45 protein-coding genes (1 of these 45 running past the window's edge) are annotated in these 57671 nt (G+C 71.7%); 21 read left to right on the plus strand and 24 right to left on the minus strand.

What is annotated here, in order from left to right:
* Positions 1-985, minus strand: a 985-nt coding sequence (locus G401_RS47750; RefSeq protein WP_034592840.1) for a non-reducing end alpha-L-arabinofuranosidase family hydrolase, incomplete at its 3' end; no start/stop codon positions are given.
* A gap of 765 nt (positions 986-1750) precedes the next feature.
* Entirely contained in the window at positions 1751-3256 is a 1506-nt protein-coding gene (locus tag G401_RS47755) for a DUF4153 domain-containing protein (protein ID WP_051367025.1), read from the minus strand.
* A 358-nt stretch (positions 3257-3614) separates the two neighbouring features.
* On the opposite strand from G401_RS47755, the gene G401_RS47760 reads away from it, so the two are divergent.
* Positions 3615-7400: a WD40 repeat domain-containing protein gene (locus tag G401_RS47760; protein WP_157546204.1), complete on the plus strand. Its 3786-nt coding sequence runs from the start codon at positions 3615-3617 to the stop codon at positions 7398-7400.
* A gap of 72 nt (positions 7401-7472) precedes the next feature.
* On the opposite strand, the gene G401_RS0123225 is transcribed toward G401_RS47760, so the two are convergent.
* Positions 7473-8078, minus strand: a complete 606-nt coding sequence (locus G401_RS0123225; RefSeq protein WP_034592797.1) for a CGNR zinc finger domain-containing protein — start codon at positions 8076-8078, stop codon at positions 7473-7475.
* Positions 8079-8137: 59 nt separating this feature from the next.
* Between G401_RS0123225 and G401_RS0123230 the strand changes: the two genes are divergently transcribed.
* The 3 genes from G401_RS0123230 (at position 8138) to G401_RS47765 (ending at position 10890) form a co-directional block, all read left to right on the plus strand.
* Positions 8138-9055 carry an arginase family protein gene (locus tag G401_RS0123230; RefSeq protein WP_027344389.1) on the plus strand — a complete coding sequence of 306 codons (918 nt, stop codon included), beginning with the start codon at positions 8138-8140 and terminating at the stop codon, positions 9053-9055.
* A gap of 158 nt (positions 9056-9213) precedes the next feature.
* Positions 9214-10311, plus strand: a complete 1098-nt coding sequence (gene mraY, locus G401_RS0123235) for a phospho-N-acetylmuramoyl-pentapeptide-transferase (protein WP_027344390.1) — start codon at positions 9214-9216, stop codon at positions 10309-10311.
* 102 nt (positions 10312-10413) lie between these two features.
* On the plus strand, positions 10414-10890 hold the full coding sequence (locus tag G401_RS47765; protein WP_064741838.1) for a hypothetical protein: 477 nt from the start codon (positions 10414-10416) through the stop codon (positions 10888-10890).
* On the opposite strand, the gene G401_RS0123245 is transcribed toward G401_RS47765, so the two are convergent.
* From G401_RS0123245 to G401_RS0123300, 11 genes are all read right to left on the minus strand, one after another.
* Positions 10850-11656, minus strand: a complete 807-nt coding sequence (locus tag G401_RS0123245; RefSeq protein WP_027344391.1) for a VOC family protein — start codon at positions 11654-11656, stop codon at positions 10850-10852. The genes G401_RS47765 and G401_RS0123245 overlap by 41 nt on opposite strands.
* 194 nt (positions 11657-11850) lie before the next feature.
* Positions 11851-13704 (minus strand): RiPP maturation radical SAM C-methyltransferase, encoded by a 1854-nt coding sequence (locus tag G401_RS47770; RefSeq protein ID WP_051367028.1) that lies wholly within the window; start codon positions 13702-13704, stop codon positions 11851-11853.
* Positions 13701-14414 carry an SDR family NAD(P)-dependent oxidoreductase gene (locus G401_RS0123255; protein WP_034592847.1) on the minus strand — a complete coding sequence of 238 codons (714 nt, stop codon included), beginning with the start codon at positions 14412-14414 and terminating at the stop codon, positions 13701-13703. The genes G401_RS47770 and G401_RS0123255 overlap by 4 nt, the downstream gene beginning before the upstream one ends.
* Positions 14411-15205: a 2OG-Fe(II) oxygenase gene (locus G401_RS0123260; RefSeq protein ID WP_027344393.1), complete on the minus strand. Its 795-nt coding sequence runs from the start codon at positions 15203-15205 to the stop codon at positions 14411-14413. Before G401_RS0123260 ends, G401_RS0123255 begins: the two co-directional genes overlap by 4 nt.
* On the minus strand, positions 15198-15920 hold the full coding sequence (locus tag G401_RS0123265; RefSeq protein ID WP_027344394.1) for a hypothetical protein: 723 nt from the start codon (positions 15918-15920) through the stop codon (positions 15198-15200). The genes G401_RS0123260 and G401_RS0123265 overlap by 8 nt, the downstream gene beginning before the upstream one ends.
* Positions 15917-16660: a Stf0 family sulfotransferase gene (locus G401_RS0123270; protein ID WP_027344395.1), complete on the minus strand. Its 744-nt coding sequence runs from the start codon at positions 16658-16660 to the stop codon at positions 15917-15919. Before G401_RS0123270 ends, G401_RS0123265 begins: the two co-directional genes overlap by 4 nt.
* A 12-nt stretch (positions 16661-16672) precedes the next feature.
* On the minus strand, positions 16673-17560 hold the full coding sequence (locus G401_RS0123275; protein ID WP_027344396.1) for an SAM-dependent methyltransferase: 888 nt from the start codon (positions 17558-17560) through the stop codon (positions 16673-16675).
* A complete protein-coding gene (locus G401_RS57175) occupies positions 17557-18150 on the minus strand; it encodes a hypothetical protein (protein WP_034592800.1) in 594 nt (197 codons plus the stop codon). The genes G401_RS0123275 and G401_RS57175 overlap by 4 nt, the downstream gene beginning before the upstream one ends.
* A gap of 195 nt (positions 18151-18345) precedes the next feature.
* Complete coding sequence (locus G401_RS0123290) at positions 18346-22425, minus strand: bifunctional nitrate reductase/sulfite reductase flavoprotein subunit alpha (RefSeq protein ID WP_027344399.1); 4080 nt, start codon at positions 22423-22425, stop codon at positions 18346-18348.
* 155 nt (positions 22426-22580) lie between these two features.
* A complete protein-coding gene (locus G401_RS0123295; RefSeq protein ID WP_027344400.1) occupies positions 22581-23231 on the minus strand; it encodes a hypothetical protein in 651 nt (216 codons plus the stop codon).
* Complete coding sequence (locus tag G401_RS0123300) at positions 23228-23731, minus strand: SigE family RNA polymerase sigma factor (RefSeq protein ID WP_027344401.1); 504 nt, start codon at positions 23729-23731, stop codon at positions 23228-23230. The genes G401_RS0123295 and G401_RS0123300 overlap by 4 nt, the downstream gene beginning before the upstream one ends.
* Positions 23732-23934: 203 nt before the next feature.
* Here G401_RS0123300 and G401_RS47780 point away from each other — a divergent pair, with 203 nt between their 5' ends.
* Positions 23935-32739, plus strand: a complete 8805-nt coding sequence (locus G401_RS47780) for a SpvB/TcaC N-terminal domain-containing protein (protein ID WP_051367030.1) — start codon at positions 23935-23937, stop codon at positions 32737-32739.
* 696 nt (positions 32740-33435) lie between these two features.
* On the opposite strand, the gene G401_RS0123310 is transcribed toward G401_RS47780, so the two are convergent.
* Positions 33436-34143: a hypothetical protein gene (locus tag G401_RS0123310; protein WP_157546206.1), complete on the minus strand. Its 708-nt coding sequence runs from the start codon at positions 34141-34143 to the stop codon at positions 33436-33438.
* 108 nt (positions 34144-34251) lie between these two features.
* A complete protein-coding gene (locus tag G401_RS0123315; protein ID WP_051367031.1) occupies positions 34252-37872 on the minus strand; it encodes a BTAD domain-containing putative transcriptional regulator in 3621 nt (1206 codons plus the stop codon).
* Between the two features lie 236 nt (positions 37873-38108).
* Here G401_RS0123315 and G401_RS0123320 point away from each other — a divergent pair, with 236 nt between their 5' ends.
* Genes G401_RS0123320 through G401_RS47785 form a run of 3 tightly spaced genes read left to right on the plus strand, consistent with a single transcriptional unit; the run spans position 38109 to position 39744 of the window.
* On the plus strand, positions 38109-38681 hold the full coding sequence (locus G401_RS0123320; protein ID WP_027344404.1) for a hypothetical protein: 573 nt from the start codon (positions 38109-38111) through the stop codon (positions 38679-38681).
* 41 nt (positions 38682-38722) lie between these two features.
* Positions 38723-39376: a DUF7003 family protein gene (locus G401_RS0123325; protein ID WP_027344405.1), complete on the plus strand. Its 654-nt coding sequence runs from the start codon at positions 38723-38725 to the stop codon at positions 39374-39376.
* Positions 39373-39744 carry a hypothetical protein gene (locus G401_RS47785; protein ID WP_051367032.1) on the plus strand — a complete coding sequence of 124 codons (372 nt, stop codon included), beginning with the start codon at positions 39373-39375 and terminating at the stop codon, positions 39742-39744. Before G401_RS0123325 ends, G401_RS47785 begins: the two co-directional genes overlap by 4 nt.
* A gap of 52 nt (positions 39745-39796) precedes the next feature.
* Here the strand turns inward: G401_RS47785 and G401_RS0123335 are convergent, their stop codons facing one another.
* Positions 39797-40327, minus strand: coding sequence for a TetR/AcrR family transcriptional regulator (locus G401_RS0123335; protein WP_027344406.1), 531 nt, complete (start codon positions 40325-40327; stop codon positions 39797-39799).
* A gap of 92 nt (positions 40328-40419) precedes the next feature.
* Between G401_RS0123335 and G401_RS47790 the strand changes: the two genes are divergently transcribed.
* The 3 genes from G401_RS47790 to G401_RS0123350 all read left to right on the plus strand — a co-directional run bounded on the left by G401_RS47790 (position 40420) and on the right by G401_RS0123350 (position 42019).
* A complete protein-coding gene (locus G401_RS47790) occupies positions 40420-40863 on the plus strand; it encodes a nuclear transport factor 2 family protein (RefSeq protein ID WP_051367033.1) in 444 nt (147 codons plus the stop codon).
* A gap of 89 nt (positions 40864-40952) precedes the next feature.
* Positions 40953-41147 (plus strand): DUF5999 family protein, encoded by a 195-nt coding sequence (locus tag G401_RS0123345; protein WP_027344407.1) that lies wholly within the window; start codon positions 40953-40955, stop codon positions 41145-41147.
* Positions 41148-41242: 95 nt separating this feature from the next.
* Positions 41243-42019, plus strand: a complete 777-nt coding sequence (locus G401_RS0123350) for an alpha/beta fold hydrolase (RefSeq protein WP_027344408.1) — start codon at positions 41243-41245, stop codon at positions 42017-42019.
* A gap of 258 nt (positions 42020-42277) precedes the next feature.
* Here the strand turns inward: G401_RS0123350 and G401_RS47795 are convergent, their stop codons facing one another.
* Positions 42278-43552, minus strand: a complete 1275-nt coding sequence (locus tag G401_RS47795) for an MFS transporter (RefSeq protein WP_051367034.1) — start codon at positions 43550-43552, stop codon at positions 42278-42280.
* Between the two features lie 93 nt (positions 43553-43645).
* Between G401_RS47795 and G401_RS0123365 the strand changes: the two genes are divergently transcribed.
* Positions 43646-44590, plus strand: a complete 945-nt coding sequence (locus tag G401_RS0123365; protein WP_027344409.1) for a LysR family transcriptional regulator — start codon at positions 43646-43648, stop codon at positions 44588-44590.
* 88 nt (positions 44591-44678) lie between these two features.
* Positions 44679-45320, plus strand: a complete 642-nt coding sequence (locus tag G401_RS0123370) for a dihydrofolate reductase family protein (protein WP_027344410.1) — start codon at positions 44679-44681, stop codon at positions 45318-45320.
* 91 nt (positions 45321-45411) lie between these two features.
* On the opposite strand, the gene G401_RS0123375 is transcribed toward G401_RS0123370, so the two are convergent.
* A complete protein-coding gene (locus G401_RS0123375; protein WP_027344411.1) occupies positions 45412-45792 on the minus strand; it encodes a hypothetical protein in 381 nt (126 codons plus the stop codon).
* Between the two features lie 166 nt (positions 45793-45958).
* On the opposite strand from G401_RS0123375, the gene G401_RS57180 reads away from it, so the two are divergent.
* On the plus strand, positions 45959-46630 hold the full coding sequence (locus G401_RS57180; protein WP_027344412.1) for a helix-turn-helix domain-containing protein: 672 nt from the start codon (positions 45959-45961) through the stop codon (positions 46628-46630).
* Positions 46631-46672: 42 nt separating this feature from the next.
* Positions 46673-47101 carry a YunG family protein gene (locus G401_RS47805; protein WP_034592803.1) on the plus strand — a complete coding sequence of 143 codons (429 nt, stop codon included), beginning with the start codon at positions 46673-46675 and terminating at the stop codon, positions 47099-47101.
* On the opposite strand, the gene G401_RS56095 is transcribed toward G401_RS47805, so the two are convergent.
* Together G401_RS56095 and G401_RS0123395 are read right to left on the minus strand one after the other, a co-directional pair.
* The gene (locus G401_RS56095) at positions 47086-47223 is read right to left on the minus strand and encodes a hypothetical protein (RefSeq protein WP_157546209.1); all 138 of its coding nucleotides are present in this window, start codon (positions 47221-47223) and stop codon (positions 47086-47088) included. The two genes, G401_RS47805 and G401_RS56095, sit on opposite strands and share 16 nt — an antisense overlap.
* Entirely contained in the window at positions 47220-48140 is a 921-nt protein-coding gene (locus tag G401_RS0123395; RefSeq protein WP_051367035.1) for a GNAT family N-acetyltransferase, read from the minus strand. The genes G401_RS56095 and G401_RS0123395 overlap by 4 nt, the downstream gene beginning before the upstream one ends.
* Before the next feature lie 178 nt (positions 48141-48318).
* Between G401_RS0123395 and G401_RS0123400 the strand changes: the two genes are divergently transcribed.
* Positions 48319-49263, plus strand: a complete 945-nt coding sequence (locus G401_RS0123400) for a MurR/RpiR family transcriptional regulator (RefSeq protein ID WP_084557515.1) — start codon at positions 48319-48321, stop codon at positions 49261-49263.
* A 1-nt stretch (position 49264) separates the two neighbouring features.
* Here G401_RS0123400 and G401_RS0123405 read toward each other — a convergent pair whose 3' ends face one another.
* The gene (locus tag G401_RS0123405) at positions 49265-50179 is read right to left on the minus strand and encodes an N-acetylmuramic acid 6-phosphate etherase (protein WP_034592807.1); all 915 of its coding nucleotides are present in this window, start codon (positions 50177-50179) and stop codon (positions 49265-49267) included.
* 297 nt (positions 50180-50476) lie between these two features.
* Here G401_RS0123405 and G401_RS0123410 point away from each other — a divergent pair, with 297 nt between their 5' ends.
* The 5 genes from G401_RS0123410 to G401_RS47815 all read left to right on the plus strand — a co-directional run bounded on the left by G401_RS0123410 (position 50477) and on the right by G401_RS47815 (position 56303).
* Positions 50477-52288, plus strand: coding sequence for an ABC transporter substrate-binding protein (locus G401_RS0123410; RefSeq protein WP_027344416.1), 1812 nt, complete (start codon positions 50477-50479; stop codon positions 52286-52288).
* A gap of 112 nt (positions 52289-52400) precedes the next feature.
* Complete coding sequence (locus G401_RS0123415) at positions 52401-53396, plus strand: ABC transporter permease (RefSeq protein WP_027344417.1); 996 nt, start codon at positions 52401-52403, stop codon at positions 53394-53396.
* Complete coding sequence (locus tag G401_RS0123420) at positions 53393-54280, plus strand: ABC transporter permease (protein WP_027344418.1); 888 nt, start codon at positions 53393-53395, stop codon at positions 54278-54280. Before G401_RS0123415 ends, G401_RS0123420 begins: the two co-directional genes overlap by 4 nt.
* Complete coding sequence (locus G401_RS47810) at positions 54277-55296, plus strand: ABC transporter ATP-binding protein (RefSeq protein WP_051367036.1); 1020 nt, start codon at positions 54277-54279, stop codon at positions 55294-55296. Before G401_RS0123420 ends, G401_RS47810 begins: the two co-directional genes overlap by 4 nt.
* Positions 55293-56303: an ABC transporter ATP-binding protein gene (locus G401_RS47815; protein ID WP_034592809.1), complete on the plus strand. Its 1011-nt coding sequence runs from the start codon at positions 55293-55295 to the stop codon at positions 56301-56303. The genes G401_RS47810 and G401_RS47815 overlap by 4 nt, the downstream gene beginning before the upstream one ends.
* On the opposite strand, the gene G401_RS0123435 is transcribed toward G401_RS47815, so the two are convergent.
* Both G401_RS0123435 and G401_RS47820 read right to left on the minus strand, forming a co-directional pair.
* Positions 56297-57160 carry a MurR/RpiR family transcriptional regulator gene (locus G401_RS0123435; protein WP_084557519.1) on the minus strand — a complete coding sequence of 288 codons (864 nt, stop codon included), beginning with the start codon at positions 57158-57160 and terminating at the stop codon, positions 56297-56299. The genes G401_RS47815 and G401_RS0123435 overlap by 7 nt on opposite strands.
* Before the next feature lies 1 nt (position 57161).
* Positions 57162-57671, minus strand: partial view of a serine hydrolase domain-containing protein gene (locus G401_RS47820; protein WP_051367037.1) — the 3' portion only. It continues 558 nt past the right edge of the window; the window shows 510 of its 1068 coding nt (coding positions 559-1068); its start codon lies off the right edge, out of view; the stop codon is at positions 57162-57164.

A 57671-nucleotide genomic window follows, 5' to 3' on the forward strand; every position in this document is an offset into this window, starting at 1 on the left:
CGCCGGCGAAGAAGAGGTACATGTTGGTGCCGTCGCCGATCAGGGTCTGGTCGATCGGGCCGGTGCCGGAGTTGGCGATGCTGCCGGTGAACAGTGCTTGGGGTGCGGACCAGCCGTTGGCGTTGGTGGGGTCGCTGGATGTGCGGTAGATGAAGGGCCATGCGCCCCATTGGTAGGCGAGGACCCAGGTGTTCTTGGGTGCGAAGTAGAACAGGGTCGGTGCGACGGTGCCTTGGCTCATCCCGTTCTGGCTGGCCGATGCCATGTCGGACCAGTTGGTGAAGGGTGTGAAGTTCATCGAGCCGTACGAGGAGCCTGACACGTTGGATGCGTAGACGAGGTGTTTGCCGTTGTAGACGACGTTGGTGAAGTCCTTGAGCGACACCCAGCCGTGCTGCGGCGAGGCCAGGGCACCCGACGACGTCCAGCGATACGTCGAGGGCAGGGAGCACGACGGCGAGCTGCTCGGGCTGCTCGACGGGCTGGCGGGGCTACTCGGTGAGCTGCTGGGACTGCCCGGCGGGCTGCTCGCGGGCCGGCTGGGCGTGCTCGACGGACTGCTGACCGGCCCGTTGCAGGCGGTGCCGTTGAGGGCGAAGTCGGTGGGCACCGGGTTCGAGCCCGCCCAGGAGCCGTTGAATCCGAGGGTGACGCTGCCGTTCGTGGGGATCGCGGGGTTGTAGCTGACGTTGGTCACCGCCACCTGCGCGCCGGACTGGGTGACCGTGCCGTTCCACAGCTGGGTGACCGTCTGGCCGGCGCCGAACGACCAGGTGAGCCGCCAACCGTTGACGGCGTCACCGAGATTGGTGATGACGAGGTTGGCGGTGAAGCCACCCTGCCAGGAACTGGCGACGGTGTAGTCGACGCGGCAGCCGGCGGCCGCCTGGGCGGCGGTGGCGGTCAGCACCGCGGTGGCTCCGGCCGCCGTGAGGCCGGCCGTACAGGCGACCACCGCCAGCGACCGAAAGCGGGCAAACTTCATCGGATCCTCCAGGGAGTACGGGGTGGTCCGGTCGGGCGGGCGGCCACCCGGTGCGATCTGTCGTCCCGCTACGTCCCCGCCCGGCGGGGAGTGACGGCCATCCGGCGGGCATACGGGACCTGACCGGAAGGTGAAGCGGAACGTCGGAATAGGGATAGCCGAATGTTATCGCTAACATCGCCGTCAGCAAGAGGCTCGGCTCTCGCTGAGGCCGTCAGGCCGTGGGCGTTCGCTGCCCGACGTCGACAGAATGAGCGGAAAGCCCAGGTGGAGATAGTCCTCCGGCCATTGCCGAGTCGCGGCACGACGAGCGCGGGCCGTCCACCAACCTGGAAACTTTCGTGCCGTCAGGCTTGCCTGTCCACGTGCGACCCCGCAGCGATGTTGCCGTGAAAGCGCGTATCGTCCCAGGTGAAGTCACTTGTGAACAACACTGGTGGCGAGGTCGTCGTCGACGCCGCGAGCATATTTCACCAGAATGCGATGAAGCATCCGATGTGAACGCTCACTATGTGCGGTGTGGACATGCCGGATCAGGCTCACCGGCCCGGCGAGGCGCGCACGCCGCGGACGGCAGCGGCGGCGCGCATGTAGTGGAATCTAGACCTCGTCCACGGAGCCGGCTCGCTATATCCGACCCACAAGATGCCGCAAATATGTGTTATGCGGCAGGGCTTTCGGTAGGCCACCGCGGTGGTCACGGGCATACGACGAAAAGCAGCTCGGTGCCGGGTGAACCAGGCGGTCTGCCCCGCGCCCCCCAGATCAAGCCGGGCACCAGGTCCAGGGGGCGAACACCGGCGGATCGGCTCGGAGCTGAGTTCGGGCGATGCTGCGTCCCAGGTTCCATTCGAACCAGCCGTCCGGCGTACCGTCGGCCAGCTTCCTGTTGACGGTGGTCAGTACGCAGGACCGGTACGGCGACGGCAGGGTCTGCAACGCGGGTACCGCGTCCGACGACAGGGTCCGCAGATATCCGAGGTCGATCCGGCCGGTGACGTGGAACTGGGCGATGTTCTGCCGGGCGATGAAGGCGTCGGGGTTGAGCGCGGCCAGGCCGAGGAGCGCGGCGACCGCGGCGGCCAGGGCGGCTTGGGGGATCCACCGTCCCCGCAGCCGGATGCCGGCGATCAGGATGAGGACGAACACCGCGCCGAGCCACAGTTCGCAGGTGGTCACCAGCAGCCGCTGCCGGGTGAACCCGTACGCGTGCTCGTACGCGGCCATCCGGGACAGGGCCGACGCCACGATGACGAGCGCCAGCGCCGACAGCAGACCCAGCAGCGTACGCAGCAGCACCCGGTCGGTCCTGGTCGTCCGCGGGGCGAACCGGGCGGCGGCGCCGGCGACGAGCAGTGTGAGACCGGTGACGGCGAGCAGTTGCCAGAAGCCGCTGCGCGCGTACTGGGAGTAGGTCAGCCCGGCCGTTTCGAGCACGTGGCGTTCGGCTCCGAACAGGATCGTCGCTTCGACGGCGACGAAGCCCGCGAACAGGGTGACGAGGCCGGCGACCGGCAGGGCCCATTCGACCCGGCGTACCAGCCTCGACGGTGGTGTCGCCGTGGGTACGGCCGCGTCGGTCAGCAGGTGGTGGGCCGCGGTCGCGGTGGCCGCGGCGGCGAGCGCGGCCGACAGCAGGCACCGCAGCAGCGTGGCCGCGTCCAGGTTCGACATCAGCGTGGACAGGACCTGGGCGAAGGCCGCGTCGGCGTGCGTCAGCAGGGAACCGAACACGAGCAGCAGAACCACGGTGACCAGGCCCGCGACGGTTGTCCGCAGCACCGTCGTCCGGTCGCTGCCGAGCGCCTCGGCCCCGTTGCCGGCCAGCCAGCGCGAGGCCCCAGGGAGCCGGGCGAGCACCCGCAGCGGCGCCAGCGCCACGCTGCCGGCCGACCGGCCGCCGGCCAGGGCGACGCAGCCGACGACGACGGCGGTCAGGACACAGAGGACGAACAGCCATCCCGCCGCGCGTACCGTCCCGACGGCGATCAGCAGGGCCGCGGCCACGGCCCAGCCGTAGCGGACCATCCTGCGGACCGGCCAGGCCTGATCGACGGGACCGCCACGGACCGCTGCCGCCCAGACTCCCGCGGCGATGACCAGCGCCGTCAGCAGCCAGCCCACGCCCGGACGATGCCACGACAGCGCGACGGCCGCGGTGATGGCGGCGGCGGCGGTCACGGCCAGCACCGTACGCGGCCGCGTCCTCGGCGGCTGATCGAGCGGCTGTGGCGGTGTGGTGGAGACGAGGCTGGCGACCGGCACCGACATGGGAGCTGCCTTTCAGACGAGGTCTGCGTGCGCGGCGGCCCTCCCTGCCAGGGGAGGGGGAGGGCCGCCGCGGGATGTTCGCCGTGCACCTTCGGGTGTAGTCCCTTCCCGGTTGTCGCGTGTCGACCGCGCCGGACTGACAATCAACGCCACACAACGCGGGCCCGGACCTCGCGCCACCAGGGTCGCGACGGTGCCGCGCGGGATGTTCGGCAGGCCGGCGACCGACTCCCCCGAGGATCGGGTTGTCTGTTTTCCGGGCGCGCTGGCAGACAACCGCCGGCTCGGCAAGACTCATCGATGCCGCCTGCCGACATCGGCGGCTGTCTTCGTGTTGCCGCGCCGCGAGGGAGGACTCATGCCGCGTCCGGAACGACCGGTGGACCCAGGAGCAGGACCGGCGCAGCAGCTGGCCGTCGCGCTGCGGGAACTGCGGCGATCGGCGGGCAATCCGACCTACCGGGTCCTGGCCAGACGGGCGCACTACTCGGCGGCGACGCTGGCCCAGGCCGCGGCCGGCGAACGGCTGCCCTCCCTGGCCGTCACCCTGGCGTACGCGCGCGCCTGCGACGGCGACGCGGCGGACTGGGCGGTCCGGTGGCGGGCCGCGGCGGCCCAGGTGGACGCCGCCGCGCCGGCTCACGAGGACGCCGATCCCGCCGCGGCGCGGCCCCCGTACCTGGGCCTCGCCTCCTACGGTCCCGAGGACGCGGACCGGTTCTGCGGCCGGGACCGCCTCGTGGCCGCCCTCGTCGACCGCCTGGCGCGCGACCGGTTCGTCGCCGTCGTCGGTGCCTCCGGATCGGGCAAGTCCTCGCTGCTGCGCGCCGGGCTGCTCCCCGCCGTACGCGCCGAGGGCGATCGCTGGTCGACGCTGCTGATCACACCGGGCGCCCACCCGCTGCGGGAGTGCGCGACGGCGCTGGCGGCCCGGTCGGGCGGCGACCCGGACACGCTGGCGGCGGACCTCGCGGCGGACCCCCGCCACCTCGGCCGGGTTCTTTCCGACCTCCCGACCGGCCAGCGTCCGGACGCCCGCCGGCTGCTCGTCGTCGACCAGTTCGAGGAGGTGTTCTCCCTCTGCGAGGACGTGTCCGAACGGGAGGCGTTCATCCGGGCGCTGCTGTCGGCGGCCCTCGCCCCCGACGGGCGTACCTGGGTGGTGATCGGGCTGCGGGCGGACTTCTACGCCCACTGCGTACGCCTGCCGGAGCTGGCCGGCGTCCTGCAGGACGCGCAGCTGCTCGTCGGCCCGATGACGCCGGACGAGCTGTCGGTCGCCATCACCGAACCGGCGGCCCGGGCCGGGCTCATGCTGGAGAAGACGCTGGTGGCCACGGTCGTCGCCGAGGCCGCGTCCCGGCCGGCCGCGCTGCCGTTCGTGTCCCACGCGCTGTGGGAGACGTGGCGCCGGCGGCGCGGCACCGGCCTGTTCCTCGCCGGCTACCAGGCGGCCGGCGGCCTCGACGGCGCGGTCGCCCAGTCGGCCGAGGACGTCTACCGAAGGCTGGACGGCGAGCACCGGCGGGCCGCCCGGCGGATCCTGCTGCGGATGACCGCCCTCGGCGACGGCACCGAGGACACCCGCCGCCGCGTGGCGCGTTCCGAACTCGCCGACGACGCCGTCACCGCCTCGGTGCTGGAACGCCTCGCGGCGGCCCGGCTGGTGACCGTGGGGGACAGCACCGTCGAGATCGCCCACGAGGCGCTCATCCGCGGCTGGCCGACGCTGCGGGACTGGCTCGGCGCGGACCGCCAGTCGCTGCGTATCCACCGCCACCTGACCAGCGCCGCGGACGAATGGACCGAGCACGGCCACGACGACGCGTTCCTCTACCGCGGCGGCCAGCTCGACGACTGGGCCGCCCGGGACACCGAAGCGCTCAACGAGCGGGAACGCGGCTTCCTGGCCGCCAGCACGGCGCGCCAGGCGCGGGAGGACGCCCGTCGCCGCCGGCGGCTGCGGGCCACCGTCGGCGGCCTGGTCGCCGGGCTGGTCACGGTCAGCCTGCTCGCCGTGGTGGCGGTGGCGCAGACGATCACCGCGAACGCCCAGCGCGACCTCGCGATCGCCGTCAGCCTCGCCGCCCAGGCGCGCGTCCTGCTGCCCACCCAGCCGGAGCTGGCGAACCTGCTGGCCCTGGCCGGCCTCGGGTACGCCACGACCGCCCCGACCGTGGCCAGCGCGCAGGCCGCGCTCGCCGCCCCGATGCACGTCGCGCGGCCACTCATCGGGCACTCCGGCGCGGTCACGGCAGTCGCGTACGCGCCCGGCGGCCGGACTGCCGCCACCGGCGGCGACGACGGGACGGTACGCCTGTGGGACACCGCCACCGCGAGCACGGTCACCGTCCTCACCCAGCACGCCGCGGTCACCGCGGTCGCCTTCAACGGCGACGGGAACGTGCTGGCCAGCGGTGGTGCCGACGGCGCGGTCCGGCTCTGGGACACCGGCACCGGCCGGCCCCTGGACGTGCTCGCCGGTAGCAGCTCCGTCCACGCGCTGGCCTTCAGCCCGGACGGGACGGTCATCGCGACGGGTGACGCGGACGGCACCGACCGGCTCTGGGACGTCGCCGGCCGGCGGCTGCTCACCACCCTCACCGGCGACCAGGGCCCCGTGTACGCGGTCGCCTTCGATCCGACCGGGCGATCCCTGGCTGTCGGCGGAGACGACAACACCACGAGGATCTGGGACGTCGCCGGCCGGCGTACCACGGCGATCCTCCGCGGCCACAACGGCGAGGTCTTCGCGGTCGCGTACAGCCCGGACGGGACGACTCTGGTCACCGGATCCGCCGACGGCTCCGCCCGCATCTGGGACACCGGCACGAACAAGACCGTGGCCACCCTCGTCGGCCACACCCGCGTCGTGAGCGCCGTGGCGTACGCGCGGGACGGCCGAACGATCGTCACCGGAAGCTGGGACGGGACGGTGCGGCTGTGGAACGCCGCCACGCACCAGCCCCAGGCGACCCTCACCGGGCACACCGACCAGGTGTTGGCGGCCGCCCTGGCACCGGACGGCCGGACCGTCCTCAGTGGAGGTCGGGACGGCACCGCCCGCCTGTGGGACATGGACACCAGCCGGTCGATCGTCACACTCGAAGGCCACACCGACTACGTCGACGCGACAGCGTTCAGCCCCGATCGGCGAACGGTCGCGACCGGCAGCAGAGACGGGACCGTCCGCCTGTGGGACATGGCCGGGCACGGTCCCGCCGCCGTCCTCGACGCCGATGCCGGCCCCGTGCTGGCGGTGGCGTTCAGCCCCGACGGCGACCTGCTCGCCGCCGGCCACAAGGACGGCAGGATCCGCCTGTGGAACACCCGGACCCATCAGCAGACCGGCATGCTGCCCGGCCACACCGACGGCGTCGCGAGCCTCGGCTTCAGCCCCGACGGCAGGCTGCTGGCCAGCGCGTCGACCGACGCCACCGCCCGGCTGTGGGACCTCGGCACCCAGCGCGCGATCCACGTCCTGACCGGTCACACGGACTGGGTCGACGCGGTCGCGTTCCCTCCCGACGGCCGCACCGTCGCGACCGCGTCCACCGACGGCACCGCCCGCATCTGGGACGTCCGCACCGGCGACACCGTCACGACTCTGACCCCCCGGGCGGGACATCTCACGGCGCTCGCCTTCAGCCCGGACGGCACCGTCCTCGCCACCGGCGCGGAGGACGGAACCGCGCAGCTGTGGGACGTCGCCGCCCAGCGCCGGACCACCGTCCTGTCCGGACACACGGCCGAGGTGACCTCGGTGGCCTTCAGCCCCGACGGGCGCTGGATTGCCACCGGCAGTCGGGACGGCACCACGCGCCTGTGGGATCAGGACGGCGGCCGCGCGATCCTCGAACTCGCCGGGCACACGGCGTGGGTCACCGCCGTGGCCTTCAGCCCCGACGGCACGACCCTGGCCACCACCTCATGGGACCGCACCGCCCGGCTCACGCCGGTTCCCAGCTCCTGGCCCGCCGAACTCTGCCGCCGGGCGGGCCGGAACCTGACCCGTGCCGAATGGGCGTTCTACGTCGGATCCGCGCCGTACCGGCGCCTGTGCGCGCGGCTTCCCTCCGGCCAGGGCGCCGACCCGACCGCGTCCGTCCTCGCCTATCCGGCCCTCGGCTCCGCCGTGCCCTGACTGGGAAGATCTCGGACGGCTACGGGTCCCGCTCGGACGTGGCGAGGCTCTGCAGCACCGGCTCGGGTGATGTCAGAGGTGTACGGCTGATCGGTGGCGGCGGGTCTTCTCGGCGTTTCCGCAGGTCGCCATGTCGCACCAGCGGCGGCGCCCGGCCTTGGAGGTGTCCAGGAACAGCCAGCCGCAGTGCCGGCCGCCGCAGACACGCAGCCGGGGCGACGGCAGTGACTCCAGAAAGCGGACGGCTCTCAACGCGAGGAAATGCTCCGGATAGGCCAAGCCGGAAGCCTCGGCGGTGACGGTCGCCGCCAGCCGGCCGCCGACGTCGGACACGGTGACCGCGGCGGCGGCCGAGCGCCAGCTCCTGGTCAGGCGCGCCGCCGCGTCCGCTGCGCCGCCCGCCGGCGGCGTCAGCAGCTCCCACAGCGTCTCCCGTAGCGCCTTCGCTTCGACGAGCGCCTGGGCGGCCCGCCGGGGATGGGCGACCGCCTCGGCGTCGAGATGGTCGAGCTCGGCGGGCGGCAGTCCGGCCAGGCGCCCCCAGGACACCAGGCGGGCGTACGCGTCGAGCCAGTCGACCGGATCGGTGTCGCGGGCGGTGACGGTGTTGACGAAGTCGAGGACGATGTCGCCGGCCACGAGGTCCCGGGGCTGGAACTGGTGCGCTACCACCTGCATGCCTCCCAGAGTACATCGCCTGCAACCGGTAAAATGGCTTTTAGTGGTAGGCTGCATCCATGATCGAAATCATCACGGCGCCGTCCAGCCTCGGCCTGAGGCCGCTGACTCCCGGTCATGAGCCGGGCGCTTGGCTGGCTCCGCAGGCACTCCTGGACGCCGGGCTCGCCGACCATGTCGGAGCGGGACGGCTCACCGCGCTCGAGCATCCCGCCTATGACTTCGAGGCTCAGCCGCACACCCGGCTACGGAACGGGCGAGGGCTGCGGGCGTACTCGATGATCATCGCGGAGGCGGTGGGCACGGCGCTGGCGGCGGGCCGGTTTCCCCTGGTGATCGGCGGCGATTGCGCGAACCTGTTCGGAAGCCTGGCCGGCGCGCGGCGCGACGGGCGCTGCGGGCTGTTGCACCTGGACGGGCACAACGACTTCTATCACCCGAACAACTATGACACCGCGGCCCGGCTGGGCTCGGCCGCGGGCATGGACCTGGCGCTGGCGACCGGGCGGGGCGAGCCGCTGCTGACCCACTGGCCGAGCATCGGTACGCCGCTCGTGGCGGACGCGGACGTCGTGCAGCTCGGCGACCGGGAGACGGATGTGCCCGGCGAGCAGGACCATTGGGCGACGGTCGAGGACTCCGCGATCGTCTGCTTCACCGCTCAGCAGATGGCCCACCACGGCATCGAGGCCACGGCCGCGCGTACGGTCGACCGGCTGGACGAGCGCGGCCTGGAGCGGGTCTGGCTGCACCTGGACCTCGACATCCTCGACGAGACCGCGATGCCGGCCGTCGATTCCCCGGGCTCGCCGGGCCTCGGCTTCGCCCAGCTGGCCGAGCTGCTCGCGCGCCTGGTCGCGGACGAGCGGGTGATCGGCGCGAACGTCGGCATCTACGACCCGGAGGCGGATCCCGAGCGCCGCTACAGCGGACCGATAGCCGGGGCGCTCGGCCGGGGATTCGCGGCGCGCCGCTGACACCCGCCGACCGTCCCGTTGCCGGGGGACCGCCGGCCCGTAGGCGATCGAAGCCGTGTCGTGCACGACCGGGATCCGGGGGTCATGGAAGACCGCGTGATGCCCGTACACTGGCCGCTCAGCGATCTTGTCTGCGTCCTCTGGGAGGTGCCAAGCCGATGGTCTCCTCGGTCGTCGCGGCCGCCGTCGCCTTCGTCTTCGCCCTGTTCGTGACGCCGCTGGCGGTCCGGGCACTGGTCCGGCTGCGGGCCGGCCAGCCGATCCGAGACATCAATCCGGCCGCCCACCAGGCCAAGCGGGGTACGCCGACCATGGGCGGCCTGGTCTTCACGGTGGGGACCGTGCTGGCGTACGTGGTCGGGCACGTGGTGATGAACTTCCTGCCGAAGTCGCAGATCGTCCCGCCGGGGCCGACGATGACCGGGTTCGTCCTGCTGGGGCTGATGGTGTTCTGCGGCGGCATCGGATTCGTCGACGACTTCCTGAAGGTCACGAAGAAGAACACGGCCGGGCTGAGCGGGCGCTGGAAGCTCGCGCTGCAGCTGCTGGTGGGTCTGGCGTTCGGCGTCGTGGCGCTGCGCTTTCCGAGTACGGCCGGCTGGACGGTGTCCGGTACGCGGCTGTCGTTCGTCCGCGAGATCAGCTGGCTGAACGTCGGGCGGATCGGGGCGGTCGTCGTGTTCATCGCGATCGTCCTGGCGGCGACGAACGCGGTGAACCTGACCGACGGGCTCGACGGCCTGGCCACGGGGACGTCGATCATCGTGCTGATCGCGTACTGGCTGATCTCGTTCTGGCAGTACCAGCACTGGTGCGCCGATCCGGCGGTGCGGTCGGCGTACTGCTACGTGACCCGGGACCCGCTGGAGACCGCGCTGCTCGCGAGCGGGGCCGCCGGGGCGCTGCTCGGCTTCCTGTGGTGGAACACGTCACCGGCGCGGATCATCATGGGCGACACCGGTTCCATGGCCCTGGGCGGGCTCATCGCCGGTCAGGCGATCGCGACCCGGACCGTTCTGCTGCTGCCGGTGATCGCCGCGCTCTTCGTCATCATCACGATGTCGAGGATCATCCAGTACACGTCCTACAAGACGACCGGACGCCGGGTGTTCCGGCTGTCGCCGCTGCACCACCATTTCGAGATGGTCGGCTGGAGCGAGGTCACGATCGTCACCCGGTTCTGGATCATCGCGGGCGCCGGCATCCTCGCCGGGCTGGGCCTGTTCTACGGCGACTTCCTCAGCCACCTGCCCTGACCCGACCGTCCCCGAAGGACCCGGCAGGAGTATCGGACGGCCCATGTCGGTTCGCTGTCCGTCCTGGTGGGGGCGTGGTGCGGGTGGACTACGGTGCCCGTCGTGAGCGACTACTTCGACCTGTTCCTCACGATGGAACTGCGCCCGGACGTACCCGAGGACGTGCTGCACGAGATCCGCTGGCACACGTACCTCGCCGACACGCCGCCGGCCGGGTTTCAGTCGTTCGAGCCCCAGGACTGGTACCTCGACAACCCCTACCCGCTGTTCTCCGGCATCGACGAGAACTACTACTTCGACGGAGCCGACGTCGCCGCCCTGGTACGCACGCGGCAGCGGCTGTACGAAGACCACAGTGTGCGGTGGCAGTTCACCGTGCGCAGCTGCGTACACGAGGACGAGCTCGCCAACGTGTGCGCCTTCGCCGCCTGGCTGGCCGGGTACGCGACCACCCGCGGCTGGATCGGCTACCTGCGCAGCTCGGCCGACGACGAGACCCGCATCCTCACCTACGACGGCGCGGCGATCCACGGGCTCGCTATCCCAGCGCGGCCATCAGTTCCGGAAGAGGCTCGATGACCAGGAGGGTCCCGCCGGTCGGGTCGGCGATGTACGCCGCGTGCCCGATGCCGGCGTCCACCGGCCCGGCGAGCACCCGGCCGCCCAGCTCGGCGGTCCGGGCGACGACCCGGGCGCAGTCGTCGACCTGAAGGATCGTGCGCCAGTGCGGCGGCGTACCCGGCGGGTAGTGCCCGCCGTCCATCATGCTGATCCCGCCGACGACCCGGTTGGTCGAGCGCCACTCGTAGTACTCGTGCTCCTCGGTGGCCGTTCCGGCCTGCTGGGTCCAGCCGAAGACCTTGCCGTAGAACGCGACCGTCCCCGGTGTGTCGCGGGTGACGACCTCGCTCCAGGTCACCGCGCCGGGTTCGTCGACGGCCTGGGCGCCGGCGAACGCGACGCCGGGGGTCGTTCCGCGCTGCCAGCCGCCGAACACCGCGCCGAGCGAGTCGGCGAACACCGCGGAGCGTCCCCGGCCGTCCGGCTCGGTCGCCGGGCGCAGCACGGTGCCGCCGGCTTCGACCACGAGCCGGGACGTGCTGTCGATGTCGTCGGTGGAGATGTGCGTCAGCCAGCCCGGCCGCTGCCCGGGCGCCGTCGTCCCGCCGGGAATCGCGGCGAGGCCGGCCACGGCCAGGTCGCGCAGCAGGAACACGGTGGCACCGTGGTGCGTCGCGGCCGTCCAGCCGAAGAGGCCGGCGTAGAAGTCCGCGGTGGCGGCGACGTCCGTGCTGTGGTGCACCGCCCAGCACGGCGTCGCCGTGGCATAGCCCCGTACGCGCACGTGGTTCTCCTCCCGGCCGGATCTTCCTGGGAGGCACCCTAGAGACCGGGGCGCGGTGTGTTGATCAACCTAAGGGGCACACACCGCCGCGATGCGGCCAAAGGATCTTCGGCCGGTCGAGGCCGGCCTCCGGCTCTTCGCCCGCTGGGCCGATCCGAGCGTCGAGCTCGCCGCCCGACCGGCGGCCCGCACCGTCAGAAGGCCAGGGCGAAGGTCTCCGCCTGCGCGGCCTCGTCGACGGTACGCGAGAGGACGGGCACCGCCAGGCTCAGGTACCGGCCGTCGAGTTCGAGCATCAGGCGGGCCTCGCAGAGCTCGTCGAGGATCCGTCGCAATTCCGGGCCGGGCAGGCCGATCCCGGTCGCGTACCGGGTGAGGGCGGCCAGCGACCGGTGCTCGTCGCAGTGCTCGTAGACGTCCCGTGCCCCGCCCTCCAGGACGGTCAGGCGCCGGACCGCCACCGCGCGGAAGTCCCACAGCGCCAGCTGGTCGCCGTGGTCGACGCTGATCAGCCCGCGGCCGCCGGTCTGAGCGAACCAGCGGCGCATCGCGGCCTCGGCCTCGACCACGTACTCGGCGGGTACGCGACCGTCGACGTAGTCGTGCTCGAAGTAGTAGGCGAGGTCCGCCAACGACTCCGGCGGCAGGTCGTAGATGGCCGCATAGCTGCGGTCCGGGCGTACGCCGCACAGTCCCAGCTCGGCGGCCTGCATGAAGTTCGGGCTGAAGCGGTCCAGCCGGATGGCGCCCATGCCCTGCGGCGGGTCGAGGTGCGTGATGCTGTCGATCACGCGGGCGGTCGTCTCGTAGTCGCGGGGATCCTCGCCGGGGAAGCCGTAGAGCAGGTTCCAGTAGACCTTGACGCCGATCTCCTTGCACCACTTGAGTAGCTGGATGTTCTGCAGCGCGGTGGCGCCCTTCCGCATGATGTGCAGCACGTCGCTGGAGAAGCTCTCGATGCCCGGCTGGATGGCGGTCACGCCCGCGGCCCGCAGCTGGCGTACCTGGGCCTTGGTGAGGTTCGCCTTGGTCTCGAAGAACAGCCCGAGGTCGAGGCGGCGGCGTTCGAGTTCGGGCAGCAGATCCTGGAAGTAGTGCATGTCCAGGATGTTGTCGACCATCTCGATGTGCGCCGACCGGTAGCGGCGGATCTGCTCGTCGATCTCGTCGAGCACGCGGGCGGCGCTCTTGCTGCGGAACGCCATCGAGGTGCCGTTGAGCCCGCAGAACGTGCAGTGGTGCTTCTCGCCCCACCAGCAGCCGCGGGAGCATTCCATGAGGATGCTGCGGTTCCCGCCGCCCGTGAGCGCCAGCTGCTCGAAGTAGTCCTCGTAGTCGGGCAGCGGCAGGGCGTCCATGTCCTTGACCCGTTGCGGCGCCAGCGCTGGGTAGGTCGAACCCGGTCGCGAGATGACCCCCGGGATCGTGGCCGGGTCGCCGCCGTCGCGGATCGTCCGGACCAGCTCCGGGAAGCTGATGTCGGCCTCGCCGCCGCACACGTAGTCCACGAACGGGAACGAGCGGTGCAGCGCCAGGCCCATCCGGTCCTCGCAGTTGGCGCCGCCGAAGACGACGACCTTCTCCGGATGGCGTTCCTTGACCCGCTTGGCCAGTGCCAGCGACGCCACATGCTGCGTGAAGGTCGACGTGAAGCCGATCAGGTCGTAGCCGGCCCAGTCGACCTGCTCCAGGCACTCGTCCAGGAACGGCTCGACGAGCGCGCGGGCCCGGTCCAGGCAGGCCAGCGGACCCTCGGGCGGCGCGAACCGGCCGAAGCGCTCCCGGAAGTCCGCCCGGTACCGGCGGTCGGCCTCCTCACGCCGGCCGAACAGCGCCGGCGCGAAGACCCAGTCCCCGGCCAGGCTCTGCGTCGGCGAGCGGTCGGCGATGTAGGTGAAGTCGGTGCCGCCCAGCAGCTGCGCGTACCGCAGATTGAGGTACGCGATGCGGGTCTCGCAGCCCGACCCGGCCAGGTGCGCCTTGAGCAGGCTGGGGCCGATCGCCGGGCGTACGGCGCCGAAGGGCATGTTGACCAGCAGGATCTTCATGACGGTCCGACCAGCACGGTGATCGTTCCGGTCTCCTCGGACTTGTCGAAGGCGAGCACGGCGTCGATGACGTCGTCGACGCCGACGATCCCCGGGAAGGTGTTGGGCGCCACCGCGTTGACGCGTACGCCGAGGTTCCAGAACTCGCTGGCCTGATGGTAGGTGAGCTGGGTGAGAGCGGCCTTGGACGCGGAGTAGACGCCCTGGCCGAGATCCGGGTAGACGTAGTGGCCCGCGGTGCTGGACAGGTTGACGACGTGGCGCAGCTCGCGGGCGTTGTCGGCCGGATCCCGGCGCCAGTACGCGTCGGCCGCCTCGGCGGCGAGGCGTACCGGCACGAACACGTTGAGGGCGAACAGATCCGGCAGGGCGTCGAGGCTCTCCGGCGCGGTCAGCGGCCCCCAGTCCCGCCGGGCGGCCGCGTTGACCAGCATGTCGATGCGGCCGAACGCCCGGATGGTCTCGGCGACGACGCGGGCGGGCCCGTCGGGTGCGAGCAGGTCGGCCGCGATGGAGTACACGGCGTCCTCGTTCTCGGCGACACCCGCCTCCGGTCGCAGCGGGTCCACGAAGGACTGGTCCTGGGTCGCGTACTCGATCGGGGTGGTGTGGTGCGCCGCGACGATCTGGTAGTCGGCGGCGCACCGGCGCACGAAGGCCTGCCCGAAGGTGCCGCTCGCGCCGGTGAGCAGGCAGACGCGTCTGGTCATCGCCACTTCTCGATTCGATCCGCGCCGTGGCGCTCGGCCGCCTCGGCGACGCCGCGGTGAACCCACATGATGATGGAGGTGCGGGCCCGGCCGCGGTTGGCCAGGTAGGCGTGGAAGGACTGGGGCGTGCACTCGAACGCGACGATGCTGTTGTCGATCGGCGGGCAGCGCACCGCGGCGGCCTCGTGCCGGTCGGTCACCTGGTGGAACAGGCCGGTCTCGCCGCCGTCGCCGGGCCGCCAGCCGTCGTTGAGCAGGTAGTAGAGGATCACCGCGCCGCGGACGGTCTCGACCTTGCCGGCGTCCGGCAGCGACCCGGCGCCGGTCTTGAAGTCGCACAGCGCCATGTCCGGGATCCGGATCTCCTCGGCGTCCGCGGCACGGGGAAACCAGACGGGGTTGAAGTCGTTGTGGATGAACCCGTTCGCGCCCCAGGGCGCGTGGTGGTGCGCCCCGGCGAAGACGTAGGGCGTCTTCTCCACGCCGAACAGGCCGCACATCAGGTCGCGCCACGGCGCGGAGATGAACAGGCTCAGCGGCGCCGGGAGGTCCTCGGTGATGCCGATGCCGTAGGCGTCGTAGCCCTTCATGCCGCGGGAGAACCGGCCCTGCGCGGGGACGTCGCTCAACCCGCGGCCGAGGATCTCGCCCAGCTGCGCGGCCAGGGACGCCGCGAAGTCCGGCGTGAAGACGTCCCGGGCGACGAAGTGGCGGAACGGGCGGTCGCGGCGCAGCCAGGACCGGTTGGCCAGCACGTCGTCGAGGCGCGGGAGCAGGGCGTGGTCAGCCATCGACGCCGTCCAGGGCGACCGGGTCGTGCCGAGCGGGCGTGGTGCGGAAGAAGAACGTCTGGTAGAGGCGTCCTTCCTCGATCCGGGACCCCCAGCCGCGCGCGCCGCTGTGCGGCACGTCGCCGCGTACCAGGATCAGCCGGTTGAAGACGTTGCCGAAGGAGTCGACGCGCTGCCAGTTCTCGGCGGGGGTCATCCAGTCGAAGTCGTGCCCCGGCCGGGTGTTACGCCACAGGTGCAGCCCGCCGTCGAGGGGCGCGTCGGGGCTCAGGTAGACGATCCCCGCCCAGCCGTCGGGCCCGACACCGTTCCACTGGTCGGTGACGTGATTGTGTACGCCGTTGCCCAGCTGCTGCCCGTTGTCCGGCTTGACGTGGAAGCACCCGTTCCACAGGCAGCTCTGCCCCCGGCCGTCGGCGGTGGGCAGCGGGTTGGCGGCGGCGTCGACGGCGAACGGCGCGTTCCAGTGGTCGCGGTCGACCGGCTCGCCGACCGCCTGCTCCAGCGCCGCGAGGAGCGCCCCGGACGACTTGACCGGGCACTGCGCGGCGGCCCGGAAACGGGTGGCCCACCAGGTGGCGGCCACGATCCCCGCGCGTACCTTGGCCTCGTCCTCGTACGGCGTGTAGAAGGACTGCCCGAGCGCGTAGCGGCGTACCGCCAGCGGATCGCGGTAGAAGTCGTCGATGACGATGATGGAACGCCGGTGTCTCATGCCGACCCCTTCACTTGTTCGTCCGATGGGGTGTCGCGCGCGTCCATCGCCTCGCGCCAGGCGGCCGTGAGCTCGTCGGACTGGCGCAGCAGCCGGGTGCCCGGGATCGCGTACGCGGCGCCGCCGTCGAGTCCGAGGAAGTTCAGCACCCGGGCGATCTGGCCGCGGTAGTCGGCGTCGAGGTCCTCGTACTCGACGGTCAGCGGCCGGATGCGGTGGGCGGCGAAGAATCCGTCCCACGCCGCGCGCTGCTCGACGATCGCCGCCTCGAAGCCGCGTACCACGTCCTCGTCGAGCACCGGGTCGTCGGCGGGCGACGGCGGTTGCCCCTCCCATCGGCACCACTGGTCGGTGACCGTCGCGCGGAACAGCGACAGCGCCTGCGCGCGCAGGTCGTTGCGGATCAGGCGGACGTAGGCGGCGCCCGGGAAGGCGGCCGTGAGCGCCTGGTCGGGCCGGCCCTCGACGGCGAGTTCGCGGGCGAGGGCCGGCAGGTGCTCCCAGTGGATCTTCGTGCCGTAGATGCCGTTGGGCGTGGTGCCGTAGTTGAGCGCGGCCTGGAAATATTCGCCGAAACCACTGTCCGCGGGCAGGCTCCACTGGTCGAGCCAGAACGAGCGGAAATGCGGGGCCAGGGTCTCGGTGGGCCGCCCGGCCACCCCGGTCGCGAAGAGGCCGTCGCACAGCAGCGTGCTTCCCGAACGCGGCGTCGACGCGATGATGTAGGTGGCGGACGGCATGCTTGCCCTCGGCTAGTTCGCGGGTTGCTGCGGACCGATGTTCGGACGCCCCGGGCGGGTCGGCACCGCGGACCCGGCCCCGGCGGCCGCCTGGACAGGTTCGGCCCCGGCGACGCGCATCCGCTGGGCCAGCTGGGCGTCCGCGATCGCGCGGCGCGCCACCGGCGGGATGAACAGCGTCGTCAGCTGGGCGCTCTGCACCAGGCCCGCCGCGAGCGAGCCCAGCCGGACCTGCTGGACGAGCGGTTCCAGCAGCGGATGCGGGCTGGACGTGGCCAGCACCACCTCATGGTCGGCCGGATAGAACTTCAGCAGGTACGCCTGCAGTAGGGCCAGGTTGTCGACATCGCGGGCGGCGGGCCGGTTGAGGGCGTCGGCGACCATCGGGGCCTGCGTGATGACGCAGGCGACGTCGTTCTGCAGGGGACGCCGGCGTACCAGCAGATCGGTGGCCTCGTACATCTGCAGGCCGTCGGAGCCCGGGTCGACACCGAGATCGCACAGCAGGGTGTCCAGCGAGGACACCCCGGGCACGAGCGCCACCTTCAGATCGAGCACCACCGCGGAGCGCTGGATGAGCGTCGTGGGATAGCAGAACATCGTCGGGTGCCCGTAGGTCGCGAAGCAGACCGGCGGCTCGGCGAGCGCCGCGGAGACCACGTGGCTGGCGAAGCGGCGGTAGATCGGGATCCGGTGCGCCCCGGTCTCCTTCTCCGAGGCCAGATCCACCACGTGCGGGCTCAGCGTGCGCAGATACTCGGCCACCCCGTTGCCGGTGTCCGCGACGAAGACGTGCCGGCAGCGCCGCATCGTCTCCTCGGCTTCATGGGTGATCTGGGGGACCCCGGCGATGCCGAGACCCACGATGGCGATGTCGTACGGCAGTTCCGTCCGGGTCATCCGAGTGTCTCCATTAGCTGATAGACGGCCGCTGTCCGCTCCGCGTCGGTCGGCGCGGCCCGGATCGCCTGCACGGACCGCACGACCGCCGGATCACGGATGAACTCCTCCGGTTCGAAGCCGGGCCGGCCCGGCGCCATGCCCAGGAAGGTGATCGGCATGCGCACGACGACGCCCGGCGCGGGCGGATCGGGGCTGACCGACGGGCTCACACCGATGTCGATCGGCGGGGTCGGCGTCACGAAGATGCCCGGCGGCGGGGGCGGCGGAGGTGGTGGCGGCGGCCCAGGCGGCGGTGGCGGAGGCGGAGGCGGTGGAGGCGGCGGTGGCGGAGGAGGGCCGGGCGGCGGCGGCGGAGGAGGGGGTGGCGGGGGAGGAGGCGGTGGCGGAGGGGGCAGAGCGACCGCCGGACCCGGGAACATCGCACCGGAGACCTTGCGCCACAACGCCATCGGGTCGCCCGTGAGGGCGCTCCGCTCGTCGTCGGTCAGGTCGTATCCGGCGAGGGCCGCCTGCGGGTCGGACCGCACGGCGAGCAGGAAGTCGTAGTCGGTCTGCGCGCGAAGCATCACTTCGTGGAAGTCGCTCATGCGGCGCCGACGCGCGCGTTGGATCCGGTCATCGAATGCTCCAGCGGAATGGGCGGGCAAGCAAAGGATCGAATCACAAGCTAACATCGGTTTTAGGTATGCAACGGACAGATCGCCCTGATTCACGCGGCCGGGGATACGCTGTGGGCGAAATCCGCGCGTGTCATTCGCTTGTGGACAGATGCGAGGCGGCGCTCAGTAGACGTCGCGGACGTAGCGCTTGTCGGCGGCCAGCCGCTTGACGTACGCGTCGGCGGCCTCGCGGCTCAGGCCGCCGTGCGCGGCGACCGCGTCGCGTACCGCGGTGTGCACGTCCTTGGCCATGCGGGCGGCGTCGCCGCACACGTACAGGTGGGCGCCCTCGTCGAGCCACCGCCAGAGCAGCTGGCCGTGCTCGCGTACGCGATCCTGGACGTAGACCTTGTTGCGTTGATCGCGGGAGAAGGCGGTGTCGAGGCGGGCGAGGGTCCCGTCGGTACGCAGCGCCGCCAGCTCGTCGCGGTAGTAGAAGTCGGTGGCCTGGTGCTGCTCGCCGAAGAGCAGCCAGTTGGCGGCCCGGTGGCCCTGGGCGCGGCGGTCGTGCAGGAAGCCGATGAACGGGGCGACGCCGGTGCCCGGACCGATCATGATCATCGGAGTGTCGGGGTCGGCCGGCGGCCGGAAGTGCGGCGAGGGCTGGACGTGCACGGTGATCGGCGTGCCGGCCGGCGCGTCGGCCAGGTACGCCGAGCAGACGCCCTTGCGGGCCCGGCCGAGCGGGCTGTCGTAGCGGACGACGGAGACGGTGAGGCTGACCGCGGCCGGATCCAGCCGCGGGCTGGAGGAGATCGAGTAGGAGCGGTTGCGCAGCCGTCGCAGCGTGCCGGCCCATTCCTGGGCGGTGGCCCGCACGGGGTGCTCGCCGAGGACGTCGGGCAGTTGCCGGCCGAACGTCCACTTGGCCAGCTCGCCGGTGTTGTCGGGGCGCAGCAGGCGGCGCAGGTTCGCCTCACCCGTACGCTCGGCGACGAAGCCGAGCAGCCCGCTGGTGATCGCGGTGAGGTCGAGGTGCTCGCGCAGCGCCTCGGCGAACGGGAGGGTGCCGGCGCCGTCGAGGTCGACCGGGGTGTCGGCGTCGAGGCCGGTGAGCGCGAGCCATTCGGCGACCAGGCCCGGGTCGTTGACCGGCCGGACGGACAGCGCGTCACCGGCCTGGTAGCGCAGGGCGGTGCCGGTGAGGTCGAAGGTGAACCGGCGGACCTCCTTGCTGGAACCGGGCAGGCTGAGCAGTTCGTTGCCGACCAGGGGGACCGTCGCGACCGGCGGGGCCGTCGCTGCGGGCGGTGCGGGCGGTGCGGGCGGTGCGGGCGCTGCGGTGACCCGGGCCGCCACCGGCTGCCGGGTCAGGGCGGCGACGACCTGGTCGAGCCAGGCGGTGGCGGTGGGCTCGAAGTCGGGCTCGCAGTCGGCGCGGGGCGTGATGCGGGTGGCGCCCAGGGTTTCCAGGCGCTGGTCGAGGCGGCGGCCGTGGCCGCAGAAGTCGCTGTAGGACGAGTCGCCGAACGCCAGGATCGAGTACCGCAGGTGGTCCAGGGGCGCGTCGGCGGCGGTGAGGGACTCCCAGAAGCCGCGGCCGTTGTCGGGGGCGTCGCCGTCGCCGAAGGTGCTGGTGACCAGCAGCAGATCACCGGCGGGCAGGGCGGTGACGTCGGCCTGGTCCATGTCGCGCACGGTCACGGCGTGCCCGGCGGCCGCCAGGCGCCGGGCGGTGGTGGCGGCGAACTGTTCGGCGTTGCCGGTCTGCGACGCCCACAGCACGGTGACGGCCCGGCCCGGCGGTGGGGCGTCCGGGCTCTCGGCGGCCAGGACGCTGTCACCGCCGACGGACCGGTCGCCGGTGAACCAGCCGGCCAGCAGCCCGTCGACCCAGGCGGTGTGCTCGGGCCGCAGCGGTGCGCCCGGCGGTAGTACCGGCACGGCGGCCGGACGTCGCGGCAGGCCGGTGAGGAACCCGGCCAGATACGAGCGTTCGCGGTCGTCGAACGCGGGCGGCCGGACGTCGGCGACGCCCAGCAGGCCGGCCAGCTCGGAGTGCGGTGCGGCGGCGACTGCTGGGTCCTCGGCAGGTTCGGCCCGCGGCGGGGAGATGACCACGGGCACGGCCGACCTGGCCAGCGACACCGCGCAGACCTTGAGCTCCGGCTGGAACGACAGCGGGTCGACGGCGTCGTTGGTGACGGCGTTGACGCTGAGGTACTCGCCGAACAGGTCGTTCCAGTGGAACGGGGCGAAGCAGCAGCCGGGCATGACGCGGTCGGTGAGGGCGGCGGGCAGGACCGCCTTGCCGCGGCGGGAGGCGATCTCGACCGGGTCGCCGTCGGCGATGCCGAGCGTACGGGCGTCGTCGGGATGGATCTCGACGAACGGGCCCGGGTTGAGCCTGTTGAGCTTGCCCACCTTGCCGGTCTTGGTCAGCGTGTGCCACTGGTGCTGGACCCGGCCGGTGTTGAGGACGAACGGGTAGTCGTCGTCGGGCATCTCCCGGGCGGGCAGGTGCGGCCGGGAGAAGAACACCGCCCGGCCGGACGCGGTCGGGAACCGCGGCCGCCCGTCGTCGCCGAGGTAGCGGATCGGATTGCGGTCCGGGCCGCCCGGCGCCGCGGGCCACTGCACCGGCGTGGAGCGCAGGCGTTCGTAGGTGACGCCCGTCAGGTCGTAACCGGTCTTCGGGTTGCGGGCGCCCTTGAGTTCCTCGAAGACCTCCTCCGCGCTCGCGTACGCGAAACCGTCGTAGCCCATGGCCTGCGCGACCCGGGCGATGATCAGCCAGTCGGCGGTCGCCTCGCCGGGCGGATCGGCGGCGGGCCGGGCCAGGGTGAGGTTGCGCTCGCTGTTGACCAGGACGCCCTCGGTCTCCGTCCACAGCGCGCCGGGCAGGATGACGTCGGCGTACCCGTTGGTCTCGGTGTCGGCGAAGACGTCCTGGGTGACGACGAACTCGGCGGTCTCCAGCCCCGCGATCACGGTCTTGCGGTTGGCCACCGACGCGACCGGGTTGGTGCAGATGATCCAGCACGCCTTGATCCGCCCGGCGGCCATCTGCTCGAACATGTCGACCGTGCCGGTCCCGACGCCGTCCGCGCGCAGCGTACCGGTGGGCAGGCGCCACAGGTCCTCGACGAACGCGCGGTCGCCGTCGACGAGGACCGAGCGCTGGCCGGGCAGCCCGGGTCCCATGTAGCCCATCTCGCGGCCGCCCATGGCGTTCGGCTGCCCGGTCAGCGAGAACGGGCCGCTGCCGGGACGGCAGATCGCGCCGGTCGCCAGGTGCAGGTTGATCAGGGCGTTGGTGTTCCAGGTGCCGTGCGTGGACTGGTTGAGGCCCATCGTCCAGCACGACATCCATTCCCCGGCCTCGCCGATCCAGCGCGCCGCCGTACGGATGTCCGCCTCGGCCAGGCCGGTCAGCTCGGCCACCGCCGCGGGCGGGTAGTCGGCCAGGAAGTCGGCCATCGCCGCCCAGCCCTCGGTGTGCTCGGCGATGAACCCCGGATCGGTGTGCCCGCCGTCGGCCAGCAGGCGCAGCAGGCCGTTGAGCAGGGCCAGATCCGTCCCCGGCTGGATCTGCAGGAACAGGTCGGCCTTGTCGGCGGTGGCGCTGCGGCGCGGGTCGACGACGATGAGCTTCGCCCCGGCCTTGACCCGCTCCATCATCCGCAGGAACAGGATCGGGTGGCAGTCGGCCATGTTCGCGCCGATGACGAGGAAGACGTCCGCCCGCTCGAAGTCCTCATAGGACCCCGGCGGGCCGTCCGCGCCCAGCGACAGCTTGTATCCGGTCCCGGCGCTGGCCATGCACAGCCGCGAGTTCGACTCGATCTGGTTGGTGCCGATGAAGCCCTTGGCGAGCTTGTTCGCCAGATACTGCGCCTCCAGGCTCAGCTGCCCGGACACGTACAGGGCGAAGGCGTCCGGGCCGTGCTCGTCGATGACGGCCCGAAACCGTCGCGCGGTCCGCTCGATCGCCTCGTCCAGCGGCAGCGGCACCGGCGCGGCGGCGCGTTCCGGCCGGGTCAGGGCCGTCGTCAGCCGCCCCGGCGCGGCCAGCATGTCGGCGGTCGTGGCGCCCTTGGTGCACAGCCTGCCGAAGTTCGCCGGATGCGCCTTGTCGCCGGACGCCTTGCGTACCGTGCGCCGCCCGTCCGGGCCGACCTCGACGTCGAGGACCATGCCGCAGCCGACCCCGCAGTAGGAGCACACGGTGCGGACCTGCGTCGAGCGGGTTGCTGCGGCCATGACGCTCCTTCATTCAGGACCGCCTCGACCGTAGGAAACACACGTGACACGAACGTGACGCACGTCGGCGTGCAGCTGTTTCGGCTTGCGCACGACGGCCGTCCGACGGTCGTGACCGCCGGACGCGCCGGAAATCCGGTGGTTGCGACGCCGGGTCAGGAAGTCGCTTCGGCCCACTGGGCGGCCGTCGCGGGATCGTAGTAACGGGTGAACCCGCAGCCCCAGGCGATCGCTGCCTGGGTGGGCGTACCGCCCCAGCGGGGTTGGCCGCTGACGAGCAGGCGGGTGCCGGGTCCGTAGGCGGGGACGCCCTCCAGCGCCGGAGGTGCCGGCATCAGGTCGACCGTGACCGTGTCTGCCGATCCGCCGCGGAACCACCGGTGGACCTCGAAGGTCACCCCTTCCAGGGGCAGCGCGACCCCGGTGCGGTTGCTGAGCGGCGGGCCGATGCGGACGACCGTCCCGTCGAACGAGAACGCCCGGTCGGCGAGGGTCTTCGCCGAGTACTGCACGGCGCAGGATTGCGCGGGGCTGTCCGGCAGGGGACCGTATCGGCCGCCGTCCGGCGTCGGTGTCGGTGTCGCCGCCGCCATCGCCGCCGGCGGCTGCGGCGTCGACCGGTGCGTCGCGGCGTAACCGGCGATCGAGCCGGCCACCAAAACCGCGGCGCCGCCGGTCGACAGGAGCCGTACGCGGCGGCGACGTACGCGCTGCCGGGCTCCCTCGGCCAGCCGGCCGGGCCCGGGTGCCCGGGCGGCGTCGGAGTGGAACAGGTCCCGCAGGTGCTGCTCGGTCTGCCCGGTCATCGAGACTCCTCCAATTCTGCCGTGGACGCCCGCAGGGTCGCGAGCGCGCGGGACGCCGTCGCGCGTACGGCACTGGCGGTGACGCCCATCGCCTCGGCGATCGCGGCGTCGTCGAGGTCGGCGTAGTAGCGCAGGACGAGGACCGTCCGCGCCCGCGGAGCCAGGCGGCCCAGCAGCCGGCGGAGTTGGTCCCGGGTGGCGACGGCCTCCTCGTGATCGCCGCGGTCGACCACGTCCACCGCCTCGGCCGGGCGCTCGTACGCCGACCGCCGCCGCCACCACGACAGGTGCGTGTTGAGCAGCATCCGCCGCACGTACGCGAGCGGGCTGCGGGCCGCGCGTACCTTGCGCCAGTGGCGGAACGCGTCGGCGAGGGCCGTCTGGGCGAGGTCCTCCGCCCGGTGCGCGTCGCCGGTCAGCACGAAGGCCAGCCGCAGCAGGCTCTCGCCGTGCGCCGCGACGAAGTCCTCGAAGGTGTCGAAGGTCCCGTGGTCCGCCACACCGCTTAAGACGCATCACGACCGCCGGTCCGCTGCATCCGATCCCGGCCGGATCCGCGTACGCCGGTGGGCCAGCTCACATCAGGGGTGCTGACCTGCGTACACGCGGCTGGAGAAGGGCGTGGGACGGCCCGGTGGAACGGGATGGAACGCCTCCATCAGGGCGGCAGAGCGCCGCACGCACGATGGGGGAGGGCGCAGGGATGCGCAGGACATGGACGGCGAACAGCTCGTTCCAACTGATCGCGGCCGGCCTGGGGGTGGCCCTGGTGGCGGCCGGGCTGGTGGCCTCGGGGCCGCCGCCGACGACGCATCGGGCCGCGCCGGCCATGGTGCCGGCCGCGGCGGACAGCTGCGGTGACGCGACCGGCACGGGCGCGACCACGGCGAGCGTGCCGGCGCCGACGGTGCCCGACCACGAGGAGATGGTCGGCCCGGCCGAGCCGCTCACGCATGTGGTGGCCTGGGGCGGCGCGCAGGTCGCGATCAAACCGGGGGCGCTGGCCAAGGCGACGGGCATCGGCATCAGCGGGCTGCCGGCGACCGACCTGGCGCCGATGGACGGCGGCATGACCGACGTGACGGGCAAGGCGCGGCCGGGCTTCCGGTTCACGCCGCACCCGTTGCAGTTCCTCAAGGACGTCGAGGTGACGCTGCCGTATGATCCGGCGCTCGTGCCCGACGACTTCACCGCGTCGGACCTGTACACCTACTTCTACGACGACGTCGCCCACTGCTGGCAGGTGCTGCAACGGGAGTCCGTCGACGAGACCGCGCACACCGTCACGTCGCTGACCAGCCACTTCACCGACTTCGTGAACGCGACGGTGACGGCGCCGGAGAGCCCGCAGAACGTGTCGTTCAACCCGACGCAGATCAAGGGGCTCCAGGTCGCCGACCCGGCCGCGCAGGTGCGGCTGATCAACCCGCCGACCGCCGACAGCCGCGGCGACAACCGGCTCAGCTATCCGATCGAGACGCCGCCGGGACGCCACGGCGTACAGCCGACGCTGGCGGTGTCCTACTCGTCCGCGGGCGGGGACGGCTGGCTGGGGCTGGGCTGGGATCTCACGCTGCCCGGCGTCTTCGTCGACACGCGGTGGGGCGTGCCCCGCTACGACACCGCGACCGAGACCGAGACCTACCTGCTCAACGGGCAGCAGCTGAACCCCGTCACGTATCGCGGGCCGGCGGTCGCGCGTACCGCGGAGAAGGTCTTCCACCCGCGTGTGGAGGGGTCGTTCGCGCGGATCGTGCGCCACGGCGCCGATCCGAAGTCCTACACCTGGGAGGTGACCGACAAGACCGGCGTGCGGTCGCTGTACGGCGGCGCCGGGGCGACGCTCACCGACAACGACGGCAACGTCTACCAGTGGGCGCTGCGCGAGGTGCGCGACCCGCACGGAAACGTCATGACCTTCACGTACGCGCAGGTCGACGACACCGGTCTGGACGGCGGCACGGAACCGGGCCGCAACCTGTACCCGAAGAAGATCACCTACACCGGGACGGGCACCACCCCCGGCCGGTACGCGGTGACCTTCGTCCGCGACCGGGAACTGAACGAGCCCCTGCGGGCCGACAAGTCGATCGACGCCCGGGGCGGCTTCAAGCGGGTGACGGCCGACCGGCTGCGACGCGTCGACGTGACCCTCGACGCCACCGTGGTACGCCGGTACGAGTTCGCCTACACCCAGGGCGCCTTCGACAAGACGCTGCTGAAGTCCGTGACGCAGCTCGACGGCGCGGGGACGGTGTTCACCCGGCACGACTTCGCGTACTTCGACGACATCCGCGACGCCCACGGCGACTACCAGGCGTTCAAGAGCGCCGACTGGACCGTGCCGGGCGACGGGCTCAGCCAGACCGCGGTCGACATCACCGACGACGACGCGGGCGACGCCAGCGCACTGAACGCCGGCAAGAGCACCAGTGCCGGCGGCCACCTATACGTCGGGGTCGGGGAGTCGCCCAGCAAGTCCGGCACCGTGGGCCTGAAGACCGGTTTCCAGCACACCTCCGACGAGGGCGTCCTGGCGCTCGTCGACGTCGACGGGGACAACCTGCCGGACAAGGTGTTCCGCGACGGCGGCACGGTCCGCTACCGCAAGAACCTGTCCGGACCGCACGGCCAGCCCCGCTTCGCCGACGAGGCGAAGACGCTGAACCTGCCGTCGATCCAGGGTTCGAGCAGCAACACCCTGACGCTCGGCGTCGAGGCGTACCCGGGGGCGGCGGCGCTGCAGCTGGACTACGTCAACACCTTCGTCACCGAGGACACGTACTTCAGCGACGTGAACGGGGACGGCATCGTCGACCTCGTCAACGGTTCGAGCGTCCTGTTCGGCCGGGTCGGCGCGAACGGCGTACCCGTGTACGGGGTCAGCGCCGACACTCCCGTACCGGTGGCGTCCGGGGCGGTCGACACGACCGGCCTGCTGGGCGACCTTGCCCCCGACCGGGAGCGGATGGCCGACTCGTACCCGCTGCTGGACACCGTACGCCGCTGGGTCGCGCCCTACGCGGGCGTCGTACGCGTCGACGGCACGGTCACGCTGCAGTCCGGCGGGGCCGGGGACGGCGTACGCGTCGCGGTGCAGCACGAGGGGACCGAACTGTGGTCCGACACGATCGAGGCGGCCGACTCCTCGCCGCACACTCCGTCCAACATGGACGCCGTCACCGTGGCGGCCGGGGACCGGCTCTACTTCCGGGTCCAGTCGCGCGACGACGGCAGCCACGACGAGGTCGCCTGGGATCCGGTGATCACCTATCAGGGCGTACCGGCGACGACGGACGTCAACGGGCTCGACGCGTACCGGTTCCAGGCGTCCGGGGACTTCACGCTCGGCGGCCGGATCGTCACGGTGAAGGCGCCGCTGACCGGGACCCTGCACCTCTCCGGCGACCTGCACAAGAACGCGGCGACCACCGACGACGTCACCGCGCTCATCACCCGCGACGGTACGCCAGTCCTGCAGCAGACCCTGCCGGGCGGCTCGGCCGGTACGGTGGCGGTGAACCTCGACGTCAACGTCCAGAAGGGACAGACGCTCGCGTGGCGGGTCCAGGTCGACTCGCCGATCGACGCGAGCCGGATCGCGTGGGTGCCGCGGGCGTTCTACACCGCGGCGGACGGCGTCGACCGGCTGACCGATCCGCAGGGCAACCCGATCATCGACGTGTTCCCGCCCTACGATGTCGACCTGTACCCGGTCGACGGGCTGACCTCGCCGCAGACGCCGCTGGGCGTGGTACCCGACGGGGACGTCACGGTGTCCCCGGCGCTGACGTTCGACTTCGGTGACACGAAGCCGGACGACCGGCCGTCGGGACGGATCGTCTTCACCGTCAAGCGGCGCGGCGAGCTGGTGGCCAAGAGCGTCTTCACGGTCGACAAGGGCGTCCTGACCTCACCCGGTACGCTCACCGTCCACCCGGTCGCCACCGGCGGGGCGCAGGACGAGCTGTACTTCGACTTCAGCACGACCGAGCCGAAGCTGCGCCCGTTCCTGACCGGCCAGTCCGCCCACGTCGTGCACCAGAACGGCACGTCCCAGGACGGGCAGAGCGTCTTCCACAGCACCGCTGAGGAAGGGGCGTTCCCGCAGGCGTACCGGGGATGGGGCGGGGTCGGCTACAACGGCAACAAGGACCGCGCCGGGCAGCCGATCGTGCAGGACGACCTCGTCATCGACAAGAACTACGGCGGGCAGCTGCCCTCCACAGTGGATCCGCAGGCGCAGAAGGACGCGTTCGGCCAGGACCCGAAGGTCGACCCGCCGAAGGTCGTCCCGTTCTTCCCGGCCCCCGACCACGACCGGTGGGGCGTCGGCGAGCACTCGTTCGTGACGCGTACCGGGGCGGCCAGCTCGCGGCTGGGCACCGAGTCCATCCAGCTGCCGAGCACGTCGGACTTCGCCGGCACCGCGGTGTCCCGGCTGTCGCGCTCGCAGCAGATCTCGCTCACCGGCTCCGTCGGGGGCGGCTCCGGCTCGCTCGGCGGCAGCCTCGCCACCGGCGACAGCGTCGGCCAGGTCGACTTCCTCGACCTCAACGGCGACCAGTTCCCGGACGTCGTCAGCGGCAACGGCATCCAGTACACCGACCCGACCGGCGGCCTCGGCGGCAAGCGCGGCACCCTGCCGGACGGCGCCGTGCGCTCCAGCTCCACCGAGTCCGGCAACGCCAGCGCGGGCAGCGCCGCCCGGACCATCCAGACCGGCGCGGGCAACGCCGGGCCGACCGGCGAGACGCCGGCGACCACCGCCCACGCCGGCAACGACCTGCCGCCGTTCGGCGTCGGGGCCAACCTCGGCGGCAGCCGCTCGCACATCGCCTTCGACCTGCTCGACGTCAACGGCGACGGCCTGCCCGACCGGGTGTACGCCGACGGAAAGGTGGCCCTCAACCTCGGCTACCGGTTCGGGGCCGCCGAGCAGTGGCGCAACCCGGCTCCGGTGAACGAGGGCAGCGGCACGGATCTCGGGGCGAACCTCGGGTTCAACACCGACTTCTACGGCTTCGCCGGCGGCGCGGCCTTCGAGCGGGACGTCTCCGGCGTGGCGAGCACCCTGCTCGACGTCAACGGCGACGGGCTGGCCGACCGGGTGTTCGCGGGTGATCCGATCATGGTGGGGATCAACACCGGGAACGGCTTCGACGCGCCGGTCGCGTTCCACGGCAGCCTGTCCGGGCTGACCAGGGACCAGAACGCGTCGGCCAGCGCCGGGGCGTACTTCACCTTCGGCATCTGCTTCATCGTGGTCTGCGTCGTCATCAATCCGGGGGCCAGCGCGTCCCTGGGCGCGTCGCGTACCGAGCAGGCGCTGCGGGACGTCAACGGCGACGGGTTCGCCGACCACGTCGCGTCGGTCAAGGACGACCGGCTCGTGGTGGCCGAGAACCAGACCGGCCGGACGAACCTGCTCAAGACCGTGACCCGGCCGCTGGGCGGGCACATGGACTTCGACTACACCCGCGACGGCAACACCTACGGCCAGCCGCAGTCGAAGTTCGTCCTGTCGAAGGTCGCCGTGGACGACGGGCACCCCGGCGACGGCGCGGACGTGTCCCTGCTGACGTTCGAGTACTCCGGCGGCCACTACGACCGCCTGGAGCGCGAGTTCGACGGGTACGCCACGGTCGTCGAGCGGCACCGCGACCCCGACGGCGGGGCGGTGGGCCGCAGCATCACCTACGAGTACCGCAACGACGGCCCCTACACGCACGGGCTGCCGACGCGGACGACCACGACCGACGCGGCCGGGCACAAGTTCCTGCAGACCGAGAGCACGTACGCGCTGCGCGACGTCGACCACCCGGACGCGACCGCCGATCCGCACAGCCCGACGGCGACGATCTTCCCGCAGCTCGTCCGCACGGACAGCCGCTTCTACGAGGGGCAGACCGATCCGGGCGAATCGACGTTCACGACCATGGAGTACGACGCCCTCGGCAACGTCACCCGGACGTTCGACGCCGGCGAGCCCGGGACGTCCGACGACCTGGAAACGCGTACCGGCTATGCGGACTGCCCGGCGTCGGGGATCACCGGCATCGCGGACGACGTCCAGGTGACCGGCGGCGGGACGACGATGCGCAAGCGGGAGTCCACCGTCGACTGCGCCACCGGCGACGTGACGCAGATCCGGTCGAAGCTGGCCAACGGCGACACGGCCGTCTCCGACCTGGAGTACTTCGCCAACGGCAACCTGAAGGCGGTCACCACGCCGCCCAACAAGAACGGCCAGCGGTTCCGCACCGACTACGGCTACGACGGCGTGGTCGACACCTACGTCGAGTCGGTGACCGACAGCTTCGGCTACCACTCGACGAGCACCCACGACCTGCGGTTCGGCTCGCCGGCCACCAGCACCGACATCAACCACCAGCCGATCGTCAACACCTACGACTCCTTCGGCCGGCTGATCTCGGTCGCCGGACCCTACGAGCAGCCCGAGGGCCGGGTCACCGCCTCGTTCGAGTACCACCCCGAGGCACCCGTCCCGTACGCGGTCACCCGGCACATCGACCGGCAGGCGGACGGCGTCCACGCGGACACGATCGACACCATCGCGTTCGCGGACGGGCTCGGCCGCACGATCCAGACGAAGACCGACGCGGCGGTCGCCACGGGGCCGGACACCCCGCCGGCGAACGTCATGGTGGTCACCGGCAAGGCGGTCTACGACTTCCTCGGCCGGATCGTCCAGCAGTCCTATCCCGTGACCGAACCCAAGGGCGCGGCCAACACCGCCTTCAACGCGTCGGTGGACCCCGTCGCGCCGGTGGCGCAGACGTTCGACGTGCTCGACCGGCCGACGCGTACGGTGCTGCCGGACGGGACCGTCTCGACCCAGTCCTACGGCTTCGGTGCCGACCGCTCCGGGGCCAACCGGTTCGAGGAGACCGCCACCGACGCCAACGGCAAGTCCCAGCGCACCTACACCGATGTACGCAAGCAGGTGACCACGGTCAAGGAGTTCAACCCGGCCGGCGGCCAGCCGGTGATCCTCACCAGTTACGGCTACGACGCGCTCGGCCAGCAGACGTCCATCGTGGACGATCACAACAACGCGACCACGACGGCGTACGACAACTTCGGCCGGGTCGTCAGCGTCGTCAGTCCGGACACCGGGCGTACCGACACCGTCTACGACCTGGCCGGCAACCTGACCAGGAGGATCACGGCGAACCTGGCCGCGCAGTCGAAGGCGGTCGAGTACGACTACGACTACAACCGCATCAGCGGCATCCGCTACCCGGTGTTCACCGCGAACAACGTCACCTACACCTACGGCGGTCCCGGGGCGGCCAACAACGGCGCCGACCGCGTCGTGTCCATCGTGGACGGCGCCGGTACGCTCACCCGCGAGTACGGCCCGCTCGGCGAGACGACCAAGGAGAGCCGGACGGTCGCGGGGCAGGCCGGGCACCTCTCCACGTTCACCACGCAGTACCGGTACGACACGTGGAACCGGGTGCTGACGCTCACCTACCCCGACAGCGAGGTGCTGACCTACCACTACGACTCGGGCGGCTACGTCGACACCGCGACCGGCCTCAAGGGCGGCCACACGTACGCATACCTGACCCGGCTGGACTACGACAAGTTCGGTGACCGGGTACTGCTCGACACGGGCAACGGGACGCGTACGCGGACGACGTTCGATCCGCAGACGCGGCGGCTGGACACGCTGAAGGCGAACATCGCCCAGGGCTACGTGTTCGAGAACTTCCGCTACACCTACGACAACGTCGGCAACATCCTGCAGATCAAGAACGACACGGTGGCGCCGACGGATTCGGACGTGGGCCAGAAGGTCGGCGGGCCGAGCACGGAGACCTTCCGGTACGACGACCTCTACCGGCTCGTCCACGCCGAGGGCAGCTACACCCCGCGCGGCACCAAGACCGACAAGTACCAGCTGGACGAGACCTACGACAGCATCAGCAACCTCACCGGCAAGACCCAGGTCCACCAGTTCGTGAGCAACGGCAACACGCAGACCGACAACAAGCTCACCTACGACTTCGACTACGGGTACGCCGCCGCGCAGCCGCACGCGCCGACGGCGATCGGGACGGACGCCTACGCGTACGACGCCGACGGCAACCAGATCAGCCGGAACATCCAGGGCAACCAGCCCCGCCAGATGGTCTGGGACGAGGAGAACCGGCTGGCCTGCTCCAACTCGCGGGGCGACCACGCGCCGCTGCCGCAGACGCCGGCCGGGTGCGACAACCCCGGCGGGCAGCCCGACGCCCGGTTCCGCTACGACGACCAGGGCAACCGGATCGTCAAGGACGGCTCGGCGTTCCACTTCTACCCGAACCAGAACTACTCCACCGACGGCAACCACGAGTTCAAGCACATCTTCGTCGGCGACACCAAGCTGCTGACCAAGACCGTCGACAAGAACCTGAACAAGGTCGAGGACCAGCAGTTCTACTCCCACGACGACCACCTCGGCTCCACCGGGTTCATCACCGACGCCGACGGCAGGCTGGCCGAACACCTGCAGTACATGGCGGGCGGCGAGACGTGGGTCGACGAGCACCCGTCCCAGCCGGTGCCGCAGCAGTACACCGGCAAGGAACTCGACCCCGAGACCGGGCTCTACTACTACGGCGCGCGGTATTACGACCCGCGTACCTCCGTGTGGCAGAGCGCCGACCCGGCGCTGCCGTCCGCGGCACCCGGATCGCGGGATCTGTCGGCGTACCTGTACGCCCGCGGCAACCCCGTGCGCTACAACGATCCGGACGGGCGTAGCCCGGCATTCGGCGCTCCATCCGGCGCGACGGGCCGCGCGGCGGTGGAGTGGCATCCGACCCAGCCGCACAACCATCTGCCGGGGGCGGCGAACTGGGCCGGGGTCCAGCAGGTGCTGGAAAGCAAGCAGGGGTTCTACGAGAACTACTGCCGGGACCGGTCGTTCGACCGGGTGTCGCACCTGACGCTCGGCCACTCCGAGGACGAGCCGCTGGCCCACGACCACCTGCAGCACTACCTCACCGGGCAGGGCAGCACCCTCGTCGAGGACGCCAACCTCGACCGGCTGCTGCGCGACGACCACGAGATCGCGTACTGGGTGGAGAAGTCGATCGTCAAGGGCGTCACCGCCGCCGGTACGCAGAAGACCGGGCTCATCGCCGGCCACCTTCGCATCGATCAGCAGGACTACACGATCGCGGAGTTCAAGAACTCGTTCGGCGCCATCGACCAGGTGGACTGGTCCTACAACCTCGACACCGGCAAGGTCCAGGTCTGGTTCCAGGACCGGTACGAGTGGCATCCCGTCTACAAGGGACTCTACGACCGGTTCGCCGACGACGATGTCCGGGAGACCAACTGCATCCATGCGGCCCTGGTCGAGATGAAGTCGCAGGGCGCGGAGGACTATTGGATGCAGGGCTTCACCGAACTGTCCCGCAAGGACCTCCAGCAGAGCGCCGACGGCTGGGACCACAAGCGCGGCACCCAGGTGAACTCCTCCAAGTGAAAGCACAGTGGGGCGGGCCGACCAGCCCGCCCCACTTCAATCTTCATAAGAGAGACCCATGGTCGGCCGGGCTTATCCGCTAACGCGCCGTTTCGGTCCTTCCTCATCTGGGAGTACGCCTACACGGCGCCAACCGGGCGTCGGTTGGCCGCGGAACGAGCGCGATCTTGACGGATGTGGCGAAACCAACGCTTCCGGCCGGTGGTAGGGGTGGTTTCGCCACATCCGTCAAGGTCATGTCCCCGGTGGTCGGTATCCTTCCGTATTTGTCCGGTTTGGCGCGGGCCGTGGCGGGCTGGATCTTGACGGATGTCGGGAAAGAAGCATCATTCTGGCCGGGTGACGTCACTTTCTAGACGTCCGTCAAGATCAACGCCTGCGGAAGCCGGTCGGCCCAAGATTGAGGCGAGTATCCGGACGTGCCGAGGAGATCGGGCCGCTATGACGACACCCGGGACGCGACTCTGATCATGAGGGCCACAGTCCTAGGCGAATGGGCCTCCTCCATATCGGACAGTCGAGACAAAGGTCAACCGTGGGTGAGGATGAAAGCGTGACCGGGTCGCGGTGGATGATGCGTCGCCTCACCCACCTGGCAGCGGAGGCCTCGGAGCGAAGCGGAGGGGCCGGAGCGGTCTCCCGCGCGAGGAGCGGAGGTGAGATCGACGAACCCGGGACAAGGTCCAAAAAGATTGTCTACAAAGGATGATAGCCGCAGCGGACCCCGGTGCGGACCGTGCGAGAGAGATGGGCTCCGATGAGCGGTTCGGCCGCGGCGATGTGCTGGACGGCGCGGCGGATCGTCTTGCCGACCGCGATCCGCGCCCGCTCCTGGTCGTCGCCGAACCGACGGTGCCGGCCCGCGAGGCCGGCGGCCCCGGCGAGCTGGCTGGTGATCCAGTCGCGTTCCGCGACGGCCGCCGCGCCCCGCTCGGAGCTCAGCCGGGCCAGCCGGCCGCGGTACGCCCGGACGGCCGCCGGATCGAGCACCGCCTGCCGGGACAGCGCCGGGCCGCGCAGCCCCGGCAGCCCGGCCGCCAGGTCGGCCGCGTCGATCTCCCGGCCCGGGTTCGCCGCCAGGACGGCCAGGTGCAGCAGGCCGACGCGGTGCTCGACGACGGCGCCGACCGCGCCGAGGGACACCCGCCAGCGCCTTCCTTCGCGTACGCAGGTGAACGTGTCCCGGCCGCGGGTCGCGATCACGCTCGGCCAGTGGTCGGGCCGGTCGGCGTACGGCAGCAGGCGCTCGTAGGCCGCCGACCGGGTCTCGGCGTCGGTCAGCAGCCGGGCCGCCTCGACGATGCCGTCGAGCACGGCGAGCCAGCCGGGTAGCGGCCGGTCCACATCGGCGGCCAGCGCCGACAGCCCGACGGCCAGCAAGGTCCTGTCGTCTGGAACATTCATGTGATTCCCCCCGTCGCAGTCTTCGACGGAGGCCGGAAACGCCGCGGAAACGATTTCGCGTACCGGGCGCCCGACCGGCGGCGCTCCTACGACCATTCCGGCGCGGGGCTACCCGGATTCCCCGGCCGCGCTGAACCGGGCCGCGAAGGGGATCAGGCCCTGCCGCTCGGCGACACCCGCCTTGGCCAGCAGGCTCGCCACATGCTTCTCGACCGTACGCGGGGACAGCACCAGCCGGCGGCCGATCTCGGCGTTCGTCAGCCGGTCGGCCACCAGCGCGAGGACCTCGAACTCGCGTACCGAGATGCCGTAGGCGTGCGCCAGCGCGGGCAGGTCCGCCGCGCCCTGGCGGTGCTGCGGTACCGGCGTACCGGCCTCGCGCAGCAGTTCGCGGCAGGCGCGGGCGACCGCCGGGGCGGTGTCGTGGAAGTACGCCTCCGCCGACCGCAGCCACGCGACGGGATCCCCCCAGCCGTCCCGCAGCGCATGGGGTGCTACGAGCCGCAGGCCCAGATGCCGCGCCAGCGGGTACGCCGCCGCGACCGCCTCGAACCCGGCCATGGCCCCGGCGTCGCGCTCGGCCACCGCGGCGGCGAGCAGGATGAACTGGTTGTTCCAGCCGGCCTGGCTCTGCACGGACGCGGCCAGCGCGCGTACCTCGGCGGCGCCCGATCGTCCATCGAGGACGGACAGCAGCAGGTGCGGGCCCTGGATGAACGACAGGAACGACGTCGGCTGCCGGGTCTCCCGCGCGGCCGCCGCGACCAGTTCGGCGACCGCGGCCGCCCGGTCCTCGTGCAGCAGATGTCCGAACGCCACCCCGAAACCGTGGACGGCCGAGGAGAACTCCTCCTCCTCGCCGCCGAGGTCCGCGTACGCGCGCAGCAGCCGGTCGGCGTCCGCGCGGTCGCCCTGATGCCCGGCGGCCATCACCCGGATGCCCAGTGCCGTCCGCCGGGTCCGGATCAGCCGCAACCGCCCGGCCGTCTCCTCGACCGCGCGGGCCGTCCGCGTCGCCTGCGCGTACTCGCCGCGGCAGACCTGCATCACCGCCGTCTGCAAGCCGTTCTCCAGCGCGACGACGACGGCACCGGCGTCCTCGGCGGCCTCCCGGGCCAGCCGCAACTGGGTCAGGTCGGCGTGCCGGACCGCGTGGTCGGCGCCGAGGCTGTAGAGCAGCGACAGCCGCCAGGTGACCAGCCCGTGCGCCTCGGCGACGGCCAGCCCGCGTTCGTAGAGCGCGTCGGCCTCGGCCAGGTCGCGCAGCCGGGTGATGCGGCCCAGCGTCATCAGCGCGTGGCACACCACCTCCGGCAGCCCGGCCGCCATCGCCCCGGCCAGCGCGCGCGAGGCCAGGACCGCCGCGGCCGCCAGCCGGTCCGCCGCCGGCCGGCCGAGGACCAGCTCCGCCTCGACCGCGTCGAGCGCCGGGTCCGGGACCGCGCCGAGCAGCCGCCGGGCGTACGCCACCTCGTCCAGGCCGCGATCCCACTGCCCGGCCGCCTCGGCGACCCGGGCCAGCCGCAGGTGCAGGGCGACCCGCGCCGCGGCGCCGCGCAACGTCAGCCGTTCCCCCAGCGCGTACGCGTCCGCGACCCGCCCGGCGGTCGCGTACGTCTCGACGAGGGCGACACCGAGATCGGCGGCCAGGTCGGCGTCGCGGGCGGGGGAGAGCATCGCCAGCGCCCGTTCCAGCAGATCGGCCGCGGTCGACAGGGCACCGCAGGCGGCCGCCCGGCGACCGGCGACGCCGAAGCGCTCGGCGGCCAGGCGCGGCTCCCCGGCCGTGGCCCAGAGCTCGCCGGCCACCCGCTCCCAGCCGTCGAAACCGCCGCCCGCCTCCGCCAGCGCCAGCGCCGCCCGCCGGGCCAGGAGCGCGCGTTCGATCGGCAGCAGCCGCGCGTACAGGGCTTCGGCGGTGAGGGCGTGGCGGAAGGCGTACCAGAGCGGATTCTCCTGCGGGACGACGAGCTGGGCGTCGACGGCGGTGCGCAGGGCCCGCAGCAGGACGTCCTGGGTGACGCCGGCGGTGGCCCCGGCGACGGCGGCGGGGAAGCGGCGGCCCAGGATCGCGCCCGCCCGCAGGACCGCGACGGTCTCGGGGTCGAGGCGCTCGGCGCGGGCGGCGAGGGTGGTGGCGAGGCTGCCGGGCAGCGGGGGGAGCGCGGAGCCCAGCATCGTCCACTGTGTTCCGTCGTGGCCGAGGACGCCGTCGTCGACGAGCCCGGCCAGCAGCTCCTCGACGTGCAGCGGTACGCCGTCCGCCGCCGCCAGCACCCGGTCGAGCACGGCCGGCGGGACCTGCCCGGCCGGTACGCCGAGACTGGCCCCCGCGAGCCGCCGCACGGCGTCGTCGTCCAGACTGGACAGCTCCAGCACGGTGGCCGTACGCCGCCGGTGCGCCGCGCGGATCATCGCGATCCCCGCCCCCGGCCCGGTACGCGCCGTCGCGACGATCCGGATCGGATGGCCGGAAGCGTTGTCCACCAGGTAGTCCACGACGGCGAGCGTGTCGGCGTCGGCGTCGTGCAGGTCTTCGAGCAGCAGGACGCAGCCGCCGGCCCGGCCGAGCACGAGGAGCAGCCGCAGGACGGCCTCGGCCAGCACGACCAGCGACTCGTCGACGTCCGCCGCCGCGTGGACCCGCCACTCCGGCACCAGCCGGGCCAGCGCGGGCAGGTACGCGTGCAGCTGCGGATCGTCCGGCGGCCCCGACCGGCGCAGCACCGACAGCAGCGCCTCGTTCAGCGGGCGGAACTGCGCCCCGGCCGCCGCCGCCCGGCCGCGCAGCACCGTCAGGCCGCGCCCCTCGGCGTACCGGGCGGCCTCGGCGACCAGCCGCGACTTGCCGATGCCGGGCTCGCCGACCACGAACACCGCCGACCCCGGCTCGGTCACGGCCGACCGCAGCGCCGCCAGCTCCGCGTCCCGCCCCACCACGTCGCTGCCGCCGAGCCACACGCCCGGCGCGGGGCTCGGGGCGCGCCCCGCCGCCGTCTCCAGCACCGGATCCTGCCGCAGCATCGCCGCCGCCAGCTCCCGCACCGCCGGCGCCGGCTCCACGCCCAGCTCCGCACCCAGAACAACCTGCAGCCTCTTGTACGCAGCCAGCGCGTCCGCCGACCGGCCACCCCGGTAGAGGGCGAGCATGAGGTACGCGTACAGCTGCTCGTCGAGGGGGTGCTCGCCGGTCAGCCGGTCCAGCTCCGGGACCAGGCTCAGCTCCTCGCCCATCGCCAGCCGCGCCTCGATCAGCGCCCGCGTGGCCCGCAGGCGCAGCTGCTCCAGGTGCCGGGCCTGCTCCATCAGCGACGGTACGCCGTCCACATCGGCCAGTGGCCGGCCCCGCCACAACGCCAGCGCCGCCCGCAGGTGCTCGGCCCGGTGGGCGGGGTCGACGGGCCGCGTACCCCGCCGGACGAGGTCCTCGGCCAGCCCGGCGTCGACCGAGCGCGGGTCGAGCCGCAGCACGTAACCGGGCGGCCGGGCGACGATCAACGTCCGTCCACCCAGGACGTCGCGCAGGTACGAGATGTGCCGCTGCAACGTGTTCACCTGCGCGGCCGACCGGTCCGGGCCCCACACGACGTCCATCAGGGTGTCGGTGCTCACCACCTCACCGCAGCGCAACGCCAGCGCGGCCAGCAGCGCCCGGCGGCGTACGCCGTTGACGGGCCGGGGCGTTCCGTCGATCAGGACGTCGACCGGCCCCAGCAGCCGTATGAGCACTTTCCACCCCCAGGAACCCTGTTCGCCCCGAGGTTACCGATGCGTACGGACATGCGGTGTTCACGAGTCGGACAAGCGACTCAGGGGCTAGGTCATCATCAATCGACTCCTGGTTCCGCCTCCGCCCCGGCGGCGAGGTGAAGGCGGAAGGCAGCGGATTCCACTGATACCTTCGTCGTCGCGATCGGCGGCGCCGACCGCTGCCCAGGCGGACCGATAGACATGATGGAAGGTCGATGGACGAGTATCGGCGGCGCCTCCGCGACCGTTTTCTCAGCGCGCCCGTGCTGCCTGTACCGGAGCCCTGGGTCGGACTCGCGGCGCCGAACACCACCATTCCCGTCGGCGGGCTGATCGGAGTCGGCTTCGCGCCGGATCCCGTCACCGGCGCAGATCTTCTCCTGGTTGCCTCCCACAGCGGCCGAGGCCTGTTCGACCCCGCCACAGGCGCGAGGACGGCGAGGGATCACGATCTCGAGCTCGGCTATCCGACCGGGCCGGACCTGTCCTGTGCGGGGATCGGCCCCCTGGCCGGTACGCGCATCCAGATCTCCGGCCTGTTCGGCGGTGGCCTGCACACCACCGCGGAGGACGGCTGGGCGGTCGACGTCGTGGCGCCCGAGTGGCCCGACGAGCGCGTTCTGCTGTCCGGCCTGGGTTCCGACATCTACCGAGGGACCCTCGGTGTGCACTGGTGGCACATCTTCCATTCCCGGCGCTCCGAACTCCGAGCCGCCGGATTCTCCCCTTCGGGGCGGACCCTCGTGGTGGCCACCAGCAGCGATGTGACGCTCTGGCACCGGCCGTGACCCGTCACCTCAGACGGGTCAGCGTGTCGTACGCTGCGGCGATGGATACCGCCGAGCAGATCCTCGCCCAGCTCGACGAGGCCGCGCGCGCGTACCGGTTCGCCAATCCCGAGCACCCGTACTCCTTCGCCATCGACGCCCGGCTGCACCTGTTCCGCGACGACTCCCGATGGGCGTTGCTGATCGAGCTGGTCGGCTACAACCCGCGAGCCGGCAATGTCGTCGACGTCGTGTACACCTACGGCAACTGCCTGACCCGCGGCGGCCCCGGCTGCGAGAACGAGGACTTCCTGTCCCGGATCGACAACATGGACGAGATCGAGAACGACGACGACCCGGAGTGCCTGTGCGTCGACGGCGGGCCCGTGGAGATCCGGGGCCGGCGCATCACGGTGGACGCAGCCGCCGGCGACTCGCTGGAGGACGTCTTCCGGCTGCTGGTGCCGGAGCACCGCGATCTGCTGCTGGCCGACGAGGACGAGCTGCGCCGCCGCATCCCGGCCGATCTGCCCCGGGTGCTGGTCCTGGACGAGTGGTGGCATCGCGCGCCCGAACGGTACGACCAGCTGCCCGGCGGAACCGAGACCTTCCAGCAGCTTGCCGCGGTCCTCGCGACCGGCGACCTGGCGGCGTACCGGCCGACGAGGTCGCCGAACACGCACTGGACGAACTGGCCGGAATCCGGATCGCTGTGACGGTCATCGCGGAGCTGGACGAAGCGGCTCTTCGGCAACTCGTCGGCTGCGAGGTCAGCGCGGTCTGCTTCGTGCGCGACTACGTCGAGCTGCATTTCGACGGGCCGGTGCTTCGGGCGGTCAGCGACCCGTTCGGCCGTTACGGCTGCTGGGGCTGGCGGTTCCCCGAAGGCAACTCGGCCACCGTGATGCGCAACTACATCAGCAAGACCGTGGACGAGGTCGAGCTCGTCCCCGACGGCTTCCTGGCCCTCGACTTCGGCGAGCATCGCTTCGCTGTTCCACTGGACGAAGGGTCGCGTACCGGCCCGGAGAGCGCGCATCTGCTCATGCCCGACGCGGACGGCCACCGGATGTGGATCTGCTGACGGGGTGCCGACCGTGAGGTCCGGCATCGACGAAGACCTGAGCGATGGGGATTCAGGCGTGGAATGCGGCGAGGCCGGTACGCCAGGCGGCGTCGAGGTCCGCGCCGGGCGCGAACCGCTCATGCAGTTCGAGGACGACCATGCCGTGCAGGAACGCCCAGACCGCCCGGGCCAGGTCCACGTCGCCGCCGACCGCCTCGATCAACGGCCGGGCCGCGGCCTCCTCGACGCCGGGGCTGAGCAGGTCGCGCCGCAGCGGCCGCCCGCTCATGAGCAGGTAGAGGTGCGGCTGCCGCCGGGCGAAGTCCCGGTACGCCTTCGCCAGCGCCGCCACCGGGTCGGCCGCACCGTCGACTGCGCGGGTGAACAGCTCGGCGCTCTCCTCGAAGCCGACCGAGATGAGAGCGGCTTCGAGCGCCTGCTTGTCGCGCAGATGCTCGTAGAGCGAGGCGGCCCGGATGCCGAGCTGCGCGCCGACGCGGCGCATGGACAGCGCGTCCGGCCCTTCGGACTCCAGGATCTCGCGGGCCGCCTCGACGATCTGGCGTGCTCGCGGGGTGAGGGCGGTGAGCGTACCGGCCATGGTCGGCCCCCTTGGCGATCGTCGACCTAACAGTGTTAGGTTAGCAGCCTAACGGCGTTAGGAAGCACGCCGGCACCGAAAGGAAGCGCATCATGACCGACGACCGGACCGCCATCATGGCCACCGTCGACGCCATCTTCGACACCGTGGACGCGAAGGACTGGGACGCCACCCGCCGGCTGTTCACCGATGAGGTCGACGTCGACTTCACCAGCCTCGCCGGCGGCGTACCGGCGCGGATCACGGTCGACCAGCTCGTCGGCGGCTGGATCGCCGGGCTGCACCCCCGCAAGCAGAGCTGGCACCTCGTGGGGCACTACCGCGTACGCGTCGAGGGCGACACGGCCGTCGTCCACACCAAGGGCTACGCCTGGAACCGGCTCGACGAGGAGCTCGGCGGGGGCATGTGGGAGGTGTGGGGCACCTACGAGCTGCCGTTCACGCGTACGCCGGACGGCTGGAAGGCGTCGGGGTTCGTCTTCAACGCCCAGGCCACCCGCGGTGACGACGCCGTGCGTACGCACGCTCTCGGCTGATCGGCCCCGCGCCCGCGGATATGCCCGTCCGGAGCCATCCGGTGCCGGGACGGCTACGAATTCGTTGAAGACAGGGAAGGGGGCCCACGATGTGTCAGCACAAGCCATCCTGTCCGTCCGCGTGGAGCACCGACCACGACGCGGCCAAGACCGTGGCGTTCCATCCCGAACAGGGATGGTCGCTGCTCTGCAACGGCGTCATCGTCTTCGACGACACCGGCGAGCTTCTCCCCGACGGCCACGTCGTCGCTCCGCACCGGCCGGCCTGCCACGCCCACGCATGACGATCGCGTACGCGGTCCGCGAAGCGAGGAGCTGCCGGGAAATGTCGTAGGCGGCGGTTAGCGTCGGCGGGACTTTTCAGGAAGGGGCGCAGGCGATGCTGGAACCGGCCATGGGTGTGCTCGACGTCGGCGGACGGCGGCTGGCGTACCGGGACTTCGGGGGACCCGGCCGGTTCCTGCTGGCTCTGCACGGGCATTTCGCCGAGGGCCGCACCTTCGCGCCGCTGGCCGAGGCGCTGTTCCCGCGATGGCGGGTGGTCGCCCCCGACCAGCGCGGTCACGGCGACTCCGATCCCGCCGGCGACTACAGCCGGGCCGGTTACGTCGCCGACGCCGTGGCCCTGCTCGACCACCTCGGCGTCGGTACGGCGGCCGTTCTCGGGCACTCCCTGGGCGGGGCCAACGCGTACCAGCTCGCCGCCGCGCATCCCGACCGCGTCAGCGCGCTGGTCGTCGAGGACATCGGCGCGCTGGTGGACATCGACACCACCTTCACCGCCCGCCTGGCCCGGTCCGCACCCAGCCGCGAGGAGCTGTACCGCGCGCTGGGCGGCGCGGCCCGCTACCTGACCGACAGCTTCCGCGACCGCGGCGACCACTGGGGGCTGGCGTTCGACACCGAGGACACGATCGCCTCGCAGCGCGCGCTCAGCGGTGACCATTGGGCCGACTGGCTCGCCTCCGACTGCCCGGCGCTCCTCGTCCACGGCGCCCGCAGCGACGAACTGACCGCCGAGCACGCCGCCGCGATGGCCGCGAAGCGGCCCCGTACCCGGCTGGTCACGCTCGACACCGGGCATGTCGTGCACGCCGACGCGCCGGAGGCCTTTGCGGCGGTCGTCCGCGATTTCCTCGACTCCCAGCCCGGCTGACACCTGGCCGTATGGAACGGGCGGCCGCCTGGATGGGGTGTGCCCGGTCGTCTCTCCGCTGTGGACGGACTGGGCCGCCGTCCTGGAAACGCGTGGATCTGGATCGCAACATCCACGGGCGTACGCGGCTGACGATCGGGGCGATCATCCAGGCGGGCCTCGGTGGTGACCGCGATCGCCGGCCGGGAGTCGTGATCGGCCGGCGGGGCTGACAATCCGGCAGGCCGTGTCCACTCGGGAGTGGACACGGCCCGTCTGCTATCTCCCGTTGAGCGGCACGGCGGCGAGCCCGCCGCCGCGCGAGGGGGTGTCCGAACCGGTCCGGCCGGACGGTCGGCCGGTGACGGCGGCGGCCAGCAGGCGGGGTGCGACGAAGGCGACCGCGAGGGCGAGGACGGCCGGTGCCGACAGGGCCAGCGGCAGCGTCAGGGCAGCGGCCAGCGCGCCGATCAGCGCCGGGCCGACCAGCCCGCCGCTGTAGCTGATCGTCGTGACGACCGACAGCCGGGCGGCCGACCCACCGCCCGCGCTGAGCGTGCCGAGCACGATCGGCCAGACCACGGCCATCCCGGCCCCGACCATGACCCAGCCGCCGAGGGCACAGCCCACCTTGACCGCGACCGTGCCCGGCACCGCTCCCGCCAGGAGGACAAGGCCGTAGCCGCCGGCGGCGACCAGACCGCCGGCCCGCAGCGTCGCGGCCGCGCCGAGCCGGCCGCGCAGCGCGTCCCCGGCGAGACGCACCGCCGTCATGGTCGTGAAGAAGACCGTGTAGACCAGCGATCCGACGGCGGGATCGGCCCCGAGTACGCGCGTCGCGTGCACCCCCGCCCAGTCGGTGGCGGCGCCCTCGGCGACGAACGCGGCCGCCCCCACCAGTCCCAGCAGGACAGTCAGCCGTACGCCGGGCGCGGTGGAGCCCGCCCGACGGGCGCCGTCCTCGACGGGGACGGAGATCACCGGGCTCGCGTCCTGTATCGCGGTGCCCGCCGGCGCCGGCTCGGATCCGGCCGCGGACAGGAGGAGCGCCGCCGCGAGGACGGGCGCGGCGACGAGAGTCACGACGCGTACGCCGACGCCCGCGTGCAGTGACGAGGTGACCCCGGCGCCGCCGACGACGGCCCCGAGACTCCAGGCGCCGTGCAGGACCGAGATGATCGGGCGCCGCAGGGCGCCTTCGAGAGCGACCGCCTGGACGCTCAGCGCCACGTTGAGCGCGCCCAGCAGGATTCCGATCAGGACGGCGGCCGGCAGCAGGGTCGCGAACGACGTGGCGGCGGCCGGGGCGACGAGGGCCAGCGCCGCTGCCGGAGCCGTGGCGCGCAGCAGGAGCGATCCGGTGTACCGGTCGGCGAGCCGCCCCGCGACCGGCATGGCACATAGGCCGCCGACGGCCATCGCCGTCAATACGACCCCCAGCCGTCCGGGTCCGAGGGACAGCCGGGCGTCGGTGGCCGGCAGCGCCGAGGCCCACAGCGCGCTGACCGCGCCGGTCAGCGCGTAGCAGACCGTCATGGCGATACGTGGTCTCATGCCGACGATCCTGGCCGCGGCCCGCGCCGGCGGTCCAACACCTGTTCGACCCCCATTGACCCGCCGGGCGCGTCAATCCGGTAGAACAGGGACGTGCCCGACGACGTGGAGATCCGCCTGCTGCGCCGGTTCGCGGCGGTCGCCGACGAGTTGCACTTCCGCCGGGCGGCCGACCGGCTGTTCATCGCCCAGCAGGCGCTGAGCCGTGACGTCCGCCGGCTGGAGGACCGCCTCGGCGTCCGGCTGCTGGACCGCACGACCCGCCGGGTCTCGCTCACCCCCGCCGGGGAGCTGCTGTCGTCGCGGGCCCGCGAGATCCTGGCGCTCTACGACGCGACCGTGCTCGACCTGCGCGGACCCGCGCCGTCGCTGACCGTCGACGTCGTCGGCACCGGGCTCACCCCGGCCCTGGTCCTGGAAGCCGCCCGCCGCGGCGCGCCCGGGCAGGAATTCTTCGCCCGCTTCCACACCGGACCCGAACCCGCGGCGGCACACCTCGCGGCCGGGCACGTCGAGGTCGCCTTCGGGCGCGGGCACACCCTTCCCGACGGCGTCCGGCACCGGCCCGTGCGCTACGAGCCGATCAGCGTCCTGCTGCCCGAGCGGCACCCGCTCGCCCGGCTGGCGGCCGTCCCGCTGGAATCGCTGCGCGGCACCGGACCGTGCGCCCGGGCCGGCGAGCACGGCAGCCCGGACTGGGAGCACGCCGCCCTCCAGCTCCTGGAACGCTTCGACATCGATCCGCTGGCGGCCCACCCGCACGTCCAGGGCACCGACGAACTCGCGCGCCACATCCGCGAACGGGCCGCCCCCGTCCTGACGGTCTCGACCCGGCCCGCGGTACCCGGCGCGGTCCTGCGCCCCCTCGTGGATCCGGTTCCCCTGTTCCCCTGGGTGATGATCTGGCGTACCGGACTCGGGCACCCCGGCCTCGACGCCCTGCACCGCGCCGTCGACGAGCTGACCGCCGCCCACGGCTGGCTCGCCGTCCCCGCCGGGGCCTGGCTGCCGGAACCCGAGCGCTCCCGGCTCGCGTGAAACACCCGGCGCGTACGCCGAACCGAACCGCGGTCGGGCCGCTCCCGGTACCGTGAGGGTGTTCCCGACCAGGAGAGGAAACACGATCGTGGCTGTCCGTGTGGATCTGAACATCTCACTCGACGGGTACGCGACCACCACGGACCAGACGCCCGAGAACCCGATGGGTGACGACTGGGGCCGCCTGGTCGCCGCGTACGTGGCCACCCGCACGTTCCGGGCCCGGGTCCTGCACGACACGACGGGCGAGGGAACGACGGGCACCGACGACAAGTACGCCGAGGCCTACTTCGCGCAGGTCGGGGCCGAGATCATGGGCGCGGGCATGTTCGGGTTCCATACGCATCCGGACGATCCGGACTGGCGGGGCTGGTGGGGTGAGGAGCCCCCGTTCCGGGTGCCGGTGTTCGTGCTGACCCACACTCCGCGCCCCTCGATCGAGATGGCGGGCGGCACCACGTTCCATTTCCTGGCCGCGACCCCGCAGGAGGCGCTCGACCGGGCGACCGAGGCGGCCGGCGGCGGCGACGTACGCGTCGGCGGCGGCCCCACCGTGGTGCGCGACTTCCTGAAAGCCGGGCTGGTCGACCAGCTTCACGTGGCCATCGCCCCGATCATCCTCGGCGGCGGGATCCGGCTGTGGGACGACCTGCGCGGCCTGGAATCCGGCTACCAGGTGACGGCGGAGACGGCGGAAAGCGGCACGACACACCTCACCTTCCGCCGCTGAGCCGACCGACGCAGCGGCGCATCGACGCCGGCTGGGAACCCCTCGGGCTCCGCAGCCGGCGCGCCCCCCGTGAGCCGGCGCCCTCAACGCGTCAGCACGCGTACAGGGATCCGCTGCCCGTCGGATGCAGGTACTGGCCGTACGACCAGCCGGTGACGCCGGTGCTGTTGTCGGTGAGGTAGAGCCACAGGTACGCCTGCCCGGCGATGCTGCGGTAGCAGATGGCGGTCACCGCGTGGACGCTGTAGCAGAGACCCAGGATGGTCCCGCTGATGGGGGCGTTGCGGATACGCGTTCCGTCGTCGCACTGCACGCCGACGGTCTGGATGCCGATGCCGTGAACGGTCGAGCCGGCGGCGAACGTGGACGGTGCCGCCTGGGCCGGCGACGGCGCGGCCATCGCGGCGGCCACCGCCGCGGTCAGCGCGCTGAGGACGACGGCGATGCGTACCGGGAAACGGAACCTTCTCATCGTTGTACTCCTTGATTCTTCAGCCCCGTTGGGATGTGCAGGACCGCGGCGCCGCTGCAAGTAGCATTCCGATCAGTGACGTTCGCCGATAGACTGCAGGCGTCAGCGGACAGCGCCCTGACACTCGTACGGCCAGCCGCGTCCAGAGGGGGTCCGGGTCACGCCGGTGGAAGATCTTCAGGCGTTCGCCGAGGGGCTGCGCGGTCTGAAAGAGAAGGCCGGCGGACAGAGCCTGCGGAGCCTGGCCGGTGCGATCCACTATTCGCGGACCACGCTGTCCGACGCCTTCAGCGGCAAAGCCGTACCGTCATTGGCGGTCACGCTGGCCATCGTCCGGGCCTGCGGCGGCGACCTGCTCGATTGGGAACGCAGATGGCGGGCGCTGCGCCGGTCGCCGCCCGCCGCCGGATCGAACCCGGCGATCGCCGTGCCGTGGCCGCCGGAGGAGATCGTGGACGACGCCGAACCCGAGGCGGCCGGATGCGCGCGGGAAGCGGTGACCGCCATCGGCGCGAAGGTCGCCCTCGACGGGCGGCGGGTGATCATCGGCCTCGTCGAGGTCCGCCACAACCGGTCCGCCGGCGCCGCCTGGGCGCGCTTCGAGGGCTACGCCAGCTTGGACAATCTCGTCCGGCGCGAGGAGTCCGCGGAGATCATGCTGATGGTGGACCGTGGCTCGGACGGACGCCGGATCGACTACCGCGAGGAGTACGCCTTCGACTACCACTGGACCAACATCCTGCTGGTCGACGGAAGCGCCGTGCGGGCGTACGTCGAGATCTACTTCGGTGACCGGCTGGTGGCATCGGGCGAGACAGCACAGATCGTGCTGCCGTGACCTCGGCACCGCCGGCCGGGGCATTCTGGCAGGATCGGCCGCATGGTTCTGTTGACCTTGGCTACCCTGGAGGACGCGCTGCGCGCCGGCTGGGCGGCCGACACCTGCTCGCCGGACGACTTTGCCCGGGCCGGCTGGGACGCGGGCAACCCCGCATGGGGCCACTGCGACATCACGGCTCTGATCGTCCACGACGTCTTCGGCGGCGAGTTGATCGTCGGGGATGTCACGGCCGCTTCCGGTGCGCCGCAGGGGTTTCACTGGTGGAACCGTCTCGACAGCGGGATCGAGATCGACCTGACGCGCGAGCAGTTCCGATCCGCCGAGGTGATCTCGGGGGCCCGCCCTGTTCAGCGTCCGGCCGGTCCACTGAAGCGACGCAACGACGAGTACCGGCTTCTTCGGCGACGCGTGGCTGAGCGTCTCGGCCAGCCCCTTCCCGGCCGCGATGCGGATCAGCTGCCGGAGTAGGGCTGCTCGCGTCCCGGTCCGTTGATGAAGGTCAGGATCGCGTCGAGGCCCGGGGCGTACCCGTCGGTGGTGTCGCCCGAGCTCGGCGGCCCGGCCACCACGATGAGCGTGGGTGCCGTCATGCCGCCGGCGTCTTGCGGTAGAGCCAGAACACCCGGCCGAGCGACGCATGCACGGTACGCGCGTAGAACCGGATCGGCCCCGTCCAGCCGATCTCGGCCGTGCGCAGTCCGGCGGCGCGCTGATCGGCGAGGCAACGGCGGAGCAGGACCGCGCCGACACCCTGGCCGCGCAGGGACTTCTCCGTTCCCATGGGGCCGAACCAGGTACGCCGGTTCACGCCGTGGCAGGCGAATCCGACGTACTCGGTGCCGCGTACGGCGATGTGGCAGCGGGCGGGCGTCGTGGCCAGCGCGGCCGCGGCTTCGGCCTGCCAGGTTCCGCCCCAGGTACGCATCCATTCGCTGAAGCGGGGTTCGTCGTCGGGGCGCAGCCGCCGGACGGTCACGCCGGCGGCGGCCAGCCGCTGCTCGTCGGCGGCGGTGTCCAGGGGCGCCCGGTCGAGGTCGACGTCCATGTTGAAGGCTTCTCCGTCGCGCTGGTAGCCGGCGGACTCGGCGAGGCAGACCGCGGCGGTGTAGCGGGTGTCGATGCCGGGCCAGGAGTAGTGCGGATTGCTGCCCCGGATCACCAGCTGCGTCGCGCCTGCGGCGCCGAGCCGCTCCTCCAGCGCGCTGAGCAGGGCCCGGCCGAGGCCGTGTCCCTGGCGGTCGGGCGCGACCGCGACGAGGTTGACGTGGCCGCGGGCGTACGCGGCTCCGCCCGCGGGGGTGACGGTGCTCAGGGAGCCGAGCGCCACCCCGGCGACGCGCCCGTCGACGAGGGCGACGATCCGCAGCTCCGGCGGCGGCTGGGGGCCCGACCAGAGCAGGTCGACGACGTCGGCGGCGTCGGCGTCGTGCAGCAGGGCGCCGGCGGCCACGGCCCGCATCCGCGGCAGATCCCGCTCGTCCGCGGTCCGCACATCGATCTGAGGCATGGGTGGCCACCTCCGTCTCCCCGATGGGGGATCGTCAATAAATTACGCCAGGATGCTAGATGACGGTGGAAACTTACCAGTAGGGTGTCCGTGTGTCTGCTACCCACGACCGTCCGGCTACCGGCGACACGTCCGGCAGCCCGGCTCCGATGATCGATTCGATCCGTAGGATTCCGTCATGAGCGGAACCAGAGGACGAGGTCCGAGAACCGCGGAGATCCGTCCGGCGGGGTCGCCGGGGTCGCCCGCCGGGACCGGCGCGGCCTCCCAGAGCGTGCTCGTGCAGATCCGCGCGCTCATGCCGGGCCTGCCGCCGTCCGAGCGCCGGGTGGCGGAGGCGGCGATCGGCGATCCGGCGGGCGTGGCCGCGATGACGATCAGCGAGCTGGCCGGCTTCTGCGAGACCTCCGAGACCACGGTGATCCGCTTCTGCCGCGCGGTCGGCCTGCGGGGCTATCCCGAGCTGCGCATCCGGCTCGCCTCGGCGGCGGGCACCGAGGACAGCTCGGCCGGGTGGTCGGGCGCCGGCTCCGACATCGGCCCCCGCGACCAGCTCAGCGACGTCGTGATGAAGCTCGGCTTCGCCGACACCCGGGCCGTGCAGGACACCGTCGCGCAGCTGGACCTGCACGTACTCAAGCGGGCCATCGACGTCGTCGCCACCGCCGACCGGGTGGACATCTACGGGGTGGGGGCCAGCGCCCTGATCGCCCTGGACCTGCAGCAGAAGCTGCACCGCATCGGCCGCTCGGTGAACGCGTGGGCCGACCCGCACGTGGCGCTGACCTCCGCGACGCTGCTGAAGCGGGGCGACGTCGCGATCGGCGTCTCCCACACGGGGGACACGGTGGACACCATCACCAGCCTGGCGGAGGCCCGCAACAGCGGTGCGGCCACGGTGGCGATCACCAACTTCCCGCGGTCGGCGATCGTCGAGGTCGCCGACCACGTCCTGACCACGGCGGTGCGGGAGACGACATTCCGCTCGGGCGCGATGGCCAGCCGGATCGCCGCCCTGACGGTGGTCGACTGCCTGTTCGTCGGCGTCGCCCAGCGCAACTACGCCCGCACGATGAAGGCCCTGGAGCGCACCTACACCGCCGTGCACAGCCGGGGCCGCTGAGCTACGGGCGGCGGGCCGCGGCGACCGCGAGGCGTACGCGGCCGCCGTTGTCGCGCAGCGCCTCGCGGGCCTGCTGCGGACCGCATCCGGCGAGCAGGCCGACCATGGCGGTCTTGAGGTCGCCGTCGGCCGCGCCCAGCGCGTCGACGCAGGCGGCCTCGTCGTGCCCGGTCGCCTCGACGAGGATGCTGACCGCCCGGCCGCGCAGCTTGGCGTTGGTGGCGGCCACGTCGACCATGAGGTTCGAATAGGTACGCCCGAGGGCCACCATGACCGCCGTGGACAGGCTGTTGAGCACCAGCTTGTGGGCCGACGCGGCCTTGAGGCGGGTCGAACCGGCGATGGCCTCGGGCCCGGTGTCCACGCCGAGATGGACGTCGACCAGGTCGGCCAGCAGCGCGCCGGGGTTGGCGGTCAGCAGGACGGTGAACGCGCCGACCGCACGCGCCCGCCGCAGCGCACCCTCCACATAGGGCGTACGCCCGCTGGCGGTGATGCCGACGACCACGTCCTGCGGCCCGACCTCGGCGGCGTCGGCCTCGCCCAGCTCGGAGCTGTCCTCGGTGCCCTCGATCGGCCGGGTCATGGCGGCCGGGCCCCCGGCGTGGTGCGCGACCACGACACCGGGCGGCAGGCCGAAGGTGGGGATCAGTTCCGCGGCGTCCATGAGGGCGAGCCGTCCCGAGGTCCCCGCGCCGAAGTAGTGCAGGCGCCCACCGGAGTCCAGCCGGGCGGTGGTCTCGTCGACCACCCGCGCGAGCTCGGGTATCACCACGCGTACGGCGTCGGCGAGCCCGCGGTCCTCGTCGTTGAGCAGACGGAGGATCTCGGCCGCGGGCAGCCGGTCGATGTCCACGGTCCGCGGGTTGCGTTGCTCGGTAGGTGATTCCACGCGGGTGGAACGCGCGATGCTCATCTCGGGTGTCCTCTCGGTTGCCGAGCATGGTGCCAGCGGCCGAGGTAGTTTAGCAACCCATCTGACCGAAAGTACGTGGGTTTCTGACATCGCGCGAGCCGCCACTGGCGCGGATTTGCGGAGGTCGAACGCTAAAGATCCTGGTACGCGTGTCGCCGAGCACGGCGGTCTAGGGCGTCAAGTTACGAAATCGCGGCGACTTACGTTGCTTATTGACTCAGTTGGCCCATGCTCCCTATGGTCTCCTCACTGCGCCACTCGTCCGCCCACCCTCGGCCGATCGGAGATCACCGGAAGATGAACCGCCACACATGGGTCACCGCACCCGTCGCCGCACTGGCGGTGACGGCGATGCTCGCTGCGTGCTCGACAGACAACAAGGCCGCCGACGGCGGCGCTGTGTATACCACCATCTCGGGAACCAACCCGATCACCGCCGGCGCGCCGATGAACCCGTTCAACGCCTCCGGCAACTACTTCCTCGGCTACAACACGATGCAGCTGGGGTTCGACAAGCTGAACCCGGCCGACCCCAACGACTTCTTCCCCGGCCTGGCCAAGAGCTGGACGGCGACCCCGACCTCGCTCACGGTCCAGTTGCAGGACAAGGCGAAGTGGTCGGACGGGTCGGACGTCACGCCCGACGACGTCAAGACCTCGCTGGCCATCGCCCTGACTCAGGGCAGCGCGACCGTCGGCGCGGGCTTCCTCACCCAGGGCCTGGACGTGGGCGCGGTCAAGACGGTCGACGCGCACACGGTCGAGATCGACCAGGCCGTCGGCGGTAAGAACATCAACTTCACCCGCCTGGTGCTCAAGCAGACGATCGTGCCCACCAAGGTCTACGGCAGCCTGGTGCCGGCCGACATCTGGGACACGATCGCCGCCAGCCAGGGCAGCGACGCCACCGCCGCCCAGGCCGCCATCGACAAGCTCAACGCGACCGGCAAGACGATCTCGGCGTTCGCGCCGCAGACCGACGTCTCGGCCGGCCCGTTCGTGCTGACCCGGGTCAACCCCGGTTCGGCCGTACTGGACCGCAACAAGTACTTCTACGACCTCCCCAAGATCTCGCCGAAGCAGGTGGTGCTGCGCCACTACAGCGGCAACGAGCAGATCTGGGGCTACATGAAGAACGGGGAGCTGGACTCGGCGCCCTACACCTCCATCCCGACCAACGTGCTGGACGAGATCCTCAAGGCCGGCAACAAGCGGGTCGACTCCCTGCACTACGTCAACGCCGCGATCGCCTTCAACGAGTCCGTCGCGCCCTACGACAAGACCGCGGTACGCCAGGCGCTCGCGTACGTCATCGACCGCAAGGCCGTCACCAAGGTCGGCGAGCCGGTCGGCGGCACGGCCTCGACGCACCTCACCGGCATGATCGAGCAGGCCACCGCCAACTGGCTCACGCCGGACCAGGTCAACGCGCTCAACCCGTACGAGCCCGACACGGCGAAGGCGGAGACCCTGCTCAAGGGGGTCGGCTTCACCAAGAACGGCGACCAGTGGATGCTGCCCGACGGCAAGCCGTGGACGATCACCCTGCAGACCGTCAACGGGTTCAGCGACTGGATCGCCGCCTCGACGGTCATCGCCAACGAGCTGACCAGCTTCGGCATCCCCACCAAGCCGGCCCTGACCGCCGACTTCGCCACCTACAAGACCGAGATGGCCGCGGGCAAGTACGCCGTCGGCTTCTGGCTGACCGCCCTCGGGCCGCAGGCGTCCGCGGCGTACCAGCGGCTCTACGGCGCCGACAACGGCTTCTCGATGCGTGGCGCGACCGTGGCGCACGTCTCCGGCAAGGGCTCGGGCAACTGGCAGAACACGCCCGAGACCTACACGGTCGGCGGTAACACGGTCAAGGTGGGCGAGCTGACCGCCCAGCTGAGCGCGCTGGCGCCGGCCGACCAGAAGCCGATCATCCAGCAGCTCGCGATCGCCACCAACCAGGAGCTGCCGGTCATCCCGATCTGGGACTACACCAGCGTGCAGTTCACCAACGACAAGCGCTTCACCAACTTCCCCCAGCAGGGGCAGGACGCCCTGTTGAACAACCCGCCGGGGGTCTGGATGATGCAGGGCTACGTCCAGGGCAAGCAGTAACAGCCCGCGCGGCACCGGGTGTGGGGACCGCGCCGCGGTTCTCACACCCGGCCCGCCGCCGACTCGTCGAGCAGGAGCAGAGCATGAACGAACGCCAAGGAGGTGACGGGGCATGAAGGGGTTCCTCCGCCGGCTGCTGATGAAGCTGATCGCGGGACTGGTCATGGTGTGGGTGGTCGCCACATTCACCTTCGTGCTGGTCCACTCCCTGCCGGGCAACCCCGGCGACATCGAGTACGACCGGCTGATCATGCAGGGCACCCCGCCGGAGATCGCGCAGGCGAAAGCGGCGGTCGTCGCCGGGTTCACCTCGCACGAACCGCTGCTGCAGCAGTACTTCGGATACCTGGGCCAGCTGTTGCACGGCAACCTCGGCGTGTCGATCTCTTACAGCGGCGTACCGGTGGCGGACGTGATCGCCTCGGCGGCGCCGTGGACCGTCCTGCCCGTCCTGAGTGGACTCGTCGTCAGCTTCATCATCGGCGTCGCCGGCGGCGTGATCGCCGCGGTCAAGCGCTCCACGCGCTGGGGCGGGCTGCTGACCCTCTCCGGCTCGCTGATGGCCGGCATCCCGTCGTTCGTCCTCGCGCTGCTGCTGGCGTTCCTCTTCCACACCCTGTGGCAGATCCTGCCGTACGGCGACACCAGCGACGTCACGCTCACCCCGGGCTTCAACGGCCCGTACATCGGCTCGGTGATCACGCACGCGGTCCTGCCGGTCTCCACGTACGCGCTGCTGACCTACGGCGGCTGGCTGCTCACCATGAAGTCGAGCGTGGTCTCCGTGCTGGGCGACGACTTCATCCTGGCCGCCGAGCTGCGCGGGATCAGCCCGGTCACCCGGATGCGCTACATCGCCCGCAACGCGATCCTGCCGCTGTTCACCGTCCTGGCGATCTCGGTGGGCTACATGTTCGGCGGCTCGGTGCTCATCGAGGACATCTTCGACTACCCGGGCCTGGGCAACCTGCTGCTGCACAGCATCGGCCGGCGCGACTACCCGCTGATGGGCGGGGCGTTCCTGCTCATCACCGTGGCGATCATCCTGGCCAACATCCTCGCCGAACTGCTCTATTCGGTGATCGACCCCCGAGTGAGGCGAGCATGAGCACCCTGGCGGCGGCACGGGCCCGCCGGTCCCCCTGGCGGGTCACGCGCCGCGTCCTGCTGCGCAAGCCCGGCCGCGTCATCGGCCTGGCCATCATCGTCTTCTTCACGCTGATGGCGATCGCCGGGCCGATGCTCTACCCGGGCCAGCTCGCGGTCGACCCGGACAACATCTACGCCTCGCCCAGCGGCGCGCACTGGCTGGGCACCGACTTCGCGGGCTCCGACGTTCTGCAGGAGGTCATCGTCGGCGCGCGGTACGTGCTGCTGACCGCGGCGATCTCCGCCCTGGTGACCGCGGCGCTCGGCACCACGATCGGGCTGGTCGCCGGATACCACCGCGGCTTCACCGACTCGTCGCTCATGCGCGTCACCGACTTCGTCCTGACCATTCCCGGCTTCCCGCTGCTGGTCGTGCTCTCCACGATCTGGAACTTCGGCAGGCCGCTGGAGATGGGCCTCGTGCTCGGCGTCACCGGCTGGGGCGGCGTCGCCCGGGCCGTCCGCTCGCAGACGCTGTCGCTGCGCGAGCGCGGCTTCCTGGAGGCCGCCCGCGGGCTCGGCCTGTCCAACACCCACATCATCGTCCGCGAGCTGCTGCCCAACATCGCGCCCTACGTGGCGATGAACCTCCTGCTGTCGGTGATCGGGTTCATCGGGGCCGAGGTCGCGCTGTTCTTCCTCGGCGTCGTCCCGTTCACCAGCAGCAACTGGGGCGTGATGCTCAACGAGGCGGTCTTCGCCGGCGGGGCGATCAACAGCCCGCAGGCGCTGAGCTACCTGCTCGCGCCGCTGGTCTGCATCCTGCTGCTGACGCTGGGCATCGTGCTGTTCCTGGACGCGATCGACGAACTCTTCAACCCCCGGCTCCGGGAGCGCTCATGACCGAGACCATCCAGCAGACGGACCGGCCGGTCGACCAGCCCGTCGAGGTCAGCGTCAGCGACCTCACGGTCGTCTACCGCACCGACCTCGGCGAACTGCCCGCGGTCTCGCGGGCGAGCATCGACCTGGTACCCGGGCAGATCACGGGCCTGGTCGGCGAGTCGGGCTCGGGCAAGTCGACCCTCGCGCTGGCCATGCTCAACGCCGTGCCCTCACCCGGCCGGATCAGCTCCGGCTCCATCACCGTCACCGGGCTCGGCGACGTCACCAAGCTCGCGGGCCGCAAGCTGCGCCACGCCCGCGGCGGCACACTGGGCTACGTCTTCCAGGCCTCGCAGAACTCGCTCAACCCGCTCAAGACCATCGGCAAGCAGCTGCTCGACCTCGGCCGCGCGCACGACGTCCGGGATCTTCGCGCCCTGGTACGCCGAGCGGCGCAGCTGATCTCCGAGGTGGGCCTCGACCCCGACCGGGTCCTGGACTCCTACCAGCACGAGCTGTCGGGCGGGATGCGCCAGCGGATCGGGATCGTGCTCGCGCTGGTGCTCAACGCCCGCGTACTCATCCTCGACGAGCCGACCACGGCGCTGGACGTGCTCTCGCAGGCGGCGGTGCTCGACATCGTCCGGCGGGTGCACCGCGACAGCGGCCTGACCACCCTGATCGTCACCCATGACCTGGGTGTCGTCTCGGAGATCGCCGACCGGCTCGTGGTGATGTACGGCGGACCGAACCCCGAGGAGGGTCCCGCGACGGCCGTGCTGCACGAGCCTTCGCACCCTTACACGCGCGCGCTCATCGGCGCGATGGCCCGCATCGTCGGCGACATCTCGGCCGCCCGGGTCCTGCCGGGTCGCCCGCCGGACCTGACGACGGTGCCGCGTCAGGGCTGCGTCTTTCGGGACCGGTGCCCGCTGGCGATGCCGGTCTGCGCCGAGGAGGAGCCCGAGCTCGTCCAGTGGACGCCCGGCCGGCGCCGCGCCTGCCATGTGGAACCGACGGGAGTGCTCTCGTGATCGAGGCCAGGAACATCACGCGTACCTACCGCAGCCACGGCGCCATCACCGGCGCGCGGGTCGTGCCCGCTCTGCGGGGGGTCAGCTTCAGCCTGCCCAAGGGCGGTGCGGTCTCGTTCATCGGCGAATCGGGCTGCGGCAAGACGACCCTGGGCAAGATCCTGACCGGCATCGAGACGTTCGACGGCGGCGAACTCGTCGTCGACGGGGTCGAACTGTCGGGACTGTCGGCGCGGCGGCGGGCGCCGTACTTCCGGCGGATCCAGATGATCCATCAGGACCCGTACTCCGCGCTCAACCCGACCCGCACCATCGAGCAGACGCTGGAGGACCCGCTGCGGATGCGCGCCCGCGAGACCGGCGGCGACCGCAAAGCCGTTGAGGCCAGAGCGGCCGAGCTGCTGGAACTCGTCGGCCTGTCGCCGGAGGGGGTCCTCGGCAAGTACCCGCACCAGCTCTCCGGCGGCCAGCGCCAGCGGGTGGTCATCGCCCGGGCGCTCACCGTCGACCCCGAGGTGCTCATCGCCGACGAGGCCGTGTCGATGATCGACGTGTCGATGCGGCTGGGCATCCTGAGCCTGCTGCGCGATCTGCGTACGCGGCTGGGCATCTCGCTCGTGTTCATCACCCACGACGTCGCGACCGCCCGGTACATCGGCGAGGACGGCGAGCTGCACGTGATCTACCGCGGCTCGGTGATCGAGTCGGGGCCGACGGACACGATCATCCAGACGCCGGTGCATCCCTACACCCAGTGTCTGCTGTCGGCCATCCCGATCATGCGCGGGCTGGAACTGCCCGGCCCGCAGCGGCTGGTGCCGATCGGCTCGCTGGACGAGCGTACCGAGGACACCGGCTGCCTCTTCGCGCCGCGGTGTCCTTTCGCGACGGACGAATGCGAGGTCGCGCAGCCCGCGCTGACGCCGTGGGATCCCACGCACCAGCACGCCTGCCTGCACGCCGAACCCCGGCAGGTCGCCGCGATGGAGATCGCCCTGAGTCAGTGACCGTAGCGACGCGTACGCACGGCGGCGTACGTGTTCTCCAGAGCCTGCATGGAACGGGCGTGGGAACGCTGCGCCACCGCGACGAACAGGCAGTCCACGACGGCGAGCTGCGCGATGCGGCTCGCCGTCGCGCCGGAGCGGAACGTCGTCTCGCGGGCGGCGGTGGTGAGGACCAGGTCGGCGTGCTCGGTCAGCGGTGACGTGCCGAAATTGGTGATCGCCACCGTCGTGGCGCCGCGCTCGTGCGCCGTCCGCAGCGCGTCGGCCGTGTCGATGGTGGTGCCGCTGTGGGAGATCGCGATCGCGACGTCGCGGCGCCCGAGCAGGGCCGCCGAGGTGAGCGCCGCGTGCGGATCGGGCCAGACGAAGGCGATCCGCCCGATGCGGTGCAGCTTCTGGTGCAGATCCTGGCCCACGAACGCGCTCGCGCCGATGCCGTAGATGTCGATGCGGCCGGCGGCGGCCAGCGCGTCGGTGGCCCGCCGCAACGACTCCAGGTCCAGCGTGGCCGCCGTGTCCTCGACCGCGCGGGCGTCGCTGTACGCGATCTTGCGCACGATGTCGTCGAGGGAGTCGGTCGCGCTGATGTCGCCGGACAGCTGCGTACCCAGGCCGTGCCGGGCCTCCTCACGGCCGGCCGACCGCGCGAGCGCCAACCGCAGCTCCGGGAACCGGGAAAGGCCCACCGACCGGCACAACCGCATCACCGTCGTCTCCGACGTCTGGCACTGCCGGGCGAGCACGCTGATCGACATCTCGGCCGTCCCCGCGGAGTCGGCGAGCAGCGCGTCGGCCACCCGCCGCTCGGCCGGGCGCAACGTCGGCAGCGCCGCTCTCAGGCGTACGCGAATGTCCATCTCAGCCACCCGCGGCCAGGTGGGCGACGGCCTGGCGGAGATCGGCGACGGTGGACCAGTCGCGGCTGGGGTGCACCCGGTTGGTCAGCAGCACCACCACGAGGCCGCGGCCGGGGTCGACGACGAGTGACGTGCCCGTGAACCCGGTGTGCCCGTACGCGCCCGACCGTGCCAGCATGCCCATGCTCTGCGGATCGGCGATGCGGACGCCCAGCCCGTGCCGGTAACCGGGATCGAGCTCGGGCCGCAGCTGATCCCGGGTCATCTCGGCGACGGTGCCTTTCCGCAGGATCGGCGACCCGCCGGAGCGCAGCATCTCGCCGAACCGCGCCAGATCCGTGGCGGTGCCGAAGATGCCGGCGTTGCCCGCCGTGCCACCCAGCGACCACGAGCTCTCGTCGTGGACGCTGCCGTGCACCAGGCCCCGGTCCGGCTGGAGTTCCGTGGCCGCGGTCCGGGCGACCAGCGGCGCGGCCGGGCGGAACCCGGTGTCGGCGAGGCCGAGCGGCCG

The sequence above is a fragment of the Hamadaea tsunoensis DSM 44101 genome, assembly GCF_000428945.1.
Lineage (GTDB): Bacteria > Actinomycetota > Actinomycetes > Mycobacteriales > Micromonosporaceae > Hamadaea > Hamadaea tsunoensis.

Coding starts and splice junctions, on each gene's coding strand:
- G401_RS47755 (WP_051367025.1), bottom strand. CDS start 3,256: ATGTCGGTGCCGGTCGCCAGCCTCGTCTCCACCACACCGCCACAGCCG.
- G401_RS47760 (WP_157546204.1), top strand. CDS start 3,615: ATGCCGCGTCCGGAACGACCGGTGGACCCAGGAGCAGGACCGGCGCAG.
- G401_RS0123225 (WP_034592797.1), bottom strand. CDS start 8,078: ATGCAGGTGGTAGCGCACCAGTTCCAGCCCCGGGACCTCGTGGCCGGC.
- G401_RS0123230 (WP_027344389.1), top strand. CDS start 8,138: ATGATCGAAATCATCACGGCGCCGTCCAGCCTCGGCCTGAGGCCGCTG.
- mraY (WP_027344390.1), top strand. CDS start 9,214: ATGGTCTCCTCGGTCGTCGCGGCCGCCGTCGCCTTCGTCTTCGCCCTG.
- G401_RS47770 (WP_051367028.1), bottom strand. CDS start 13,704: ATGAAGATCCTGCTGGTCAACATGCCCTTCGGCGCCGTACGCCCGGCG.
- G401_RS0123255 (WP_034592847.1), bottom strand. CDS start 14,414: ATGACCAGACGCGTCTGCCTGCTCACCGGCGCGAGCGGCACCTTCGGG.
- G401_RS0123260 (WP_027344393.1), bottom strand. CDS start 15,205: ATGGCTGACCACGCCCTGCTCCCGCGCCTCGACGACGTGCTGGCCAAC.
- G401_RS0123265 (WP_027344394.1), bottom strand. CDS start 15,920: ATGAGACACCGGCGTTCCATCATCGTCATCGACGACTTCTACCGCGAT.
- G401_RS0123270 (WP_027344395.1), bottom strand. CDS start 16,660: ATGCCGTCCGCCACCTACATCATCGCGTCGACGCCGCGTTCGGGAAGC.
- G401_RS0123275 (WP_027344396.1), bottom strand. CDS start 17,560: ATGACCCGGACGGAACTGCCGTACGACATCGCCATCGTGGGTCTCGGC.
- G401_RS57175 (WP_034592800.1), bottom strand. CDS start 18,150: ATGAGCGACTTCCACGAAGTGATGCTTCGCGCGCAGACCGACTACGAC.
- G401_RS0123290 (WP_027344399.1), bottom strand. CDS start 22,425: ATGGCCGCAGCAACCCGCTCGACGCAGGTCCGCACCGTGTGCTCCTAC.
- G401_RS0123295 (WP_027344400.1), bottom strand. CDS start 23,231: ATGACCGGGCAGACCGAGCAGCACCTGCGGGACCTGTTCCACTCCGAC.
- G401_RS47780 (WP_051367030.1), top strand. CDS start 23,935: ATGCGCAGGACATGGACGGCGAACAGCTCGTTCCAACTGATCGCGGCC.
- G401_RS0123310 (WP_157546206.1), bottom strand. CDS start 34,143: ATGAATGTTCCAGACGACAGGACCTTGCTGGCCGTCGGGCTGTCGGCG.
- G401_RS0123320 (WP_027344404.1), top strand. CDS start 38,109: ATGGACGAGTATCGGCGGCGCCTCCGCGACCGTTTTCTCAGCGCGCCC.
- G401_RS0123325 (WP_027344405.1), top strand. CDS start 38,723: ATGGATACCGCCGAGCAGATCCTCGCCCAGCTCGACGAGGCCGCGCGC.
- G401_RS0123335 (WP_027344406.1), bottom strand. CDS start 40,327: ATGGCCGGTACGCTCACCGCCCTCACCCCGCGAGCACGCCAGATCGTC.
- G401_RS47790 (WP_051367033.1), top strand. CDS start 40,420: ATGACCGACGACCGGACCGCCATCATGGCCACCGTCGACGCCATCTTC.
- G401_RS0123345 (WP_027344407.1), top strand. CDS start 40,953: ATGTGTCAGCACAAGCCATCCTGTCCGTCCGCGTGGAGCACCGACCAC.
- G401_RS0123350 (WP_027344408.1), top strand. CDS start 41,243: ATGCTGGAACCGGCCATGGGTGTGCTCGACGTCGGCGGACGGCGGCTG.
- G401_RS47795 (WP_051367034.1), bottom strand. CDS start 43,552: ATGAGACCACGTATCGCCATGACGGTCTGCTACGCGCTGACCGGCGCG.
- G401_RS0123375 (WP_027344411.1), bottom strand. CDS start 45,792: ATGAGAAGGTTCCGTTTCCCGGTACGCATCGCCGTCGTCCTCAGCGCG.
- G401_RS47805 (WP_034592803.1), top strand. CDS start 46,673: ATGGTTCTGTTGACCTTGGCTACCCTGGAGGACGCGCTGCGCGCCGGC.
- G401_RS56095 (WP_157546209.1), bottom strand. CDS start 47,223: ATGACGGCACCCACGCTCATCGTGGTGGCCGGGCCGCCGAGCTCGGGC.
- G401_RS0123395 (WP_051367035.1), bottom strand. CDS start 48,140: ATGCCTCAGATCGATGTGCGGACCGCGGACGAGCGGGATCTGCCGCGG.
- G401_RS0123400 (WP_084557515.1), top strand. CDS start 48,319: ATGAGCGGAACCAGAGGACGAGGTCCGAGAACCGCGGAGATCCGTCCG.
- G401_RS0123405 (WP_034592807.1), bottom strand. CDS start 50,179: ATGAGCATCGCGCGTTCCACCCGCGTGGAATCACCTACCGAGCAACGC.
- G401_RS0123410 (WP_027344416.1), top strand. CDS start 50,477: ATGAACCGCCACACATGGGTCACCGCACCCGTCGCCGCACTGGCGGTG.
- G401_RS0123415 (WP_027344417.1), top strand. CDS start 52,401: ATGAAGGGGTTCCTCCGCCGGCTGCTGATGAAGCTGATCGCGGGACTG.
- G401_RS0123420 (WP_027344418.1), top strand. CDS start 53,393: ATGAGCACCCTGGCGGCGGCACGGGCCCGCCGGTCCCCCTGGCGGGTC.
- G401_RS47810 (WP_051367036.1), top strand. CDS start 54,277: ATGACCGAGACCATCCAGCAGACGGACCGGCCGGTCGACCAGCCCGTC.
- G401_RS0123435 (WP_084557519.1), bottom strand. CDS start 57,160: ATGGACATTCGCGTACGCCTGAGAGCGGCGCTGCCGACGTTGCGCCCG.